General features: G+C 66.6%; 59 protein-coding genes, 2 tRNA genes and 1 pseudogene (1 of these 62 cut by a window edge). 37 read left to right on the top strand and 25 right to left on the bottom strand.

Annotated elements, in window-relative coordinates:
* A protein-coding gene (gene mdoH / locus ACP7AG_RS12555) for a glucans biosynthesis glucosyltransferase MdoH (protein ID WP_426031158.1) crosses the window boundary here: on the bottom strand, positions 1–1046 show its 5' portion. It extends 961 nt beyond the left edge of the window; the window shows 1046 of its 2007 coding nt (coding positions 1–1046); the start codon lies at positions 1044–1046; its stop codon lies off the left edge, out of view.
* 288 nt (positions 1047–1334) lie between these two features.
* Between mdoH and ACP7AG_RS12550 the strand changes: the two genes are divergently transcribed.
* Entirely contained in the window at positions 1335–1682 is a 348-nt protein-coding gene (locus ACP7AG_RS12550) for a copper-binding protein (protein WP_426031156.1), read from the top strand.
* Between the two features lie 49 nt (positions 1683–1731).
* On the opposite strand, the gene ACP7AG_RS12545 is transcribed toward ACP7AG_RS12550, so the two are convergent.
* Complete coding sequence (locus tag ACP7AG_RS12545; RefSeq protein ID WP_426031154.1) at positions 1732–2757, bottom strand: NADP-dependent oxidoreductase; 1026 nt, start codon at positions 2755–2757, stop codon at positions 1732–1734.
* Between the two features lie 116 nt (positions 2758–2873).
* On the opposite strand from ACP7AG_RS12545, the gene ACP7AG_RS12540 reads away from it, so the two are divergent.
* The gene (locus tag ACP7AG_RS12540; protein ID WP_426031152.1) at positions 2874–3794 is read left to right on the top strand and encodes a Gfo/Idh/MocA family protein; all 921 of its coding nucleotides are present in this window, start codon (positions 2874–2876) and stop codon (positions 3792–3794) included.
* Between the two features lie 8 nt (positions 3795–3802).
* Here the strand turns inward: ACP7AG_RS12540 and ACP7AG_RS12535 are convergent, their stop codons facing one another.
* Complete coding sequence (locus tag ACP7AG_RS12535; protein ID WP_426031192.1) at positions 3803–5305, bottom strand: GH39 family glycosyl hydrolase; 1503 nt, start codon at positions 5303–5305, stop codon at positions 3803–3805.
* A 347-nt stretch (positions 5306–5652) separates the two neighbouring features.
* Here ACP7AG_RS12535 and ilvD point away from each other — a divergent pair, with 347 nt between their 5' ends.
* The 3 genes from ilvD (at position 5653) to ACP7AG_RS12520 (ending at position 8714) form a co-directional block, all read left to right on the top strand.
* Complete coding sequence (gene ilvD, locus ACP7AG_RS12530; protein WP_426031150.1) at positions 5653–7383, top strand: dihydroxy-acid dehydratase; 1731 nt, start codon at positions 5653–5655, stop codon at positions 7381–7383.
* 84 nt (positions 7384–7467) lie between these two features.
* A complete protein-coding gene (locus tag ACP7AG_RS12525; RefSeq protein ID WP_426031148.1) occupies positions 7468–7962 on the top strand; it encodes an HlyD family efflux transporter periplasmic adaptor subunit in 495 nt (164 codons plus the stop codon).
* Complete coding sequence (locus tag ACP7AG_RS12520; RefSeq protein WP_426031146.1) at positions 7959–8714, top strand: imm11 family protein; 756 nt, start codon at positions 7959–7961, stop codon at positions 8712–8714. Before ACP7AG_RS12525 ends, ACP7AG_RS12520 begins: the two co-directional genes overlap by 4 nt.
* Before the next feature lie 103 nt (positions 8715–8817).
* On the opposite strand, the gene ACP7AG_RS12515 is transcribed toward ACP7AG_RS12520, so the two are convergent.
* Complete coding sequence (locus ACP7AG_RS12515) at positions 8818–9648, bottom strand: hypothetical protein (protein ID WP_426031144.1); 831 nt, start codon at positions 9646–9648, stop codon at positions 8818–8820.
* Between the two features lie 44 nt (positions 9649–9692).
* On the bottom strand, positions 9693–10487 hold the full coding sequence (gene xth / locus ACP7AG_RS12510; protein ID WP_426031142.1) for an exodeoxyribonuclease III: 795 nt from the start codon (positions 10485–10487) through the stop codon (positions 9693–9695).
* Positions 10488–10523: 36 nt separating this feature from the next.
* Here xth and ACP7AG_RS12505 point away from each other — a divergent pair, with 36 nt between their 5' ends.
* Entirely contained in the window at positions 10524–10862 is a 339-nt protein-coding gene (locus ACP7AG_RS12505) for a hypothetical protein (RefSeq protein WP_426031140.1), read from the top strand.
* A gap of 7 nt (positions 10863–10869) precedes the next feature.
* Here the strand turns inward: ACP7AG_RS12505 and ACP7AG_RS12500 are convergent, their stop codons facing one another.
* Together ACP7AG_RS12500 and ACP7AG_RS12495 are read right to left on the bottom strand one after the other, a co-directional pair.
* Positions 10870–11181: a hypothetical protein gene (locus ACP7AG_RS12500; protein ID WP_426031138.1), complete on the bottom strand. Its 312-nt coding sequence runs from the start codon at positions 11179–11181 to the stop codon at positions 10870–10872.
* 151 nt (positions 11182–11332) lie between these two features.
* Positions 11333–11665, bottom strand: a complete 333-nt coding sequence (locus ACP7AG_RS12495) for a HesB/IscA family protein (RefSeq protein ID WP_426013350.1) — start codon at positions 11663–11665, stop codon at positions 11333–11335.
* Between the two features lie 78 nt (positions 11666–11743).
* Here ACP7AG_RS12495 and ACP7AG_RS12490 point away from each other — a divergent pair, with 78 nt between their 5' ends.
* The 12 genes from ACP7AG_RS12490 to ACP7AG_RS12435 all read left to right on the top strand — a co-directional run bounded on the left by ACP7AG_RS12490 (position 11744) and on the right by ACP7AG_RS12435 (position 23631).
* Positions 11744–12928, top strand: coding sequence for a deoxyguanosinetriphosphate triphosphohydrolase (locus tag ACP7AG_RS12490; protein WP_426031136.1), 1185 nt, complete (start codon positions 11744–11746; stop codon positions 12926–12928).
* A 113-nt stretch (positions 12929–13041) separates the two neighbouring features.
* A complete protein-coding gene (locus tag ACP7AG_RS12485; RefSeq protein WP_426031134.1) occupies positions 13042–13872 on the top strand; it encodes an SPOR domain-containing protein in 831 nt (276 codons plus the stop codon).
* Positions 13873–13885: 13 nt separating this feature from the next.
* Positions 13886–14911 carry a beta-N-acetylhexosaminidase gene (nagZ, locus tag ACP7AG_RS12480; RefSeq protein WP_426031132.1) on the top strand — a complete coding sequence of 342 codons (1026 nt, stop codon included), beginning with the start codon at positions 13886–13888 and terminating at the stop codon, positions 14909–14911.
* Positions 14908–15732 (top strand): segregation and condensation protein A, encoded by an 825-nt coding sequence (locus ACP7AG_RS12475; RefSeq protein WP_426013344.1) that lies wholly within the window; start codon positions 14908–14910, stop codon positions 15730–15732. Before nagZ ends, ACP7AG_RS12475 begins: the two co-directional genes overlap by 4 nt.
* 141 nt (positions 15733–15873) lie before the next feature.
* Positions 15874–16521: an SMC-Scp complex subunit ScpB gene (gene scpB, locus ACP7AG_RS12470; protein WP_426031130.1), complete on the top strand. Its 648-nt coding sequence runs from the start codon at positions 15874–15876 to the stop codon at positions 16519–16521.
* A gap of 112 nt (positions 16522–16633) precedes the next feature.
* The gene (locus tag ACP7AG_RS12465; protein ID WP_426013340.1) at positions 16634–16858 is read left to right on the top strand and encodes a twin-arginine translocase TatA/TatE family subunit; all 225 of its coding nucleotides are present in this window, start codon (positions 16634–16636) and stop codon (positions 16856–16858) included.
* Between the two features lie 135 nt (positions 16859–16993).
* Positions 16994–17605 carry a Sec-independent protein translocase protein TatB gene (tatB, locus tag ACP7AG_RS12460; RefSeq protein WP_426013338.1) on the top strand — a complete coding sequence of 204 codons (612 nt, stop codon included), beginning with the start codon at positions 16994–16996 and terminating at the stop codon, positions 17603–17605.
* Complete coding sequence (tatC, locus tag ACP7AG_RS12455) at positions 17602–18504, top strand: twin-arginine translocase subunit TatC (protein WP_426013337.1); 903 nt, start codon at positions 17602–17604, stop codon at positions 18502–18504. The genes tatB and tatC overlap by 4 nt, the downstream gene beginning before the upstream one ends.
* 97 nt (positions 18505–18601) lie before the next feature.
* On the top strand, positions 18602–20056 hold the full coding sequence (gene serS / locus ACP7AG_RS12450; RefSeq protein WP_426031128.1) for a serine--tRNA ligase: 1455 nt from the start codon (positions 18602–18604) through the stop codon (positions 20054–20056).
* Positions 20057–20156: 100 nt separating this feature from the next.
* Positions 20157–20966 (top strand): 5'/3'-nucleotidase SurE, encoded by an 810-nt coding sequence (surE, locus tag ACP7AG_RS12445; protein ID WP_426013333.1) that lies wholly within the window; start codon positions 20157–20159, stop codon positions 20964–20966.
* The gene (locus tag ACP7AG_RS12440) at positions 20966–21622 is read left to right on the top strand and encodes a protein-L-isoaspartate(D-aspartate) O-methyltransferase (protein ID WP_426013783.1); all 657 of its coding nucleotides are present in this window, start codon (positions 20966–20968) and stop codon (positions 21620–21622) included. The genes surE and ACP7AG_RS12440 overlap by 1 nt, the downstream gene beginning before the upstream one ends.
* Before the next feature lie 101 nt (positions 21623–21723).
* Positions 21724–23631, top strand: coding sequence for a LysM peptidoglycan-binding domain-containing protein (locus tag ACP7AG_RS12435; RefSeq protein WP_426031126.1), 1908 nt, complete (start codon positions 21724–21726; stop codon positions 23629–23631).
* A gap of 146 nt (positions 23632–23777) precedes the next feature.
* Here the strand turns inward: ACP7AG_RS12435 and ACP7AG_RS12430 are convergent, their stop codons facing one another.
* Positions 23778–24026: a hypothetical protein gene (locus ACP7AG_RS12430; protein ID WP_426031124.1), complete on the bottom strand. Its 249-nt coding sequence runs from the start codon at positions 24024–24026 to the stop codon at positions 23778–23780.
* Between the two features lie 17 nt (positions 24027–24043).
* Positions 24044–24966, bottom strand: a pseudogene (locus tag ACP7AG_RS12425) (ATP-binding protein).
* Positions 24967–25119: 153 nt separating this feature from the next.
* Here ACP7AG_RS12425 and yajC point away from each other — a divergent pair.
* From yajC to ACP7AG_RS12395, 6 genes are all read left to right on the top strand, one after another.
* Positions 25120–25425, top strand: coding sequence for a preprotein translocase subunit YajC (gene yajC / locus ACP7AG_RS12420; RefSeq protein WP_426013326.1), 306 nt, complete (start codon positions 25120–25122; stop codon positions 25423–25425).
* A 73-nt stretch (positions 25426–25498) separates the two neighbouring features.
* Positions 25499–27100, top strand: coding sequence for a protein translocase subunit SecD (gene secD, locus ACP7AG_RS12415; RefSeq protein ID WP_426031122.1), 1602 nt, complete (start codon positions 25499–25501; stop codon positions 27098–27100).
* Between the two features lie 9 nt (positions 27101–27109).
* The gene (gene secF / locus ACP7AG_RS12410; RefSeq protein ID WP_426013323.1) at positions 27110–28060 is read left to right on the top strand and encodes a protein translocase subunit SecF; all 951 of its coding nucleotides are present in this window, start codon (positions 27110–27112) and stop codon (positions 28058–28060) included.
* 2 nt (positions 28061–28062) lie between these two features.
* A complete protein-coding gene (locus tag ACP7AG_RS12405; protein WP_426031190.1) occupies positions 28063–28416 on the top strand; it encodes an Mth938-like domain-containing protein in 354 nt (117 codons plus the stop codon).
* A gap of 72 nt (positions 28417–28488) precedes the next feature.
* Positions 28489–29103, top strand: a complete 615-nt coding sequence (locus ACP7AG_RS12400) for a urate hydroxylase PuuD (protein ID WP_426031120.1) — start codon at positions 28489–28491, stop codon at positions 29101–29103.
* Positions 29104–29186: 83 nt separating this feature from the next.
* Complete coding sequence (locus ACP7AG_RS12395; RefSeq protein WP_426031118.1) at positions 29187–29915, top strand: squalene/phytoene synthase family protein; 729 nt, start codon at positions 29187–29189, stop codon at positions 29913–29915.
* A 117-nt stretch (positions 29916–30032) separates the two neighbouring features.
* Here the strand turns inward: ACP7AG_RS12395 and ACP7AG_RS12390 are convergent, their stop codons facing one another.
* The gene (locus ACP7AG_RS12390; protein ID WP_426031116.1) at positions 30033–32117 is read right to left on the bottom strand and encodes a prolyl oligopeptidase family serine peptidase; all 2085 of its coding nucleotides are present in this window, start codon (positions 32115–32117) and stop codon (positions 30033–30035) included.
* Between the two features lie 291 nt (positions 32118–32408).
* Here ACP7AG_RS12390 and lpxC point away from each other — a divergent pair, with 291 nt between their 5' ends.
* The 3 genes from lpxC to recN all read left to right on the top strand — a co-directional run bounded on the left by lpxC (position 32409) and on the right by recN (position 36202).
* Complete coding sequence (gene lpxC / locus ACP7AG_RS12385; protein WP_426031114.1) at positions 32409–33305, top strand: UDP-3-O-acyl-N-acetylglucosamine deacetylase; 897 nt, start codon at positions 32409–32411, stop codon at positions 33303–33305.
* A gap of 153 nt (positions 33306–33458) precedes the next feature.
* Positions 33459–34424 (top strand): outer membrane protein assembly factor BamD, encoded by a 966-nt coding sequence (locus ACP7AG_RS12380; RefSeq protein ID WP_426013316.1) that lies wholly within the window; start codon positions 33459–33461, stop codon positions 34422–34424.
* A gap of 83 nt (positions 34425–34507) precedes the next feature.
* Positions 34508–36202, top strand: coding sequence for a DNA repair protein RecN (recN, locus tag ACP7AG_RS12375; protein ID WP_426031112.1), 1695 nt, complete (start codon positions 34508–34510; stop codon positions 36200–36202).
* Between the two features lie 145 nt (positions 36203–36347).
* Here recN and ACP7AG_RS12370 read toward each other — a convergent pair whose 3' ends face one another.
* Genes ACP7AG_RS12370 through ACP7AG_RS12360 form a run of 3 tightly spaced genes read right to left on the bottom strand, consistent with a single transcriptional unit; the run spans position 36348 to position 37005 of the window.
* Positions 36348–36473 (bottom strand): hypothetical protein, encoded by a 126-nt coding sequence (locus tag ACP7AG_RS12370; protein WP_426013312.1) that lies wholly within the window; start codon positions 36471–36473, stop codon positions 36348–36350.
* A gap of 17 nt (positions 36474–36490) precedes the next feature.
* Entirely contained in the window at positions 36491–36766 is a 276-nt protein-coding gene (locus tag ACP7AG_RS12365) for a hypothetical protein (RefSeq protein ID WP_426031110.1), read from the bottom strand.
* A gap of 56 nt (positions 36767–36822) precedes the next feature.
* Positions 36823–37005, bottom strand: a complete 183-nt coding sequence (locus ACP7AG_RS12360; RefSeq protein WP_426031108.1) for a hypothetical protein — start codon at positions 37003–37005, stop codon at positions 36823–36825.
* 114 nt (positions 37006–37119) lie between these two features.
* On the opposite strand from ACP7AG_RS12360, the gene ligA reads away from it, so the two are divergent.
* Together ligA and ACP7AG_RS12350 are read left to right on the top strand one after the other, a co-directional pair.
* The gene (gene ligA / locus ACP7AG_RS12355) at positions 37120–39465 is read left to right on the top strand and encodes an NAD-dependent DNA ligase LigA (protein ID WP_426031106.1); all 2346 of its coding nucleotides are present in this window, start codon (positions 37120–37122) and stop codon (positions 39463–39465) included.
* Between the two features lie 86 nt (positions 39466–39551).
* Positions 39552–39968: a DUF2147 domain-containing protein gene (locus ACP7AG_RS12350; protein WP_426031104.1), complete on the top strand. Its 417-nt coding sequence runs from the start codon at positions 39552–39554 to the stop codon at positions 39966–39968.
* Positions 39969–40115: 147 nt separating this feature from the next.
* Here ACP7AG_RS12350 and ACP7AG_RS12345 read toward each other — a convergent pair whose 3' ends face one another.
* The 6 genes from ACP7AG_RS12345 to ACP7AG_RS12320 all read right to left on the bottom strand — a co-directional run bounded on the left by ACP7AG_RS12345 (position 40116) and on the right by ACP7AG_RS12320 (position 44710).
* Positions 40116–41927, bottom strand: a complete 1812-nt coding sequence (locus ACP7AG_RS12345; protein WP_426031102.1) for a M24 family metallopeptidase — start codon at positions 41925–41927, stop codon at positions 40116–40118.
* Between the two features lie 45 nt (positions 41928–41972).
* Positions 41973–42395, bottom strand: coding sequence for a hypothetical protein (locus ACP7AG_RS12340; protein ID WP_426031100.1), 423 nt, complete (start codon positions 42393–42395; stop codon positions 41973–41975).
* A 67-nt stretch (positions 42396–42462) separates the two neighbouring features.
* Positions 42463–43329, bottom strand: coding sequence for a 50S ribosomal protein L11 methyltransferase (locus ACP7AG_RS12335; RefSeq protein WP_426031098.1), 867 nt, complete (start codon positions 43327–43329; stop codon positions 42463–42465).
* A gap of 119 nt (positions 43330–43448) precedes the next feature.
* Positions 43449–43874 carry a hypothetical protein gene (locus ACP7AG_RS12330; RefSeq protein WP_426031096.1) on the bottom strand — a complete coding sequence of 142 codons (426 nt, stop codon included), beginning with the start codon at positions 43872–43874 and terminating at the stop codon, positions 43449–43451.
* A gap of 69 nt (positions 43875–43943) precedes the next feature.
* The gene (locus ACP7AG_RS12325; protein ID WP_426031094.1) at positions 43944–44183 is read right to left on the bottom strand and encodes a hypothetical protein; all 240 of its coding nucleotides are present in this window, start codon (positions 44181–44183) and stop codon (positions 43944–43946) included.
* Positions 44184–44221: 38 nt separating this feature from the next.
* Positions 44222–44710: a hypothetical protein gene (locus tag ACP7AG_RS12320; protein WP_426031092.1), complete on the bottom strand. Its 489-nt coding sequence runs from the start codon at positions 44708–44710 to the stop codon at positions 44222–44224.
* An 86-nt stretch (positions 44711–44796) separates the two neighbouring features.
* On the opposite strand from ACP7AG_RS12320, the gene ACP7AG_RS12315 reads away from it, so the two are divergent.
* Together ACP7AG_RS12315 and ACP7AG_RS12310 are read left to right on the top strand one after the other, a co-directional pair.
* On the top strand, positions 44797–45021 hold the full coding sequence (locus ACP7AG_RS12315; protein ID WP_426013292.1) for a hypothetical protein: 225 nt from the start codon (positions 44797–44799) through the stop codon (positions 45019–45021).
* Positions 45022–45075: 54 nt separating this feature from the next.
* Positions 45076–45375 carry a low temperature requirement protein A gene (locus ACP7AG_RS12310; protein WP_426031090.1) on the top strand — a complete coding sequence of 100 codons (300 nt, stop codon included), beginning with the start codon at positions 45076–45078 and terminating at the stop codon, positions 45373–45375.
* Here ACP7AG_RS12310 and pip read toward each other — a convergent pair.
* On the bottom strand, positions 45372–46361 hold the full coding sequence (gene pip / locus ACP7AG_RS12305) for a prolyl aminopeptidase (protein ID WP_426013288.1): 990 nt from the start codon (positions 46359–46361) through the stop codon (positions 45372–45374). The two genes, ACP7AG_RS12310 and pip, sit on opposite strands and share 4 nt — an antisense overlap.
* A gap of 86 nt (positions 46362–46447) precedes the next feature.
* On the opposite strand from pip, the gene ACP7AG_RS12300 reads away from it, so the two are divergent.
* Positions 46448–47545 (top strand): HPP family protein, encoded by a 1098-nt coding sequence (locus ACP7AG_RS12300; protein ID WP_426031088.1) that lies wholly within the window; start codon positions 46448–46450, stop codon positions 47543–47545.
* 37 nt (positions 47546–47582) lie between these two features.
* Complete coding sequence (locus ACP7AG_RS12295) at positions 47583–47828, top strand: low temperature requirement protein A (RefSeq protein WP_426013285.1); 246 nt, start codon at positions 47583–47585, stop codon at positions 47826–47828.
* Positions 47829–47943: 115 nt separating this feature from the next.
* Here the strand turns inward: ACP7AG_RS12295 and ACP7AG_RS12290 are convergent, their stop codons facing one another.
* Positions 47944–48927: an alpha/beta fold hydrolase gene (locus tag ACP7AG_RS12290; RefSeq protein ID WP_426031086.1), complete on the bottom strand. Its 984-nt coding sequence runs from the start codon at positions 48925–48927 to the stop codon at positions 47944–47946.
* 118 nt (positions 48928–49045) lie between these two features.
* On the opposite strand from ACP7AG_RS12290, the gene ACP7AG_RS12285 reads away from it, so the two are divergent.
* Entirely contained in the window at positions 49046–50272 is a 1227-nt protein-coding gene (locus ACP7AG_RS12285) for a multidrug effflux MFS transporter (RefSeq protein ID WP_426031084.1), read from the top strand.
* Positions 50273–50372: 100 nt separating this feature from the next.
* Here the strand turns inward: ACP7AG_RS12285 and ACP7AG_RS12280 are convergent, their stop codons facing one another.
* The 4 genes from ACP7AG_RS12280 to rlmB all read right to left on the bottom strand — a co-directional run bounded on the left by ACP7AG_RS12280 (position 50373) and on the right by rlmB (position 54124).
* Positions 50373–50753 (bottom strand): DUF423 domain-containing protein, encoded by a 381-nt coding sequence (locus ACP7AG_RS12280; RefSeq protein WP_426013280.1) that lies wholly within the window; start codon positions 50751–50753, stop codon positions 50373–50375.
* Positions 50750–51493 (bottom strand): TerC family protein, encoded by a 744-nt coding sequence (locus tag ACP7AG_RS12275; protein ID WP_426031082.1) that lies wholly within the window; start codon positions 51491–51493, stop codon positions 50750–50752. Before ACP7AG_RS12275 ends, ACP7AG_RS12280 begins: the two co-directional genes overlap by 4 nt.
* A gap of 42 nt (positions 51494–51535) precedes the next feature.
* Entirely contained in the window at positions 51536–53182 is a 1647-nt protein-coding gene (locus ACP7AG_RS12270) for a hypothetical protein (RefSeq protein ID WP_426031080.1), read from the bottom strand.
* 123 nt (positions 53183–53305) lie between these two features.
* Positions 53306–54124, bottom strand: coding sequence for a 23S rRNA (guanosine(2251)-2'-O)-methyltransferase RlmB (gene rlmB / locus ACP7AG_RS12265; protein ID WP_426031078.1), 819 nt, complete (start codon positions 54122–54124; stop codon positions 53306–53308).
* A 170-nt stretch (positions 54125–54294) separates the two neighbouring features.
* On the opposite strand from rlmB, the gene ACP7AG_RS12260 reads away from it, so the two are divergent.
* From ACP7AG_RS12260 to ACP7AG_RS12250, 3 genes are all read left to right on the top strand, one after another.
* Positions 54295–54380, top strand: a tRNA-Tyr gene (locus ACP7AG_RS12260).
* 87 nt (positions 54381–54467) lie between these two features.
* Positions 54468–54541, top strand: a tRNA-Gly gene (locus tag ACP7AG_RS12255).
* A gap of 55 nt (positions 54542–54596) precedes the next feature.
* Positions 54597–54715: GTP-binding protein (locus tag ACP7AG_RS12250; protein ID WP_426013779.1), on the top strand; the 119-nt coding region annotated here is incomplete at its 3' end.

Below are 54715 nucleotides of genomic sequence, written 5' to 3'. Positions count from 1 at the left end.
CTCATCACCTCGCCGCCGAACGGCTTGGGGCCGTCCAGGCTGGGCAGGCCGCAGGTCTCGGCGAAGGCGCGGGTGCGGACGATGGCGTTGTGGCCCCAGAAGGAGCTTTCCGAACCCGACCACCAGGCCAGGCCCGTCCAGGCGACGCGGCCGTAGAGGCGCGTGGCGAACTGCAGGGTACGGGCGAAGATCGTCTGGCCGTTGATGATCATTGGCATGGTTTGGATCAGGCCAATGCGCGGGTGACGCTCCATGGCGTCGGCCAGGCGGACCATGGCCTCGCCGGTCATCAGGCTGTCGGCGTCGAGGATCAGCATGTGCTCGTAGTCGCCGCCCCAGCGGGCGACCCAGTCGGCGACATTGCCAGCCTTGCGGCCCGTGTTCTGGGTGCGCTTGCGATAGAACACGTGGCTATTGGCCTCGCGGCGGAAGCGGGCGAAGCAGGCTTGTTCGGCCAAGGCCACGGCCGCGTCGCGGGTGTCGCTGAGGATGAAGATGTCGAAGGCGCGGCTATTGCCGGTTTCGGCCAGCGAGGCGTCCATGGCGCGCAGGCGGGCGAACACCTCGGCGGCGTCCTCGTTGTGCACAGGCATCAGGATGGCGGTGCGAGCCTTGGGCCTGGGCATGGGCGAGGATGCGCTGTCGTCGATGCCCAGCGGATCCTTGGGCTCGCCCAGCAGCACCACAAAGCCAACAACGGCCGTGCAGAACCACAGGGCCAGAGCCAGGAACAGCGGGGCCAACAGGGTGATGCAGACGGCTTCCAGGTGCGTCACGCCGCCTAGGGCGATGGTGTCGAACGTGGCCTTCCAGCCGGCGAAGCCCATCACGGCGGTGCCGATGAACACGCCCCAGCGGCGTAGGTGAAGGTCGCCCTTGGCCGTGTTGGAAGGCTTGGCGCCGCCCTGCCAGAAGGCAAGCGGTTGCACCGGCATGGCCAGGGGTGCGTCGGTGGGAATCTCGACCCGCTCGCTGGCGGACATCACCGTTTCGTAGGCGACGCTGCGCGACGAAGTCAGATCGAAGAAGGCGCCGCGTTCGCTCATGGTCTGTCGTCTCGGGCTGTCCGGAGATAAGCCGGGCCTCTCCGAAGAAGCGTGGCGATGGGCGCGAGGTCGGCTTCACCGGACGCACCGCCTCCGCTAGGAATTGGGCGCGTTCTGCTGCTACTTTGCGTTCATCGACAACCGGCGTGGAGAGCCACCAGTCTCCCTAGAGTAAAACTTCGATCACGAATTCGCTACCACAATCGCCGCGCTTTTCGCACTTGCGGCAAAAAACATCAAAGCGCGATCGTCCAACAGGCTGTCGCCAGTAACTTGTCACGAGACTATATGATAAAAATCAATGCCTTGAAGATCGTTTTTCTCAGCGGTTTGCTCACCGCCTGCTGCCCGGGGGCACCGCCAAAGGCGCCCGAAAAGGTCGCAGCGGCGCCGAAAGCGACTGTTCCAAACGGCCCGGAGTACGACTCAACGGGTGTGATCGCGGCGATCGAAGGCCAGACTCTCACGCTCGATCACGACGGCGCGAGCGCGGTTAAGCTCTCCGCCGGGCGCGCGTCGTTCACAGGGTATGCGGACATTTTGGCCGAGGCGCCAATGACGCCTGGCGCGCGGGTGGGCTTCAAGTTCCGCAAGGTGGGCGACGGTTACGCCCTGACGGAGCTCAGGGGACGGTAGGTGTAGTGGGGACAGGCGCATGCGCCTGTCCCCAAAACGGAGCAGGCCGCTAGCCCAGCTTGACCAGCATCTTCCCCAGATTCTCGCCCTTGAAGAGCTTGATGAACGCGTCGGGCGCGCGCTCTACGCCCTCTTCGATCGTCTCGTTCCACTTCAACTGACCCGAGCCGATCCAGCCGGCGATGTCGGCGATGAATTGCGGCGCGAGGTCGTAGTGGTTGGAGACGATGAAACCTTCCAGCCTAAGGCTCTTGCCGACCGCCTGGATGATGTTGCTTGGGCCGGTCAGGGCGCCGGTCTCGTTATATTGCGAGATCATCCCGCAGAGGGCGAAGCGGGCGAACGGCCGCGCCGAGTTGATGGCCGCCTCAAGGTGAACGCCGCCGACATTCTCGAAATAGACGTCAATGCCCTTGGGCGCGACCCGCGCCAGTTCGGCCACTACGTCGGGCGTGGCCTTGTAATCGATGACCTCGTCGACGCCGATGCTCTTGAGGAACGCCACCTTCTCGGGCCCGCCAGCTGACCCGATCACCGTGTGGCCCTTCAACTTGGCGATCTGGCAGACGACCTGCCCCACCGCCCCGGCGGCGGCCGAGACGAAGACGATGTCACCATCCTTGAGGGCCGCGATGCGCAAGAGCCCGGCATAGGCGGTCAGGCCCGGCATTCCGGCCACGCCCAGGAAGGTCTGGGGCGGCAGGCCATGGGTGTCGATCTTGGTCACCGCGCCCATGCCGCCGGCCGCTAGCGCCTTGGGCGAGACGTTGAACACCTCGCGCCAGCCAAACATGGTGCTGACGATGTCGCCCACCTTGAAGTCCGAATCATTGGAGGCCGTGACCTCGCCGATCGCCCCGCCCTGCAGGGCCTCGCCCAGCTCGAATGGCGGCACATAGCTTTTGCGGTCGGTCATCCGGCCGCGCATGTAGGGATCAACCGACATCCACAGGTTCTTCACCTGGATTTCGCCATCGCCCGGCGCGCCGACCTCGACCGTGGCCAGTTCGAAGTCGGTGGTGACTGGGACACCCACCGGGCGGCTCTTCAGACGGATTTCGCGCGACGTGACCATGGTCGTTCCTCCAGACCTCGTGATCGAGGTGCGTTGCTTAAACGAACGTTTAACCCGGTCTGGTCCGCGCCTCCAGTCCTTCCCGCGACAAAGCGAACGGTCTAGACAGCAAACCCATGACCCAAGATATCCTCAAGGCTGGCGTTGTCGGCGCGGGCGTGTTCGGCGGCTACCACGCCAAGAAGTACTTCGAGCTCGACGGAGTCGAACTCAAGGCGGTGTTCGACATCGACCTCGCGCGGGCTCAGGCCCTGGCCGAGCCCCTGGGCGCGGAAGCCTTCGATGACATGGCCGCCTTCCTGGCGACGGTTGATGTGGTCACCGTCGCGACCCCGGCCGTACACCATGCCCCGGCCGTGCTGGCGGCGCTGAAGGCGGGAAAGCCGGTCTATTCCGAAAAGCCCCTGGCCGTGACGCCGCAGGACGCCGACGCTCTGGTCGCCGAGGCCGCCAAGCGACAGCTGCCGCTGGCCTGCGGTCATCAGGAACGGGTTGTGTTCCAGGCCATGGGCCTGCTGGACATTCCCGAGCAGCCGCTGCGCCTGGAAGCCGTGCGTCGTGGCACGCCGTCGGACCGCAATCTCGACGTCTCGGTGGTGCTCGACCTGATGATCCACGACATCGACCTGGCCCTGGCGATCTGCGAAGGCGAGCCGATTGCCGTGGAAGGCGAGGGGGCCACCACCCGCTCGACCTCGCTCGACTGGGTCAAGGCCGAGGCCACCTTCGACAACGGCTTCACCGCCGTGTTCGACAGCTCGCGCGTCGCGGAGGCCCGCGAGCGGACCATGAAGGTCGTCTACCCCTCCGGCGAGGTCGAGATCGACTTTCTGGCCCGCACCTTCCGCAACACCACGCCGTTCCCGCTGATCGAGGACTTCACCGAGACCCCGGCCGGCAAGGACCCCCTGGGCCAGAGCGTGGCGGGGTTCCTGAAGGCGGTGCGCGGGGAGGCGCCGCGTCCGGTGGTCACCGGCGAGGAAGCGGCCCGGGCGCTGGACCTGGGCCTGGCGGTGGAGCAGGCGGCGGGGGGCTAACGGCGCGGTTAGCGTGGCGCCACCTTCACCAGCACCACGTCATTGGCCCGCATGGTCACCGCCACCCTCGCCGCGCCCGACTTGCCGACGGTCAGCGCTCGGGTCTCGGGCTTGTCCACCGTCAGCGCCTGCAGGTCGCTAACCTGCGACCCGCTCAGCGTCTTGGGCGAGCCCAGCTCCAGATAGGCCGTGTAGGCGTCGTTGGCCTTGAAGCCGGTGCGGAAGATCTGGACGTCATAGCGGCCCGGCTTCAGGCCCTCGAGGTCAAGGCTGACCGGCTCAATGTCATGAGTGGGCTGCACCTTGGTGTAGTAGGGCCGGTTGCTCTTTTCCTGCACCGGCTGACGGAAGGCCCAGACCAGGGCCTGGACGCCGCCCTTGTCGCCCGTGACATAACTCTCGGCGTCTGCGACCTTGATCGCCTTGTCGCCCAACTGGTTCAGATACTTGTAAGCGAACCAGGCCGGCTTGCGGATGCCCTGCGGGTTCATCAGGCCAAAGCCGCCCTGGAACGGCGCGGTCGGTGGGCCCGGCTCTTCGAACAGGTCGCTATAGGTCCAGTAGCTCATGCCCTGCAGCAAGCCCTCGCTGGCCTTCAGCTTGCTGAGGATATAGGGCGCGCTGACATAGGAATCGTGGACCGGATCGCGCGGCGTGTAGCTGGTGCTCCATTCGGTGAAATAGAGCGGCATGCCGGGCCTGGACGAGGCCTCGATCTCCTGGCGCACTCGCCGCACATCGCCGACGATGGCGTCGGGCGACGGCGATAGCTTGGTGTCGCTCTCGCCCTTCTCGTCCAGGAACCCGCCGTCGACGCCGTAGGTGTGGGTGGTGATGAAGTCGACCGGCGCGCCCGAGGCCTTGGTGTGGGCGATGAATTCCGGCGTCCAGGCCGCGCCCGCCGTCGAGGGCCCCCCGACCTTCAACTGCGGATCGACGGCTTTCAGGGTGCGCGCCGTCAGGTCATAGAGCTCGAAATAGGCCTTCTGGTCGGCGCCTTCCCAGAAGCCGGCCAGGTTGGGCTCGTTCCAGACCTCAAAGTACCACGACCGCACCTCGGCCTGGCCGTAGCGCGCCTCGACGTGGCGGGCGAAGGCGTCCACCAGCCCGGCCCAGGCCTTGGGTTCGGGGTGGGACGAGTTGCCCTTCCAGTAGAAGATCGTCTGTTCCGAGGTCTTCATGGCGTCGGGCGTAAAGCCCAGCTCGACGAACGGCTTGATCCCGATCTTCAGCAGGGCGTCGTAGAGCGCGTCGACCTTGGTCCAGTCATAGACCGGCTTGCCGTCAACGACGCGGTAGGTCCCCAGCACGTCATGGAAGATGGCGTGGAAGCGGATGTAGCGGAAGCCAAGCTCGTCCTTGGCGGTCTTGAGCTGGGCCAGGCTGTCGTCGCGCAGCAAGGTGCCCGGATAGTCCGAGCCGACCGACAAGTCGTAGAAGCGGTCGCGCGGGGTGGTCGGGGCCTGGGCGTCGATGGCGATGTGGCGGACGGCGCTCGGCTCGGCGGCCATCGCGGCCGTCGCTGCCAGCAGTGAGGCCAGGGCCGAGGCGGCGGCGGTCGCGAACCGTGTGTTCCGGACGATCTTCATCACTGGTCAAACTCCGTCTGTTTCCGCCCGGGCCGTCTAAGCGATCTCTGTCGCTCTCTGGCTGATGAGAGCGGTACCATCATTTGTCACACAATGCCTAGAGGGCGCGGCTGCGAAGGGTTTGATCGTGCGTCGAGGGCTGCGACGCCGCTGACCCGTCGCAACGAAATATGCGTGCGGCGCCGGTTTCACGGTAAAAACCAAGCGCGAACCCTTCCGTCGCGCTTGCGCCTGAGCTAACCACACCGCTCTGTTCGAAGGGCATAAGCATGACCAAGAAACCCGACGGGACCTGGGACAAGTCGCAACTCCCCAGCCGGCACGTGACCGAGGGACCGGCCCGCGCGCCGCACCGTTCCTATTACTACGCCATGGGTCTTGGCACCCGCGAGATCGCCCAACCGTTCGTCGGCGTGGCCTCGTGCTGGAACGAGGCCGCGCCGTGCAACACCGCCCTGATGCGCCAGGCCAACGCCGTCGCCAAGGGCGTCAAGGCGGCCGGCGGTACGCCGCGCGAGTTCTGCACCATCACCGTCACCGATGGCATCGCCATGGGCCATGAGGGCATGCGCTCATCTCTGGTCAGCCGCGACGTGATCGCCGACTCGGTCGAGCTGACCATGCGCGGCCACGGCTATGACGCCCTGGTCGGCGTCGCCGGCTGCGACAAGAGCCTGCCAGGCATGATGATGGCCATGCTACGCCTCAACGTGCCGTCGGTGTTCCTGTACGGCGGCTCGATCCTGCCCGGCCGCTTCCAGGGCCGCGACATCACCGTGATGGACGTGTTCGAGGGCGTCGGAGCCTTCGCCGCCGGCAAGATGTCCGCCGAGACCCTGTGCGAGCTGGAGCAGCACGCCTGTCCGTCGGACGGCGCCTGCGGCGGCCAGTTCACCGCCAACACCATGGCCTGTGTGTCGGAAGCCATCGGCCTGGCCCTGCCGCTGTCGTCGGCCCTGCCGGCCCCCTATCTCGACCGCGACCAATATGCCGTGGCCTCGGGCGAGGCGGTCATGCGGCTGATCGAGCAAAACATCCGCCCCCGCGACATCTGCACCCGCAAGGCCTTCGAGAACGCCGCCGTCGTCGTCGCCGCCACCGGCGGCTCCACCAACGGCGCCCTGCACCTGCCGGCCATGGCCCACGAGTGCGGCATCGAGTTCACCCTGAAGGACGTGGCCGAGATCGCCGCCCGCACGCCCTACATCGCCGACCTCAAGCCCGGCGGCCGCTATGTGGCCAAGGACATGGGCGAGGCGGGCGGCGTGCCGATGCTGCTGCGCACCCTGCTCGACGCCGGCCTGCTGCATGGCGACTGCATGACCGTCACCGGCAAGACCCTGGCCGAAAACCTGGCCGACGTGGTTTGGCGCGAAGACCAGGACGTCATCCGCCCGGTCTCCAACCCGCTGTCGCCGACCGGCGGCGTCGTGGGCCTGTGGGGGTCGCTGGCTCCGGATGGCGGCATCGTCAAGGTGGCGGGTCTCAAGCACCAGGTGCATCGCGGCCCGGCCCGGGTATTCGACGGCGAGGCGGCCTGTTTCGAGGCGGTGTCGAACCGCGACTACAAGGAAGGCGACGTCCTGGTCATCCGCTACGAAGGACCGCGCGGCGGGCCGGGCATGCGCGAGATGCTGTCGACCACCGCCGCCATCTATGGCCAGGGCGTGGAGAATATCGCCCTGATCACCGACGGCCGCTTCTCAGGCGCCACGCGCGGCCTTTGCATCGGCCATGTGGGTCCTGAAGCCGCGCTTGGCGGTCCGATCGCCCTGGTCAAGGACGGCGACATCATCAGCATCGACGCCACCAAGGGCACGATCGAGCTGGAGGTGGATCCGATCGAGCTGGAGAACCGCCGCCGTCACTGGGAACCGCGCAAGCACAACTACAACAGCGGCGCGATCTGGAAGTTCGCCCAGCTGGTGGGGCCGGCCTATCTCGGCGCGGTCACCCACCCAGGCGCGGCGGAAGAGACGCATATCTACGCGGATCTGTAGGAAACGCGGCGGTGGGGTGAGGGACACACACTCATTTTCCGCCACCGCCTTATCAGCCGCGAAGCCGTTGCGGAAAATGAGTGTGTGTCCCCAAAGGCTAGCGCCAGCGACAAGGCGGGTCTCACCGTGCTGACCGCGCCGCAGGACGGGGTGATCCAGCAGATGCAGGTCCACACCCTGAGCGGGGTGGTCAAGCCGGCCGACCCGCTGATGGTGTTGGTGCCCAAGGGCGGCGAGCTGATCATCGAGGCCCGCGTCCAGAACCGCGACGCCGGCTTCGTCCATGAAGGCCAGAGCGTCGAGATCAAGCTCGAAGCCTATCCGTTCACCCGCTACGGCATTGTGCACGGGGTGATCGAGCACATCGGCCGTGACGCCGTGCAGGATGAAAAGGAAGGCCTGGTCTTTCCCGCCCTCGTCAAGCTTACTCAACCTTGGATCATGATTGAGGGCCGCCGCCTGCCGCTGGCTCCGGGGTTGGCGGCCACGGTCGAGATCAAGACCGGTGAGCGGCGGATTATCGGGTTCCTGCTATCGCCCTTGGCGCGGCGGGTTAGGGAAGGAGGGCGAGAACGATGAAATCGCTGTTGCCGCTAAAACGATACAGCCAGATGGACCATGCCAATATGTCGAAGCTGACAGTGCCAGAAATGCTGGCCCAGGCGGTGCCCGGCGGAGAGAGCATCTTTCCCGCTACGAGCAAGGCCATGCCAAAACCTCCGCGCTTTCTTGAGATTTCTCGTAACTTTGATCGAGATTCTTCGCGGAAGGCGACGAGTCTTGAGCGAATTTCTACTCCTGACGACCAGGCTCCGTCATTTGGCGGCATAAATGGATCACGCGTTTCCCTATCTGAGGCGTCCGAAATGAGAGTGGAGTTCGTTGGAAACTCAAGTAACGCCCTCGATTACTATGACTGCTCAGGCTCAATATTTTTTGCGTCAGAAAAGTTAAAGCGATCCATTGAAAATGTGGACACTGGCGCTATGGAATTCCGCGAATTGAATATTATGAATAATGATCATCTTCACAATAAATACTATTTAGCAATGCCATTTAGAGAAATTTTTGGAGTCGATACTGAATTTACCGATGTCGTGGTGAGAAGCCATGAACTCATTCCCGGACGGTATTTAAATGTCCAATTTTACGGTGAGCGCCTAGTTTTGCGCTCAGATATTCCCAGTAGCGTGCATGTTTTTAAAGATTTGGCTTCACCATGGCAGTTTTGGTCGGTCGACCTAGTGCGTCATATACGTAACAACGAAGTAAAGGGTCTAAGTGCTCGCGATCCATCGCGACTTACATCTGAGTATGATGTGAAATTGTAGCCTTAGGAAATAGGGACACACACCCTTTAGAAGCGAGCCCCCAAAGCACCCTTGAGTGGGGCGCTCCACACCGATCGTCTCCAGGTCGCCGTTGCCTGCGCCCTCAGTCCTCCAGATCAAACGGCAACTCGTCCTGGTCGCCCCTGGGCGGGCGGGGCGTGGCCTTGGAGACCGGTTTATAGGGCTTGTCCATCACCAGAGGCGGCTCGTCGAGGTCGTCGTCCCAGGGCGCTTCAATCGGATCGGCGGTGGTGTCGATCTCGTCGAACAGCGGGGCGGTGGTCGTGGCGGCCACGGCCTCGTGCGCGGGCTGGTAGGGCTTGGGCGACGGGGCGGGTACGGGCCGAGCGATCTCCGGCTCGGCCGGCGGGCGCGACGGCCTGGCCGGCTGCAGTTGGGCCTTCGGGGCCAACGGCCGGCGGACGATGGCGTCGGCGCGCAGCAGCCAGCGGTTGGCTTCCTGGATGGCGTCGGCCGGTGAGCGGGTCTCGCGGCGCGCCTGGTCGCCGTCCAGCCACAGGTCGAGCTCGAAGTCGGGATGGCGCGGATCGTCGAAGATCAGTTTCAGCGTCACCTGTGCAGCCTGTTGGACGATCTGGTCGATGGCGCGGCGCTGCTCGCCCCGGAAAACGCGGCCGATAACCTGGCCATCCACCGCCAGTTCCGCGCCCATCAGCTCGTCGATGCGGTAGATCAGGCACCAGGCGCCGCTGTCCCAGGCCACGGCGGCCTGGTTGGTGGAGAAGTTGAAACCCGCCCCGCGACCGCGCCCCCGCGCGATGATCACCGTCTCCGGCGCGCCCTTCAGCACGTGGCGCAGGGACCGGCGGATGCGGCGGTCCTCGTCAATGAACCAGATCGCGGCGCTGCCCATGAACGTCACGGCCGAGGCCGAGATCGTCACCAACAGCATAAGACGCCAGAGTTCGCTCATGAGATCAGGCTAGCGAGAGTCCGGGTTTGGGAACAGGGCGAAGACTAGAGCGAAAGCTCGACCACGACCGGAACGTGGTCCGAAGGCTTCTCCTTGTCGCGCTCGTCGCGGTGGATCACCACGCCCTGAAGCTTGTCGGCGGCCTGGGGCGACAGCAGTAGGTGGTCGATGCGGATGCCCAGGTTTCGCGGCCAGGCGCCGGCCTGATAGTCCCAGAAGGTGTAGCCGTGCGGCGCGCCGTCGGCCTGCATATAGGCGTCGGTGAAGCCGAGGTTTTTCAGCGCGCGAAAGGCGCCCCGGCTTTCGGGACGAAATAGGGCGTCGTTCACCCAGGCCTCGGGGTTGGCGACGTCCTCGGGCTCGGGGATCACGTTGTAGTCGCCGGCGATAACCAGCGGCTCTTCCAAGGCCAGCAGGCGCTGGGCGTGGGCCTGAAGCCGGCGCATCCAGGCCAGCTTGTAGGTGAACTTCTCGGTATCGACCGGATTGCCGTTGGGCAGGTAGATGCCCGCTACGCGGAACGGCGTGGGCGCGCCGATCAGCGCTTCGATATAACGCGACTGCTCATCGACCTCGTCGTCGTCCTCGTTGCGGAAGGGCAGGCCGCGCCGCACATCCTCCATCGGATATTTCGAGAGCATGGCCACGCCGTTATAGGTCTTCTGGCCGTGGACCGCCACGTTGTAGCCCAGGCGTTCGAAGCCCTCGACGGGGAACTTCTCGTCGACGCACTTGATCTCCTGCAGCACGGCCACGTCGGGCGAGGCCGATTCGAACCACTCCAGCACTCTTTCCAGGCGGGCGTTGACGGAATTGACGTTCCAGGTGGCGATACGCATTGACGGCTCCAGTCGGCGGCGGGAAGGCTAGAGCCCATGGCGAGCACGCTCAAGTCGGGGTTCCAGATTTCACGACGCGGCCGACTCTTGCTGCTGGTTCTGGCGACCGTGACCTGCTGTGCCTTGGCCGTGGCCGGCGCCGTGGCCGCCGTCTTCACGCCGCTGGTTTTCGACGCCCCGGGCGCGCTGCTCAATCCCATGGCCTGGATCGGTTTCGTGCTGGGGGCGAGCTTCTGGATCGTTTGCCTGCTGGCGCCGCTGCGGGCCTGGATCGAATGGAAGCGCGGCCGCGAGCCGATCGCCTGGGCGGCCATGGCCGCGCCGCTGGCCTGGGGCGCGGCGGCGCTGGCGGTGTTGCAGTTCGTGCCGGCCTAGTGGGTCCTCAGCGCGGCGCCGCGCGAGAGGATCCCACGGCTTGTCCAGCCTGGAAGGCCGATAGCAGATTGGCTTGAACGCTCATAACGAGGGCGGCGGACGCCAGGATGGAGGTGATCATTGTGATGACCACGGTCCATCGCGTGGCCTTGTTGTCGGCCTTGCTTTCAGATCTCAAGGAATTCACCTGCGCGATAAGACCATGGTCGCCGGTGATGATCTCGCCCAGCCGGTCGATCTTACCGATGAGTTCGACGAAACGCGTCTCGCTGCGCGCCTCTGCGGCTTCCAGTCTGGCTTCCGTCTCTTCGCGCGTCATGGCGTTCATCTTGCGACCGGGGCGCCTTGGTTTCAATTGGCTTTTCGATGTGGCCATGCCCTTGCCCGAGATGGGACCGACCTAGCGTTTATGATTTGTTCCAAACTCATAGCGTCACCCGAAGCGGTTCGCAATCGCTTGAGTTGAAGTATTAGATCGAGAAGCTGACGCCGCAGCCGCAGCTGGACTTGGCGTTGGGATTGCGGACCCGGAACTCGGCCCCGGCCAGCTCATCGACGAAATCGATTTCCGAGCCCTTCAACAGGGCCAAGGAGATCACGTCGACCAGGGCCGCCGCCCCGTCGCGCTCGACCCGCAGGTCGTCGGCGTCGGCGGCGTTGACCAGGTCGAACCGATACTGGAAGCCCGAGCACCCGCCGCCGTCGACGGCGACGCGCAGCATCACCGGATGGCCTTCGGCCTCCGAGATCGTATGCAGCCGGCGGGCGGCGTTGGGAGAAAGCGTAACGGAGGTGTCGGTCATGGCTGTGGAAAACCCGTGCTTGACCTATATGAGGGTGTCCGCGCCCCAGGGAAAGGGGGCGATCAGCAAAGGCCGCTCATGTCGTCGTCTCCGTTCATCGTTCCGCGCGCCCCCTATGCCGAGGATCCGTCCAAGTCGCGGGGCCGTCGCTTCCCCGAGGACGAGAGCCGCACGCGCACGCCGTTCGCCCGCGACCGCGACCGCATCATCCACACCTCGGCCTTTCGCCGGCTGAAGGAAAAAACCCAGGTGTTCGTGGCCCACGAGGGCGACAATTTCCGCACCCGTCTAACCCACTCGCTGGAAGTAGCCCAGGTCGCGCGCTCGCTGGCCACGGCCCTCGGGCTCGACAGCGACCTGGCCGAGACCATCGCCCTGGGCCACGACATCGGCCACCCGCCTTTCGGCCACGCTGGCGAGGACGAGCTTCAGGCCAGGATGCAGCCCTATGGCGGCTTCGACCACAACGTCCAGACCTTCCGCGTCGTCACCGAGCTGGAGCGCCGCTATCCGGACTTCGACGGCCTGAACCTGACCTGGGAAACCCTGGAAGGGATCATCAAGCACAACGGCCCCGTCATTGATAAACTCGGCAAGCCGTCGTGGAAGGCGATCGCCGACTATGACGGCGCGTATAATTTGGGCCTCAACACCTGGGCTTCGGCCGAGGCCCAGGTCGCGGCCCTGGCCGACGACATCGCCTATAACAATCACGACGTCGATGACGGGGTCGAGGCGGGGCTGTTCACCTTGGACGAACTGATGGACGTGCCGTTGATCGGTCCGATCCTGGCGGCTGTGCGCAGCGAGCGTCCGGACCTGGACCTGCGCTTGACCCGCCTGGAGGCCGTGCGGCGGATGATCGGCGCCATGGTTGATGACGTGATGGGCGAGACGCTGCAGCGCGCCGGCGCGAGCGGCGTCCAGACCGCCGACGAGGTGCGGGGCTTGGACCATGCCCTGGTGGCCTTCTCGGCCGACATGGCCGAGGATTTGGCGCGGCTTCGTCAGTTCCTGCATGCCCGGATGTACCGTCATTGGCGCGTCAATCGGACTCGTAGCCAGGCGCGCCGTATTCTGGCCGAGATGTTCAGCCTGTTCTTGGCCGAGCCCGACGTTCTGCCGTCGGAATGGTTCGCCCGGTCGCAGAACTGCGACGAGGCCGGCCGCGCCCGCGTGGTCTGCGACTACATCGCGGGCATGACCGACCGTTTCGCCATCGAAGAGCACCGAAAACTGTTCCAGCTGGAAGTCTGGAACTAGCCCGGCGCCTGCTGACGGTTCTGCGTAAGCTCGGGCTTGGTTAGACTATCGAGCGCGCGCGTCTGATTCGCTGTCGGCGATCCGCGCGCTGGAATACTGGAGCTTCGACGCGAATGTCCGATCCCCACCGCGGCGCCTATACGCCGCCTACCGATGCGCCGCTCTCGTTCGACGCGCGCCAGCCGGTTCGCGGTTCGCGGCCCCTGCCCATGACCCTGATCCTCAGCGCCGTGGTCCTGGCCACCCTGGTGGTCGCGGTGCTGCTGATCTATCGCGGCGGAGTCCGGGGCGCCAATGAGCCGCCGCGCACGGTGGGCGAACCGGTGGCGTCGATCAAGACGACCCCGCCAGCCGGGGCCGCCCAGCCCACTGATCCGGCCTCCGGTCTGCAGATCTACAAGAACGAACAGGCCGAGCCTTCGCCGACCTTCGCCGCCGCCCCGGAAGCGCCGATGGCTCGTCCGGCCGCGCCGCCCCCGACCACGCCCGTGCAGGCCGCGACCCTGGCTCCGGCCAAGACCCCTCCGGTCGGCCCCAACGCGCCGGTCTCGGCGACGCCGGCCGCCAAGCCGAGCCGCGCGCCCAGCATCGAGAGCCTGGCCACGGCCGCCGTCGCGCCCAAGGCAGGGTCCGTCGCCGCAAGGCCGGTCCAAGCCGCGACAGCCAAGCCCGTCACCGCGCCGGCCACGATCACCGCAGCCGGCGGCCCGGCCAGCGTGCAGATCGGCGCCCTGTCCTCGACCGCCTTGGCAGACAAGGCCTGGTCCGACGCCGCACGCATTGCGCCCGGCATGGCGGCCGGCAAGGGCAAGCGGGTGGAAGCGATCGACAAGAACGGCGCGACCCTCTACCGCACCGCCGTCACCGGTTTCGCGAGCCGAGCCGAGGCCAAGGCCTTTTGCGACGCCCTGACCGCCGCCGGCAAATCCTGCTTCGTGAAGTAGGGGAGGCGCGCGCTTGGCCAGCTTTTCCGCCGCCATCCTCGGCTGTGCCGGGACCACCCTGACGGCGGAAGAAGCCGCCTTCTTCCGTGACGTGAAGCCCTGGGGCTTCATCCTGTTCAAGCGCAATATCGCCGATCCCGATCAGGTGCGAGCCCTGACCGCCGCCCTCCGCGAGACGGTGGGCCGCCCCGACGCCCCGATCCTGATCGACCAGGAGGGCGGCCGCGTCGCTCGTCTGGGCGCGCCGCACTGGAAGACGTATCCGCCGGGCCGGTCATACGGAGCGCTGGTGGCCAATGATCCGCTGGTGGCGCGTGAGATCACTCGCCTGGGCGCGCGACTGATCGCCCACGACCTGTTGTCGCTGGGCGTCAATGTCGATTGCGTGCCGGTGCTGGACGTGCCCGATCCGCTGGGCCATGAGATCATCGGCGACCGCGCCTATGGCGATACGCCCGAGCAGGTGGCCACCCTGGGCCGCGCCGCAGCCGAGGGCCTGCTGGCCGGCGGCGTGCTGCCGATCATCAAGCACATCCCCGGCCACGGCCGCGCCATGAGCGACAGTCACCTAGAGCTGCCGGTGGTCAAGGCCAAGCTGGCCGAGCTGGACTCCCGCGACTTCGCGCCGTTCCGCGTGTTGTCGGACATGCCGATGGCGATGACCGCCCACGTCGTCTACACGGCCATCGACCGCCGCCGTCCGGCCACCACGTCACGTAAGGCCATCAAGAAGATCATTCGGGAATCCATTGGCTTCGACGGACTTCTGATGAGCGACGACCTGTCGATGAAGGCCCTATCGGGCGACTTCAAGCAGCGGGCCAAGGACAGCCTGTCGGCCGGCTGCGACGTGGTTCTGCACTGCAATGGCGACATGGCCGAGATGCGGGCCGTGATGTCCGGCGTCGGTCGCCCGTCCACCAACGCCAAGCGCCGGATCCAGGCGGTGATGGGCCGGCTGGTCAAGGTTCCCGAGCCGCTGGACGTCGCCCAGGCCCGAGCCCGCTTCGACGCGGCCTTCAACGGCGAATTTGCGTGAACACGGGCTTCCAGCCCACGTTAGACTTCGAGGCCGCCGATCACGCGGCGGAGGACGGCGCGGCCCTGGTCATCGACATCGACGGCTACGAAGGCCCGCTGCACGTGCTGCTGGCCCTGGCGCGCAGCCAGAAGGTCGATCTGCTGCAGCTGTCGATCACCAAGCTGGCCGAGCAATATCTGGCCTTCGTGCAGCAGGCCCGCCGCGTGCGCTTCTCGCTGGCCGCCGACTATCTGGTGATGGCCGCCTGGCTGGCCTATCTCAAGTCCCGCCTGCTGCTGCCCAAGCCCGAACGCCCCAAGGCCGAGGAGCCGCCGGCCGAGGAGATGGCCGCCCAGCTGGCCTTCCGCCTGGCCAAGCTGGATGTCATGCGCCAGGCCGTCGAGGCGCTGAAGGACCGACCGCTGCTGAAGCGCGATGTCTTCATGCGCGGGGATCCGGAGGCTGTGAAGATCGTCTCCTCCACCCGCTTCGAGGGCGACCTCTACGCCCTGATGACCGCCTACATCACCCAGCGCAAACGCGAGCACGGCCGCCATTACGCTCCGCGCCCGCCCCAGGCCTATCCGCTGGAAGACGCCCGCGACCGCCTGCGCCGCCTGCTGCCCGAGATGCAGGACTGGACGACGCTGTCGGGCGTCGCGCCGGTCGATCGGTTCGAGCATGATCCCGAGGGGCCGAGCCCCGCCAGCTACCTGGCCTCGACCCTGGCGGCCAGCCTGGAGCTGGTGAAGGAGGGGATCCTGGAGGCCCGTCAGATGGAAGCATTCTCGGAGGTTTACCTGCGGACGCGGGCCGAGCCGTTGAAGGCCTTGGCGTGAGTGCGATCCGAAAAGTCCTCCCCCCGTGGGCCCCCGTGGGGGAGGCGGCGCGAAGGCGCCGGTGGGGGGAGTGATCCCACGCCGGCCGGCTCCCCCCTCCGTCGGCTTCGCCGACACCTCCTCCACAGGGGGAGGACTTAGATGCTCGACTCTCTCCTAACCCAACGCTGCATCGAGGCTCTGCTGTTCGCGGCTGCCGAGCCCCTGAGTTTCGACGACCTGGCCAAGCGCTTGCCCGAAGACGCGGACATCGGCGCGGCCTTGGCCGACCTGCACGCGCGCTATGCTGCCCGAGGTATCGAGCTGGTCCAGGTGGCCGGCCGCTGGCGGTTCCAGACCGCCACGGACCTGGCCTTCCTGATGACCGAGGAGCGCGAGGAGCCGCGCCGCCTGTCCAAGGCCGCCCAGGAGACCTTGGCGATCATCGCCTATCACCAGCCCGTCACCCGGGCCGAGATCGAGGCCGTGCGCGGCGTCCAGGCCAGCCGCGGCACCCTGGACGTCTTGCTGGAGTTGGGCCTCGTGAAGATGCGGGGCCGTCGGCGTTCGCCGGGCCGGCCCGTGACCTTCGGCACCACGGACGCCTTCCTTGAGCATTATGGATTGGCGAATCTGGCTGACCTGCCGGGCATCGCCGAGATGCGGGCCGCAGGCCTGCTGTCACTGGACCTGCCGCCCGGCTTCTCGGTGCCCGACCCCATGGGCGTGCGTCCCGGCGAGGACGAAGACCCACTCGACCACGGCGACGAAGCGCCGGAATTCGCGCAGGATTTCCTAGGGGAAAGCTGACGGTCCGATTGGATTAGCTCCCCGCCTCGCGACCGCCTATATTGTCTGAAATATTGTGGTATGGCGTGCGGACGGCCCGTAGGGCCGCGTACGCGAAGGAGCACCAGCGATCATGGGTAGTTTGAGCATCTGGCATTGGCTGATCCTGGCCGCCATCGTCGCGATCTTCTTTGCGCGTCCCGGCAAGCTGTCGGGCATCATGGGCGACGCCGCCAAGGGCATCCGCGCCTTCAAGGACGGCCTGAAGGACGAGACCTCCGACGAGGTTGCGGCCAACAAGGCCACCGGCGCGCTGCCGCGCACCGAGGCCGAGAAGGAAGACCTGCGCAAGTCGTAGTCGATTTCCGGCGTGGCGCGACCCGCGTCGCCGCCATGTCGTCGCTCTCGCCTCGCGTTCGCGCGCGCTTTTCTTTGACACAGTCGCGGAGGCCGGGCTTTCCCCAGGCCGAAAACCGCTCTAAGGCCGGCGGCTATGCTTCCTGATATCGGTGGATCCGAACTGCTTGTCATCGCCGCGGTCGCCCTGATCGTGGTCGGGCCGAAGGACTTGCCCATCCTGATGCGCAAGATCGGGCAATTTCTCGCCAAGATGCGCGGCATGGCCTCCGAGTTTCGCGCCAGTTTCGACGAGATGGCTCGCCAGTCGGAACTCGACGAACTGCGCAAGGAGGTCCAGGCCATGCGCTCGGGCCAATATACCCAGCCCTTCAAGGACGCCGCCGAAGCCGCCCGCGACGTGGGCCTGACCGAGACCTTCGCCGAGATCGACGCCAGCCTGGCTAGCGGGACGATGCAACCCTATCCAGGCGCCGCAGCGCCGCTGTCGCCACCGCCCGAACCGGAGCTGATCGAAGCGCCCAAGCCGAGAGCGGTGAAGCCTAGGGCCTTGGCCAAGAGCGCGCCCAAGCCGACCGTCGAGATCAAGGCCAAGGCGGTCAAGGCCGCCGCCAGCGCCGCGCCAAAGCGCGCATCGGCCAAGGCCGTGGCCAAGGCGGCTCCGGCCAGGTCGGCGAAAGCCTCCACCGAGATCACCGCGCCCAAGCGGCCCCGCGCGCCCGTCAAGACATCGGATAACGCCTCGTGAGCCAAGCCATCGGACACGACCCTGACGACTCCGAGATCGAGGCCTCGCGCGCCCCCCTGCTGGAGCATCTGGTCGAGCTGCGTACCCGCCTGATCATCTGCGTCGGCGCGCTGATCGTCGGCTTCGTCGCCTGTTTTGCCTTTGCCGGTAAGATCTTCCTGTTCCTGATCCATCCATTCGTGGTGGCCGAGACCCTGCGCACCGTGCAGCGGGCGGGCTCGCATCACGGGCCGTTCGACCTGCTGCTGGCCCTGACCGGCATCAAGCCGGTGCCCAAGGGCGCGATCATTCCCGACATCGCCCTGCAGGCCACCGCGCCGCTGGAGCAACTGTTCGCCAACATGAAGCTGGCGGCGTTCGGGGCGATCATTCTGACCTTCCCGATCATCGCCTGGCAGCTGTATCGCTTCGTCGCGCCGGGGCTGTATCGCAAGGAGCGCCACGCGTTCCTGCCGTTTCTGATCGCCTCGCCGGTGCTGTTCATGATGGGCGCGGCGCTGGTCTACTACATCATGCTGCCGTTCGTGTTGTGGTTCTCGCTGAACCAGCAGATCACGGGCGAGGGCGTCAAGGTGCTGCTGCAGCCCAAGGTGTCGGAATATCTGAGCCTGGTGACGACCCTGCTGCTGGCCTTTGGCTTGTCTTTCCAGCTGCCGGTGGTGTTGACCCTGGCCGGGCTGGCCGGGTTGGTCAGTTCCAAGCTGCTGCGCACCGGCCGGCGCTACGCCATCGTTGGCGTGTTCCTGATCGCCGCCATCGTCACCCCGCCCGATCCCATCAGCCAGATCACCTTGGCGATCCCGCTGTGCCTGCTCTACGAGGTGTCGATCTGGTGTGTATGGCTGATCGAACGGCGGCGGGCGAAGGACGAGGCGGGTACGGACGTGGTGGCGGTCTAACCGCTCTTCCTGCCTTGCGGGCGGGAAGAGTGTTGGCGCCCCCGCCGACGCGCCTTAGAGAGGTCGTTTCTTAACGACCTGCTTCCGAGCGTTTCCGATGCACGACATCAAGGCCATCCGCGACAATCCCGAACCCTTCGAAGCCGCCTGGTCTGCCAAGGGCCGCTCGGGCGCGGCCGCCGAGGCGGTGGCGCTGGACGCTCAACTGCGGGCCGCGCAGAGGACGCTGCAAGAGGCCCAGGCCAAGCGCAACGACAGCTCCAAGCTGATCGGCATGGCCAAGGCCAGGAAGGACGAGGCCGAGGCCGGGCGCCTGATGGCCGAGGTCGAGACGCTGAAGGGCGTGATGGCTGAAGCCGGCGGACGGGAAGGGATTGCTCTTCAACAACTGACGGATTTGCTGGCGGCCCTGCCCAACATCCCTGCCGAGGGTGTGCCGGCGGGCGAGGACGAGGCGGGCAATGTCGAGATCCGCCGCTGGGGCGACGCCGCCAAGCTGCCAGCCGGCCGCCTGAACAATCCTAAGGACCACGTCGATCTCGGCGCGGCCCTCGGCGGCATGGACTTCGAAGCCGCCGCCCGCATGAGCGGCGCGCGCTTCGTGGTGCTGAAGGGGCAGATCGCTCGACTGGAACGGGCGCTGGGTCAGTTCATGCTGGATATGCAGACTGTGCAGCACGGCTACATCGAAGTGTCACCGCCGCTTCTTGTGAAATCGAATGCGCTTTTTGGCACGGGCCAACTGCCGAAGTTTGAAGAGGATTTATTTTCCACTCACGGGAATTTCGCCACTGAAGTGAAAGTTCTCAAAAAATCGTTCGAATTGGAAGCGTTGGGCGACATCGAGGTCGATGATGATGATGTCGCGCTAGCCGCAGAAATTCAGAAATACCTGGATAAGGTCTCTGCGCGGCAGCTCGCAACGAGCTATGCCGATACACGTCACTTCCTCATCCCCACCGCCGAAGTCTCCCTGACCAACATCGTCCGCGAGCAGATCACCGACGAGGCCGAGCTGCCGCTGCGGATGACCGCCCTGACCCCGTCGTTCCGCTCGGAAGCCGGGGCCAGCGGTCGCGACACGCGTGGCATGATACGCCAGCATCAGTTCTACAAGGTCGAGCTGGTGTCGATCACCACGCCCGACCAGTCCGACGATGAGCACGAGCGCATGGTCGGTTGCGCCGAGGCGGTGCTGAAGGCGCTGGAGCTGCCGTTCCGCACCATGCTGCTGTGCGCCGGCGACATGGGCTTCGGCGCGCGCAAGACCTATGACCTCGAGGTCTGGTTGCCATCGCAAAACATCTATCGCGAGATCAGCTCGTGCTCCAACTGCGGTGACTTCCAGGCCCGCCGCATGGACGCCCGCTTCAAGAAGGCCGGCGAGAAGGGCACGCAATACGTCCACACCCTGAACGGCTCGGGCCTGGCGGTTGGCCGCACCCTGGTGGCCGTGCTGGAGAACTATCAGGACGAGACGGGGCGGATCACCGTGCCGGAGGTGCTGGTGCCGTACATGGGTGGGGTGACACATATTGGGGGCGCTCAATGATTCCGCTCATCCCGGCGAATACCGGGACCCAGATCCATCCTGAGCGGTTCGCGGGCTTCACCGGGGTCCCGGCATTCGCCGGGATGAGCGGTTTGTAGGAATGCGCATCCTGCTCACCAACGACGACGGCATTCACGCCCCGGGTCTCGAAAGCCTGGAGCGCATCGCGCGCGTGCTGTCGGACGACATCTGGATCTGCGCTCCGGAATACGAGCAGTCCGGCGCCGGCCGGGCCCTGACCCTGTCGGACCCCATCCGCGTGCGCCGCATCGACCCGCGCCGCTTCGCCGTCGAGGGTACGCCGACCGACTGCGTGTCGATGGCCGTGCAGCAGTTGATCGAGGGCGCCAAGCCGGATCTGGTGCTGTCGGGCGTCAACCGCGGCCAGAACCTGGCCGAGGATGTCACCCTGTCGGGCACCGTGGCCGCCGCCATCGAGGGCATGAGCCACGGCATCCGCTCGATCGCCCTGTCCCAGGCCATGACCTATTTTCACGACGAGGTCCTGGCCCACTGGGAGACCGCCGAGCATTTCGGGCCAGGCATCATCCAGCGCCTGCTGGAGATCGGCTGGCCCACCGACGTCATCATGAATGTCAACTTCCCCGCTGTTGCTCCCGAAAGCGTCACCGAGGTGGAGGTCACTCGTCAGGGCTTCCGCGACTCGCACATGCGGAGCATGGAAAAGCGGACCGACCTGCGCGGTCGCGACTATTACTGGACCGGCTTCGTCTCAACGCCGTCCGTCCCGGTGGAGGGCACCGACCTGAAAGCCGTCTATGAGGGCCGCATCTCGGTGACGCCGCTGCATATCGACCTGACCCACAACGTCACCGTCGCGGCGATGAAGGGCCTGCTTGGCGGTTCGCCGCCGAAACGAGAGTTGACCCCGGCGGAAATGGGCGCGTGATGGTTCAGGCCAAGACCGACACGCCCGAGGCGCGACTGAAGACCCTGATGGCCGCCTTGCGCGCCCAGGGCGTCACCGATCCCGCCGTGCTGACGGCCATCGAAAAGACGCCGCGCGACCTGTTCACGCCCGACCTGTTCAAGGAACGGTCGTGGGAAGACTCGGCCCTGCCGATCGCCTGCGGCCAGACCATCAGCCAGCCCTTCATCGTCGGCCTGATGACCCAGGCCCTGACGCTTGAGCCCCGCTGCCGGGTACTGGAGATCGGCACCGGCTCCGGCTATCAGACCGCCGTGCTCAGCCGCGTTTCGCGCCTGGTTTATACGATCGAGCGCTACCGAACCCTGATGAAGGAGGCCGAGGCGCGCTTCGCGGTGCTCGGCCTGACCAATGTCATCACGAAATTTGGGGATGGATGGGACGGTTGGCCCAAGCAGGCTCCGTTTGACCGTATTCTGGTCACGGCCGCCGCTCAAGATGAGCCCGAGACTCTGCTGGCTCAACTGAAGCCCCAGGGCGTCCTGGTGGCGCCGGTGGGCAAGGGGCCGGTGCAGAGCCTTCGCCGCTATGCCGGCGACGGTAAGGGGGGCTTCACCGTTGAAGTCCTGTGCGATGTGCGTTTCGTCCCGATCCTGGACGGCGTCGCCCGCGAATAGCGCGGGGCGATGGTGTCGGGTTCTCGGCGCGGCGCGTGATGTTTAATGGTTGGTTTACCCTTGCGGCGGCGACTGAAGCCTCGCGAGGCAAAGGAGAGGCTATGCGGCAGTTGTGGACGCGCGCGGCGGTGATCGCCCTGACGGCTGGAACCCTCGCGGCCTGCGAAAGCACGGGCGGGGCGCAGTATCCGGTTCGTGACAGCGACGGTCGCGCCACGCCCAATTTCCCGATTGTCCAGGCCCCGATCGCCAACCAGCAGCCCGAGGGCCCGACGCTGGCTCCCGGCCAGGACCAACCCTTGTCCGGCATGTCCGCCCCCTCGCCGAGCGTCGGGGTGTCCAGCCAGTCGCTGCCGCCCGTGCCGTCTTACCAAGCCCCCCAGCCGCCGCCCGTCGAATACCGGCCGGCCCCGACGGCTGCCCGTCCCGTGGTGATCACCACCGTAGGTGGCCCCGTCGTCGCGATTCATGGCCCGCCCAAGACCTACAAGGTCAAGGCCGGCGACAATATCGACGCCATCGCCCGCGGCCTCGACACCACCCGCGCGGATCTCGCCAAGGACAACGACCTCAAGTCGCCCTACCGCATCAGGCCCGGCCAAGTGCTGAAGGGGCCAGAGGGCAGGGACGTTAAGGCCTATCTGGTCCAGACCGGCGACACGATGTTCGCAATCGCCAAGCGTTTCTCGGTCACGGCCGCCGCCTTGGCCGACGAAAACGACCTGTCCTCCGGCGCCGCGATCAAGAAGGGCCAAAGGCTGCGCCTGCCGTCCGGCTACAAGGACAAGGGCCCGACCCGAACCACGGTGCTGCAGCCGGTCCCGCAAGGCGCGACCTCCACGCCCGGCCCGACCCGCGCGCCGGTCCAGACCAGTGCTCCGACCTATTCGCCTTCGGCCGCGACACCTTCGCGCATGACCGAAACCGTATCGGAGTCCGAGTCCGGGAGCGCGCCCGCTCGTTCGACCACGACCACCACGGTCAGCGTCACCGGGCCTGTCGTCGAGGTCGCCGGCCCGCGCCGCAGCTACACTGTCAAGTCGGGCGATGCGATCGACGCCATCGCCCGCGGCCTGGACACCACACGCGCCGACCTGGTCGAGGACAACAACCTCAAGCCGCCCTACCGCATCCAGCCCGGCCAGAAGCTCAAGGGCCCGGCGACCACGGCCAAGGCCTATGTCGCCAACAGCGGCGACACCCTGAGCAACATCGCCAAGCGCTTCAACGTCAAGCCGGCGGCCCTGGCCGACGAGAACGACATCAAGGTCGGCTCCACGATCAAGAAGGGTCAGAAGCTGCGCCTGCCGTCAGGCTACAAGGACAAGGGCCCGCTGAAGACCGTCGTGAAGACGGCCGCGCCCGCCGCGCCGCGTCCTGTTACGCCGCGCCCGGCCGCGCCTCCTCCGATCTATGTGCCTCCGGCCGCCGCCACGACCACCCCGCAGCCCTACATGCCTTCGGCCCCGCGCCCCTATACGCCATCGCCCTCGCAGAGCTATCCGCGCCCGAGCGCACCCGTCGCGGCTCAGCCGGTCACCCCGCCGCCGTCGTCGGGCCAGATCATCGGCAGCAGCCCGCCGCCGACCGAGGCCGAGATCACCGCCGCCGGTCGTGGACGCTTCGTCTGGCCGCTGCAGGGCGTGACGATCTCCGACTTCGGCCCCAAGGGGACTGGCCAGCGCAATGACGGCGTCAATATCCGCGCCGCCGCCGGCACGCCGGTTCGCGCCGCCGCCGCCGGCGAGGTGGTCTATGCCGGCAACCAGGTGCCGGGTTTCGGCAATCTCGTCCTGGTCAAGCACAGCGACGGCTGGGTCACGGCCTATGCCCACCTGTCGACCACCGAGGTCAAGATGCGCCAGCAGGTCTCGCAAGGCGCCACCCTGGGCGCGGTCGGCCAGACAGGCGGCGTTACAGAACCGCAGTTGCACTTCGAGGTCCGCTACGCCCCGACGCCCAAGGACAAGGCGCGGCCGGTGGATCCGGGCCTGGTTCTGCCGCGCTAAACCCTTCCTCCGCCTGTGGGGGAGGTGTCGGCGAAGCCGACGGAGGGGGGAGGGACTGGCCGTCGGCTACACGCGCCGAAGATCCTGAAACTCCCCCCACCGATCGCTGCGCGATCGCCTCCCCCACAGGGGGAGGAACGAGAGCCTCAATCCCCGCCGTTGCGCCACTTCCAGGGTTTGTCGCTCTTGCGCCACGCGATCCAGAGCAGAGGGATCGAAGGCGCGATGATCGCCGCAGCATAGGCCACAGGGTGGCTGACGCTGTAGGCCACGCCGAGCATCGAAATGGCCAGGATCAGGATAAGGAACACGGCCAGAACGGCCCAACCTTCCCAACTGACCGGCAGGCCAGCGCCGTAGCCGAACCGTTTGACGCGAAACCAGGACTTGCCCATGACGGTCTCCGAAGGGGTTACGCGGGCAAGTTTACACCCAGCTCCCCGGCCAGGTCACGAATGAACTGCCACGCGACGCGGCCCGAGCGCGCGCCGCGGAGTTGCGACCACTGCAGGGCGCGGCGGTCCAAATTCTCCACCTTCAGCCCGAAGCGCTCGGCGTAGCCCCGAATGGCCAGCAGATAGGTCGGCTGGTCCATAGGCGGAAAGCCGATCCACAGGCCGAAGCGGTCGGAGACGCTCATCTCCTCCTCGGCATTCTCGGCGGAGGCGATCGCGCCCTGGGCCTCGACATGGTCGCGCGGCATCAGGTGGCGGCGGTTGGAGGTGGCGACGAACAGCACGTTTTCCGGCGGACCGGCCACGCCGCCTTCCAGCGCCGACTTCAAGGCCTTGGCCGCCGCAGCCCCATCCTCGAACGACAGGTCGTCGCACAGAACGACGAAACGCTCCGACCGCGTGCGCAAGGCGTCGAACAGGGGGGGCAGGGCTGTGACCTCGTCGCGATCGACCTCGACCAGCTTCAAGGCCGGATATTCGGCGGCCAGCACCATAAAGGCGGCCTTGGTCAGCGAACTCTTGCCCGTGCCGCGCACGCCCCACAGCAAGACGTGGTTGCACGGCAGGCCCACGGCGAAGCGGCGCAGGTTCTCTACGAAGCGATCCTTCTGCCGTTCCACACCGATCAGCAGGTCCAGCGCCATCGGATAGTCGGGGGCCGGTACGAAGGCGTGCGTAGACCCCCCGGGGCCGCACACCCCCGCCGCGGGGGAGGGCCCCCGGCAGGGGGGGGGGGGGGGCCGTGCCCGCCGCGCCCCCGGCCCGCCGCGCCCCCCCCCCGCGGGGGGGCGCCCCCCCACGCCGGCATCGGTGCGGGCGGCGCCAGGCGCTCCAAGGCGTCGGCGATGCGGGCGAGAAGGGCTGTGGCGGCGTCATTCATGGCCTGCCTCCTAGACCCCCGAAGGCCCCTATAAAAGGGCCGTCGCCGAAACGTGAGCCGTCATTGCAAAAGAGGAGGTGAACGCATAGCTTCCGCCGACTTGGTCGACCCCCTATCTGAGCGGGACGCCAGCTAGACTTTCGTGGAGCCGATATGAACGACCCGAGCCAACTGATCCAAATGATTGGCATGCCCGTCATGCTGTTTGGGCTGTTCTACATCCTGATCCTCCGCCCGCAGCAGCAGCGCGCCAAGCAACACGCCGCCGCCATCGCCGCCGTGAAGCGTGGCGACAATGTCGTGCTGTCGAGCGGCATGCTGGGCAAGATTGTCCGGGTCGAAGACACCGAGGTCGGCGTCGAGATCGCGCAGGGCGTCACCGTCAAGGTCGTCAAGAGCATGATCACCGATATCCGCGCCAAGGGCGAACCGGCCCCGGCCAACGACCCCAAGAGCTGATACCCCTCCGCGCTGAATACGGGGCGCCGCCCACCACGAGACGCCTTTGGGCGTCGTCTAGAGCCTGTAATCCATGCTGACCCTCTCCCGCTGGAAAGTCACCGCCGTCATCCTGTCGGTGATTTTCGGCATCGTCTTTTCCTTGCCCAACATGCTGCCGCAGAGGACGCTCGACGCGCTACCGGGCTGGGTTCCGCATCAGAAGCTGAACCTCGGCCTCGACCTGCAGGGGGGGTCCTACCTGCTCTATGAGGTCGACACCGACGCTTTGCGCGCCGAACGCCTGACCAACATGGTCGAGGATGTGCGGACCGCCTTGCGCAACGAGCAGATCGCTTTCAGCGAGTTGGGCGAGTCGGGCGGGATCGTTCGAGTTCGCATCGCCGACCCGGCCAAGGCGGACGAGGCCGTCAGCCTGCTGCGCAAGCATGTTGGCGGACCCCTTCAAGGCGCGATCGGCGGCCGCGACACGACGATCAGCGACAAGGGCGACGGGCGACTGGAGCTCAGCTTCGTGGCCGAGGCCGCCAAGGCCGACGCCGCCAAGGCGGTGGAGCAGTCGATCGAGACGATTCGTCGCCGGATCGACTCCCTGGGCACCAAGGAACCGACCATCACCCGCCAGGGGACGGATCGGATCTCGATCCAGGCGGCGGGCGAAAGCGACCCTGATCGTCTGCGGGCGGTGATCGGTCAGACGGCCAAGCTGACCTTCCAGATGGTGGACGATTCGGTGACGCCGGAGGAGATCGCCTCGGGCCGCGTTCCGCCGGGCGTGGTGGTCCTGCCAGGCGCCGAGCCAGGCATGCCGCCGTTGGCCCTGGCCAAGCGGGCCCTGGTGACGGGCGAGGACCTTGTCGACGCCAGCCAGCAATTCGACGGTCAGAGCGGCGAGGCCGTGGTCGCCTTCCGCTTCGGCGGTCCGGGCGCCCGGAAGTTTGGCGACGCCACGGCGCGCAACATCGGTAAGCGCTTCGCCATCGTGCTGGACAACAAGTATATCTCGGCGCCGACCATCCAGAGCGCCATCACCGGCGGATCGGGCCAGATCACCGGCAGCTTCACGGCGGAAAGCGCCAATAACCTGGCTCTGCTGCTGCGGTCCGGCGCCCTGCCGGCCAAGCTGAACCTTGAGGAACAGCGCACCGTGGGGGCCGAGCTTGGCGCCGACGCCGTGCGGGCCGGCGCCATCTCGCTGGCCGTCGGCGCGGCGGCGATGTTCGTGTTCATCATTCTGGCCTATGGGCTGTTCGGGGTGTTCGCCGCCATCGCCCTGGTGGTCAACGTTCTGCTGATCATCGGCATCATGTCGATGACCCAGGCCACCCTGACCTTCCCCGGCATCGCCGGCCTGATCCTGACCCTGGCCGTCGCGGTCGACGCCAACGTGCTGATCTATGAGCGGATGCGCGATGAGGCGGCGGCGGGACGATCTCCCATGTCGGCGGCCGATACCGGATTCCGCCGGGCCATGGTCTCGATCATGGACGCCAACATCACCAGCCTGATCTCGGCCGGGATCATGTTCGGCTTCGGGTCCGGGCCCATCAAGGGCTTTGCCTGGACGCTGTCGATCGGCGTGTTCACCTCGGTGTTCACCGCCATCATCATTACTCAAGTGCTCATCGGTTGGTGGTTCAAGGTCACCAAGCCGAAGAAGCTGCCGATCGCGTAGGTCCACATCATGGCTTGGCCCCTCATCCGTCTGATTCCCCGCCAGACCCACTTCCGGTTCGTGAAGTGGGCTCCGGTCGCTGCGGCGATCTCCCTCCTGCTGATCGCCGGTTCCGGCGTGTCGTTCTTCACCCAGGGCCTGAACCTGGGCATCGACTTCAAGGGCGGCGTCGCCATGGAAGCGCGCATGCCCACGCCCATCTCGGGCGACGCACTGCGCAAGGTCGCCCGGGCGACCGGCGCGCACGACGTGCAGGTCCAGGACAACTTCGGCTCGCCCAACGCGGCGATGATTCGCTTCCTGCCCACCGAGGGCGGCAACGCCATGGCCGAGGCTAGCCGGGTCCAGAAGGCGATCATCGCGAAGTTTCCGGGCATGACCATGCCCGCCCCCAGCGTCATCGGCGCCAAGGTCTCGGGCGAGCTGCTTTTGGGTGGCTTCAAGGCCTTGGGCATCGCCCTGTTGCTGATGCTCGGCTACATCTGGTTCCGCTTCCAGCTGCAGTTCGGCCTTGGGGCCGTGGTCGCCGTGTTCCACGACATCCTTCTGACCCTGGGCCTGCTGTCGGTGCTCCAGATAGAGTTCTCGATGACCTCGATCGCCGCCCTGCTGACGGTCATCGGCTATTCCATGAACGAGAAGGTCATCACCTTCGACCGGCTCAAAGAAAACCTGCGCAAGTACAAGACCACGCCGTTGCGCGACATCATCGACCTGTCGGAGAACGAACGTCTGTCGCGGACGATCATCACCGGCTCCACGGCGCTTCTTGCGCTGGGCGGCACGATGGTGTTCGGCGGCCCGGTGCTGTTCCCCCTGGTCTTCACCATGACCTTCGGCATCATTATCGGCACCTATTCGTCGGTCTATATCGCCCTGCCGCTGATCCTGGTCTGGGGGGTGAAGCGCGGCGACGAGGAAGCCACGCCGATCAAGCTCGGCGCCGGCACGCGTCCCTGATGTTGCGGCAGCCGCCATCGGTCGACGCCTGGGGCGGCGGCGGCTTCCGCGTCTCCGGCGATTGGCGTCCAGGCTCGTTGCTGATCATCGACGATCAGCCCAAGCCCTGGACCGCCACCAGCCTGGAGGCCTTGACGCCCGACGACTTCGCCGAGGTGTTCGCGGCGGGCGGGGCGGTCGAGTTCGTGCTGCTGGGCTGCGGGCTGGTCAACGCCTTGCCGCCGCGCTCGGTGCGCGACGCCTTGAAGGCTGCAGGCCTGGGTCTGGAATTCATGAGCACCGAGGGCGCGGCCCGCACCTACAACGTCCTGGCCAGCGAAGGCCGTCGGCTGGCGGCGGCGCTGATCGCGGTCTAGGCGGCGCCTATTGCCGACACGGCGAACAGGCCTATACCTGAGGTTCAGGGCTGGAACTTCAGGGGGCTGAAAATGGCCGGACTTCTTTCGAACTTTCGCAACACCATCATCCTCAGCGTCATCCTCGCGCTGGTCATGGCGTTTGGCTTTGGGCACAGCCCGCACGGCTTCGACGACGCCTATTTCAGCGCCGTCTTCCGGGTGGTGCACGTGTTCTTCGGCATCCTGTGGATCGGGCTGCTCTACTATTTCAACTTCGTGCAGATCCGCGTGATGCCGCAGATCCCGGCCGAGCTGAAACCGGCAATCAGCAAGTATATCGCGCCCGAGGCGCTGTTCTGGTTCCGCTGGGCCGCCCTGGCCACCTGGGTGATGGGCGTGATCCTGGCTTATAGCCGCGGCTATCTAGGCGAGGCCGCGACGCTTGGCCTGTGGGGCGGCTATACGCCGGGCTCGGACATGGGCTTCGTCTTCATCGGCGTGGGCATGTGGCTAGCGACGATCATGTTCCTCAACGTCTGGGGCGTGATCTGGCCCAACCAGAAGCGCGCCCTCGGCATTGTCGTGGTCGATGACGCCGCCAAGGCCAAGGCCGCCAGGATGGCCATGCTGTTCTCGCGAATTAACACCCTGCTCAGCATCCCGATGCTGGTCTGCATGACCATGTACCAGACGCTGTTCGGTTGATCGGTTCGCCGCATCGCTTGGAGAGGGCCCGCCAGATCGGCGGGCCTTTTGCTTTTGGGCAATGCGGCGCATAAGCCGCGCCCATGACGATTTCCGAAACCGGTCCCGACACCGATCTCGACGACTTGGTGCGCCGCGTCGATCCCGACCGCTGGCTGGCCAGCCGATTCGTCGCGGACTCAAAGGCCCGCGCCGACGTTGTGGCGCTGTACGCCTTCAATTACGAACTGGCCCGTGTCGCCGGCGGGGTCACCAACGCCTTAATGGGCGAGATTCGGCTGACCTGGTGGCGCGAGGCCATGGACGAGGTCGCAGCCGGCCAGGCCCCTCGCAAACATCCCACGGTCGAAGCCGTGGTCGCTGCTGGCTATCCGTTGACGGCCCTGGCGGAGATGGCGCAAGCCCGGTTGACCGATCTGGACGCCGCGCCCTTCGAGGACGAGGGCCAAACCCTGGCCTATGTGGACGCCACGGCCGGGGCGGTCATGATGCTCAGCGCCTGGCGGCTGGATCCCAAGAGCGACCTTCACGCGGTCAAGAGCGCGGCCCGGGCCTACGGCTTGGCGGGGCTATGGCGGCTGAAGCAGGTGGGCGCTGGCAGACTGCCTTCGGACTGGACCCAGTCCGAGGTCCGCGGCCGGATCGCCGAAGCGCTGGCCAAGGCGCGCGGCGAGTTGAAGGCCCTGCCAGTGGCGGCGTTCCCGGCCGCCGCGCTGGCCGCGCTGGCGCAGGCCCAGACCGGCGGCCGGACGTTGGGCGTCCTGGAAACCCAGGCCCGTCTCACCTGGGCGGTGGCGACGGGCCGGGTCTGATCGCGGGCGCGGGCCGGAGCATTTCCCGACCTGACTGCGTCAGGCCGTGAGCTCTAATCTTTTGTTTTGACGCATTTTTCTTCACGCGAACCGGAACCACTTCGCTCGAAAAATGCTCTAGCGCGTCGTCTTGGTCCATTTGTCCAACCACTGCAGGACCTCGGCGTGCCATTGCACCGAGTTCTGGGCTTTCAGCACCCAGTGGTTTTCGTTGGGGAAGTAGAGCAGCTTGCTCGGAACGCCCTTGCGCTGCAGGGCGGTGAACGTCCCGATGCCTTCTTCCAAGGGCACGCGGAAGTCTTGGCCGCCCTGGACCACCATCGTGGGGACGCTCCATTGATCGACATGGTCGGCGGGATTGAACTTCGAATAGGTGGTGTTGGCCGCATAGGGCGGGCCGCCGTTTTCCCACTCGCTGAACCAAAGCTCCTCGGTCGAATAACCCATGAAGCGGCTGTCGAAGATGCCGTCGTGATTGACCAGGCATTTCCACGGCTCCTTCCACTGGCTCGCGATCCAGTTGACCATGAAGCCGCCGTACGAGCCGCCCAAGGCGCAGGCGCGGTCCTTGTCGAGAAAGCTGTACTTGCCGGTGACGAAGGCCCAGCCCTTCTGAAGGTCCTCCAGCGGCCGGTCGCCCCAATGCTGGCTGATGGCGTCGGTGAAGGCCTGGCCGTAGCCGGTCGAGCCGTGGAAATCGATCATCACGACGGCGTAGCCGGCCCCGGCATAAGTTTGGGCGTTCCAGCGATAGTGGAAGAGGTTGCCGAAGCTGCCCTGCGGCCCGCCGTGGATCAGGAAGGCGACGGGGTATGTCTTGGCCGGATCGAAATTGGCCGGCTTGACGACGTAGCCGTGCACGGTCTCGCCGTTCCAGCCGGGGAAGCTGAACTGCTCGGTCTCGCCCATGGCCACGCCGGCCAGGGCCTCGGCGTTGTTGTTGGTCAGCTTGATCGGCGCCTCGTCCTTCTTGGTGGTCGAGATCGCGTAGAGCTGGGCTGGACCCTTCAGATCGTCCTGGGCGTAAACCAGCGTGCCGCCACCAAGGCCGAAGGCGCTGACATGGCCCTCGCCGGTCAGGGCCATGACCCTGCCGGACTTCACGTCGACGGCGAACAGCTTGGTCTGACCCACGTCCTCGGCGGTCGTGTAGATCGTCTTGCCGTCCGCGCTCCAGGCGATCGACTGTGCCGAGCGATCCCAGGTCGGGCTCATCTCGCGAACCTTGTCGCCTTCACGAACCATGATCGCCATGCGATCGGCCTCGAACCCTGGACGCTTCATGGCCAGCCAAGCCGTCGTCTTGCCGTCCGGTGAGGCGGTGGGCTGGGAATCCATCGCCTCATTGGCTTCGGTTTCATTGATCGGAGCCGAGGCGCCAGTCAGCGGCGCCCGCCACAGGTCATAATTGGTGCTCCACGCCTCCTCGCGATCGGCGAGCTTGGCCGAGAACACCACCGACTTGCCGTCGGGCGTGATGGTGAAGTCCTCGTCGCCGCCGAACGGCTTGGTGGGCGTATCGCCGTTGAAGCCGTTCATCAGGGCGACGGGCGCGCCGGTCACTAGGTCCTGGTCGTCGAGCTTCAGGGCATAGAGATGGTTTTGAAGACCGTCCGCCCAGGTGTCCCAGTGACGGATGAACAGCTTGTCGTAGACCACGCCGGTGGTCTTGGCCGCGCCCTTGGCCGCAAGCTTGTCCTTGGTGCAGTCCAATGTGTCGCAGTCGGGGAACACGGCCTGCGAAATGACCAAGCTCTTGCCGTCGGGCGCGATCTTGAACACGCCAACGTCGAACGGGGCCTTGGTCACCTGGGTCGCGGCTTCGGCCGCCAGATCGGTGCGATAAACTTGGTCGAGGCCGTCTGTCCGTCCCGAGACGAAATAGATCGCCTTGCCGTCCGGCGACCAACGCCCGCTGGAGACGCCGCCGTCGGAGATAGCCAGCCGACGCGGGGCCATGCGCGCCTTCAGGTCGGCGATCCACAGCGACACCGACGCCTTGTTGGCCGCGTAGTCCATTGTCCGCACGCTGTAGAGGACATAGTGGCCGTCCGGCGACACCCGCGGGTCGCTGATCCGTTCAAGGTTGACCATGTCCTTGGCGGTGAAGCCCCGGGCCTGGGCCAAGGCGGCCGGCGCGACCGCGAAGGCCGCGAGCGAAAGGGCGAGGGCCGAGACGGCTGTACGCAAGGTCTTTGTCATCGAAGCAGTATCCACGAGGCTATGGCGCCGGAAGGTCGCGGAAGCCTAGCGAGAGCGTGCTCCCTAGGCCACACCTAACGCAGAACTTTACCGGGCCCCGCGCCAAGCGTTGCAATGCGGCGCGAAAGTGGCGGTGAAATGGCCAGAAAAGCCATGAAAAACAACTCGGTAAACAGGTAACAAACCGAAACAGGACTTGCTTTGCCGCGACGCAGCATTGTCCCTAAATGGTACGCGGGGCGAGAGGTGGTCGAAGAGCTGCTCCGTCGGTCAAGTTTTAAGGGTCTCGTTTTGTCGGCTTCGGCATATTTTCAGCATACGGTCGCTGGACCGGTGATCTTCGCGGGGGTGGGCCTGCATACGGGGTCGCATGTCCGCGTCGCCGTGCGCCCCGCGCCGGTCGATGCCGGGATCGTCTTCGTCCGCACCGATGTGCAGGACCGCGACAACCGCGTGCCGGTTAAGCCTGAAGCCGTTTGCCAGACTCAACTGGGCACTGTCATCAACAACGCCGCCGACGTGCGCGTCTCCACCATCGAGCACCTGATGGCCGCCTTGGCCGCCCTGGCCATCGACAACTGCATCGTCGAGTTGGATGGTCCGGAAGTGCCGATCATGGACGGGTCGTCCGAGCCCTTCATGCGGATCCTTGATCGCGCCGGTCGTCGCAAGCAGGAAGCCGCGCGTCGCTACATCGAGATCCTCCACGCCGTGGTGGTTCAGGACGGCGAAAAGCAGGCCAGCCTCTCGCCGTCTGATCGTTTCGAGGTCGCCTTCGAGATCGCCTTCGCCAGCAAGGCCATCGGCCGCCAGCGCGTCGACCTGACCATCGACGAGGAGTCGTTCCGCGCCGAGCTGTCCGACTGCCGCACCTTTGGCTTCGTCCGCGATGTTGAAGCGCTGCGCGCCATCGGCCTGGCCCGAGGCGGCTCGATGGAAAACGCCGTGGTCATCGACGGCGACCGGGTGCTCAATCCGGAAGGTCTGCGTCGTCCCGACGAGTTCGTGCGCCACAAGGCGCTGGACGCGGTGGGTGACCTCTATGTCTTGGGCGCGCCGATAATCGGCCGGTTCGAGGGCGTTCTCGCCGGTCATGGACTGAACAACGCGGTCGTACGCGCCTTGATGGCCAATCCGCGCGCCTGGCGTCTGCGGACCCATTCGGTGGAATTGGCAGAAGCCGTCTGACATTCCGAGCGCGGTCATCGCGCTTCGACCTGATTTGGTCAAAAAGTCGATGTCATTAGGGTTTGGGCGGATTCCTCGGGGGATGCGTCTTGGGGCGTATCCTTCTCACGGCTCGGCTTCCATTTGCGCCCGCATCGGCGTGGTGTAGAAGCCTTGCACGGCGCAGGAGCGCACGTTTGCTTCGAGGGTGAAAAGTCCGTGCTTCGTAATTTCTCGGGACGCCAGGCCGCTACCGTCGCGACCGCCCTGCTGGTCGCCCTGTCGGTCACCGCCTGCGCCGGCAAACACAAGAAGCCGACCCTGGCCTATGAAGAGCGCCCGGTGGAGCTGCTCTATTCGACGGGCGCCAATCGCCTGGACCGCGGCGCCTGGAACGAGGCCGTCGACTATTTCCGCGAGGTCGAGCGCCAGCACCCCTATTCGGAATGGTCGCGCCGCTCGATCCTGATGACCGGCTACGCCCACTACCAGGGCAACCAGTACAACGAAGCGATCTCGGACGCCGATCGCTTCATCGGCCTTTATCCGGGCAACCCGTCCGCCTCCTACGCCTATTATCTGAAGTCGATCTGCTATTTCGAGCAGGTCGTCGACGTCAATCGCGACCAAGCCGCCACAGAACAGGCCCTGGCCGCCCTGCGCGACGTGGTTCAGCGCTATCCCAACTCGGAATACGCCCAGGACGCCCGCCTGAAGATCGACATGGTCAACGACCAGTTGGCCGGTAAGGAAATGACCATCGGTCGCTACTACCTGCGCAACGGGCAGACCCTGGCCGCGATCGGGCGGTTCCGCACTGTCATCGATCGCCACCAGACCACCTCTCACACGCCCGAAGCCCTTTACCGGCTGGTCGAAAGCTACATGACCCTGGGCCTGCTGGACGAAGCCAAGCGCAATGGGGCGGTGCTGGGCTACAACTTCCCGGGCGATCCCTGGTACGCCGACGCCTACAAGCTGCTGAACAACGCTGGCCTCAAGCCCGCCGTCGAGCCGCTGAAGGCCGGTAACAAGAAGAACATGCTGGACCGCCTGACCCAGGACAAGGACGCCACCCTGGCCCCGCCCGGTGAGACCAAGTCCAAGAGGAGCGGCATCAAGGGCGTTCTCGGAATGTGATTTCAAGGGGCCGGTCCAGAGGATCGGCCCTTGTTTTCGAAACGTTCTTTCAAAAACCTTGATTCCCGGCGATCCTGCGCGACATGCTGATTGGCCTTTCCATCCGCGACGTCGTGCTCATCGAGAGCCTGGACCTGGCCATCGGGCCGGGCCTGACCGCCCTGACCGGTGAAACCGGCGCGGGCAAGTCGATTATTCTCGACGCCCTGGGCCTGGCGACCGGCGCCCGGGCCGACGCCGGGCTGTTGCGGCGCGGGGCCACGGGCCATGCCAGCGCCACCGCCATTTTCGCCCTGCCGGCCGACCACGCCGCTTTCGCCTATCTCGACGACAAGGGCCTGGACTATGCCCGCGACGAGGACTTGGTCCTGCGCCGCCAGCTATCGCCCGATGGTCGCAGTCGCGCCTTCGTCAACGATCAGGCCACCAGCGTTGGTGTGCTCAAGGACCTCGGCGCGCTGTTGCTTGAGGTTCATGGCCAGCACGAGACCGTCGGCCTGCTCGACCAGCGCACCCACCGAACCCTGCTCGACGCCTATGGCGTCGTGAGCCTCGGGACCGTCGCTGGAGCGTGGAGCGCCTGGCGGGCCGCTCGAGAGAAAGCCGCCGCCCTGCGCGACCTCGCCAACCGCGCCACGGTCGAGACCGAGGAACTGACCCTTCGCCTGTCGGAACTGGACCGTCTGGATCCGCGCGAAGGCGAGGAAGCTCAGTTGGCCGAGGAGCGGGCCCTGCTGGGCTCCGCCGAAAAGGCCCTGGCCGATATCGATGCGGCTCGCGACGCCCTGGGCGGCGACGCCCTGTCGGGCAGGCTGGCCGGCGCCTATCGTGCGTTGGAAAGGGCGCGTGAACGCGCGGTCCAGGCCGGCGCGCCCGCCGATGGTCCAGCCATGCTCCGGCTCACCGCCGCCTGCGAGGCGGTGGACCGCGCCTTGGTCGAGGCCCAGGAGGCCGCCGCCACCATCGACGCGGCCGCCGACAGCTTCGAGTTCCAGCCCGACCAGTTAGACAAGACCGAGGAGCGCCTGTTCGCCCTGCGCGGCATGGCCCGCAAGCTGAACCTGGCCGTTGAGCTGCTGCCCGCAGCCCGCGCCGACTTCGCCGCCCGCCTGCAAGCCATCGAGACCTCAAGCGAAGCGCTGAAGGCGGCCGAGGAAGAGGCCGCTGGCGCCCGCGACGCCTATCTCTATGCCGCCGAAGCGCTGTCGGCCGAGCGCCGCGCCGCCGGTGATCGCCTGGCCGCGTCTGTCGAGTCCGAGCTGGCGCCGCTGAAGTTGGAAAAGGCTCGGTTTCGGGTCGCGATCGAGACTCTAGACGAGCACCGCGCCGGTCCCGCCGGCATGGACCGCATCGCCTTCGAGATCTCCACCAATCCCGGCGCGCCGTTCGGACCGATGGAGGCCATCGCCTCCGGCGGCGAACTGGCGCGCTTCGCCCTGGCCCTGAAGGCCGCCCTCGCGGGTCGCGAGGGCTCTCAGCCGCTGATGATCTTCGACGAGGTCGATCAGGGCGTTGGCGGGGCCGTGGCCGACGCGGTGGGCCTGCGGCTCAAGCGCCTGGCGACCAATGCCCAGGTGCTGGTCGTCACCCATTCGGCCCAGGTCGCGGCCCGCGCCGACGCCCACTGGCGGATCGCCAAGTCGGGTGACGACACTGCGATCCGCACGCGGGTCGAACCGCTGTCGCCCGTCCAGCGTCAGGAAGAGATCGCCCGGATGCTGTCGGGCGCCGAGGTCACCGAGGCGGCGCGGGCGGCGGCGCGGGCGTTGATCGGCTAGTCAGGCCGGAGCAGCCTTTGCCTTTGGCGCGAGATCCTTGCGCGACCCGCCCTTGATCCACACCTGCAGCGGCGCGTCGACATAGGGCAATTTTCGAGCGAAGTGGTTCCGGTTCGCGTGAAGAAAAACGCGTCAAAACATAAGATTAGCGCTCGAACAGCCACGCGGCGGCGATGCAGGCGGGCAGGGCCATCGCCCAGACGAGCCAGAGCATCGCGTCGTCCAGGTCGAGTTTCGCGGCCACTGCGCGGGCGGCGCCGAACCAGATCACGGCGGCCAGCTGATTGGTCAGGAACGCCAGGCGGCCGGGAAGCCCGCATAGCAGACGATCAGCGCCGATAGCGTCGAGGTCGGCATGTTCCAGCCTGAGGTTCCTGGCATGAACCAAGCCTGGACCAGGAAGATCTGCGGTGGCAGCTTGCTCCATTGGAACCACCGCGGGTTCTGCGGCGCCAGGCCGATGGGCCCCGTTCCAAACACGAAGGCGGCGAGCAGGGCCAGCATGATCAGGTGCGCCGGCCAGATACGCAGGATGCGGCGCTCGAGAAACTCGCCGGTTCCCACCCCATGGTCCAGAACACGCTGACCGTAGGTCTTGGCCAGAACCTAGCCCGAAAGCATCAGAAAGAAGTCCGTCGCGAGATAGCCGCGTCCAAGGGCCGGATCGCAAACAGCGAAACCGGGGCTCGCTTGGCCACGTGATAGAGCACGATGAACAGCGCCGCGACGAACCGCAGGACGTCAAAGACGCCGCCACGAGACAAGCCCGCGTCGTTCTGGGACATCGTTGCGGGCTGGGTCATGCGGCGAGCTTCTGAGCGTCAGCGGCTAGGCTAAGCCGCCGGGGTTAAAGCTCCTCCCCCACAGGGGGAGGAGCGGCTAGTCTGCCGCCGTCTCAGCTTCCGCCGGATTCGCCCGTGTCCCAGATCGCCGTTGCCGACCTCACCGAAGCCCAGGCCGCCCTTGAGCTGGAGCGCCTGGCCGACGACCTGACCGGTCACGACCTGCGTTATCACCAGCAAGACGCCCCGACGATCACCGACGGAGAGTACGACGCCCTCAAACGCCGCAACCTCGACATCGAGGAACGCTTCCCGCATCTGATGCGCGACAATTCCCCGTCTCTCCGGGTCGGGGCGGCGCGGGCCGAGCAGTTTTCGCCGGTCGAGCACGGCGTGCCGATGCTCAGCCTCGACAACGCCTTCTCCAACGACGAGGCGGCGGAGTTCGACGCTCGCGTCCGGCGGTTCCTGCGGCTGACGAACGAGCCGGTGTTCTACACGGCCGAGCCGAAGATCGACGGACTGTCGGCCTCGCTGCGCTATGAAAAGGGCGTGCTGGTCCAAGGCGCGACGCGAGGCGACGGCCGGGTCGGCGAGGATGTCACGGCCAATCTGCGCACCATCGGCGACATCCCCCACAGGCTGAAGGGCGCCGGCTGGCCCGACATCATCGAGATCCGCGGTGAGGTCTATGTCGAGCTAGAGGCCTTCGCCGCCTTCAACGCCGCCGCGCTTGAGGCCGGCCAGCGCACCTACGCCAACCCCCGCAACTTCGCCGCCGGCTCGCTGCGCCAGATCGACCCGAAGATCAGCGCCCAGCGGCCGCTGCGGTTCTTCGCCTACGCCTGCGGTCTGGTCAGCGGCCCCTTCGCGGCCGGCCAGTGGGAGGCGCTGGGGACGCTGGAAGCCTGGGGATTCGTCACCACGGCCCCGCCGGCCAAGAAGGTCCAGGACGCCCAGGGGCTGCTCGACGCCTATGCCGCGTTCGAAGTGCTGCGCCCCAAGCTCGATTTCGATATCGACGGGGTGGTCTACAAGGTCGACGACCTGGAGCAGCAGCGGCGCCTGGGTTTTGTGTCACGCTCGCCCCGCTGGGCCGTCGCCCGCAAGTTTCCGGCCCAGCAGGCTCGCACGATCCTCGAGGCCATCGACCTGCAGGTCGGCCGCACCGGCGCGATCACGCCGGTGGCGCGGCTCAAGCCCGTGACCGTCGGCGGGGTCTCGGTCACTAACGCCACCCTGCATAACGCCGACGAGATCGCCCGCAAGGACGTGCGGATCGGCGACACGGTGATCCTGCAGCGGGCCGGCGACGTGATCCCGCAGATCGTCGGGCCGGTGCTGGAGGAACGTCCGGAGGGCGCCACGCCGTTCGAATTTCCGAGCCATTGCCCCTGTCCGCTGAGGACAGCGCTGGTCAAGGAGACCACCGCCTCGGGCGCCGAATCCGTGGTGCGCCGTTGCAGCGGTGAGTTCGCCTGCCCGTTCCAGCGCATCGAGCTCCTGCGCCACTTCGTGTCTCGCCGAGCCTTCGACATCGAGGGCCTGGGCGAGAAGCAGCTGGCCGCCTTCTTCGAGGACGGCTGGATCAAGGAGCCGGCCGACATCTTCCGGCTGGCCAAGGACGAGGAAAAGCTGGCCGTGCTGCGCGAGCGCGACGGCTATGGCGAAACCTCGGTCGCCAACCTGGTCAAGGGAATCGAGGCGCGACGCACCATTGGCCTCGATCGGGTCATCTACGGCCTGGGCATGCGCGACATCGGCGAGACCACCTCGACCGTGTTGGCCCGCAACTTCGACCGGTTCGAGCAGTTGCAAGCCGCAGCCGAGCGGGCAGCCGGGCAACTGCCGGGCGCGGTCTATCTGGAACTGGCCGGCGCGGCGGGGGTCGGTCCCAAGGCCCGCGACGAGCTGGTCGAGGCGGGCCGGGGCGGGCTGCGGGTCGATCCCTGGCCGCAAGCCGACAGTTTGGAGGTCAAGATCGGCCATGCCGTGCCAAAGCTCTCCAAGCCCGCCAAGGTCGCCTTGGCCGAGCGCTTTGGCAACTGGGAGGCCTTCGCCCAGGCCCTGGTTGAGGCCGCCGACGGCGCGCCGGGCGACGACTATCTCCAACTGGCGGCGATCGACGGGATCGGGCCGGTTGCGGCCCAGTCGATGGCCCGGTTCTTCGCCGAGGATCACAATCGCGAGAAGGTGGCCAATCTAATCGCCCAGCTCGACATCCAGGCCGTGGCCAAGCCGAAAACCGATACCGCCGTGGCCGGCAAGACGATCGTCTTCACCGGCGCCCTGGAGAAGATGACCCGCGACGAGGCCAAGGCCCAAGCCGAGGCGCTGGGCGCCAAGGTGGCCTCGTCGGTGTCGAAGAAGACCGACCTCGTGGTGGCCGGGCCAGGTGCGGGGTCGAAGCTGAAGACCGCCGGCGAATTGGGAATTCAGGTGATGACCGAGGACGAGTGGCTGGCGATGGTGACGGGGTAGGCGTCGCGCCTTCGCCTTTCAATTCATGGCCGGTTCAGGCGAACGCGCGTTAGAACAGGCTAACAATACTTGGGAGAGACGATCCTATGAAACTGCCCATCCTCGCTGCGGCCTTCGCCGTGGCCATCGCCGCCCCGGCTTTCGCGCAGGACGCCATCGGCCTGTGGCAAACCGAAACCAATGGCGGCCAGGTCGAGATCAGCCGCTGCGGCAACAGCCTGTGCGGCAAGCTGGTGACGTCAAACCACATCAAGGCCGATCCGACGATCAAGGACGTCAAGAACAAGGACGCCAGCCTGAAAGCCCGTCCGTTGAAGAACATGCAGATGCTGTACGACTTCACCGGCGGCCCGACCAGGTGGACCGGCGGCAAGGTCTACAACGCCGACGACGGCGGCACCTATTCGGGCACCATCACCCTGACCTCGCCTAATTCGCTGAAGCTGAAGGGCTGCATCGTGGCCCCGCTGTGCAAGACGCAGAAGTGGACGCGGATTAGGTAGTCAGCGGCTAGCCTATTCCTCCCCCTGTAAGGGAGGTGTCGCGCAGCCGACGGAGGGGGGAGTGTAAGGTGAGGTGGGTCTGCTCCCCCCACCGGCGCCTTCGCGCCGCCGCCCCCACAGGGCCCCACAGGGGGAGGACCCAAGCGCCTAAAGCGGCGCGCAGACCTCTTCCAGCCAGGCCCCGACCTCCGGCTCCACCAGCGGCCCGATCTCCCGAACCACCCGCGCGTGATAGGCGTCGAACTGGGCGATCTCCTCGGGGCTCAACAGTCTCCTGTCCACCAGCCGCCGGTCGATGGGGGCCAGAGTCAGAGCCTGGAAGCGGTGCATCGGGCGGTCGCCGTCGCCGACGGCTTCGGCGGGCATCACAACCTCGAGGTTCTCGATGCGGATGCCGTACTCACCGTCCTTGTAGTAGCCCGGCTCGTTGGAGACGATCATCCCGGGCTGCAACGCGATGGTGTTGGGAGCTTTGGAAATCCGGTGCGGACCTTCGTGGACGCCCAGATAGACCCCGACGCCGTGGCCAGTGCCGTGGTCGTAATCCAGGCCATGGCTCCAGAGCGCGGCGCGAGCGAAGGCGTCGATGGCCGAGCCGGTGGTGCCTGCCGGAAAGCGCAGGCGGGCGATGGCCAGGTGGCCTTTCAAAACGAGGGTGTTGCGGGTGATCATCTCCGCCGTCGGTTCGCCAATGGCGACCGTGCGGGTGACGTCGGTGGTGCCGTCCAGATACTGGCCGCCGCTGTCGACCAGCAGCAGCGAGCCCAGGGCGGCGCGCTCGTTTGAGCGCTCAGTCGGACGATAGTGCGGCAGGGCGCCATGGCCGTTGGCCGCGCCGATGGTGTCGAAGCTGAGGTCCTTCAGCAGACCCGTCGCCTCGCGGAAAGCTTCCAGCTTGGCGACGGCCTCCTTCTCGTCCGGCGGGTTGATCTGCCCTTCGGTGGCCAGCCAGTGCAGGAAGCGCGTCAACGCCGCGCCGTCGCGGCGGTGGGCCTTCTGCGTGCCGGCGATCTCGACGGCGTTCTTGCAGGCGCGGGGCAGGGTGCAGGGATCCATGGCGCGGACGACCGAGGCGCCGGCGGCGGCCAGGGTGTCGAAATACCAGGCCGAGGACTGGGCCGGGTCGACGACCACGGCCTTGCTGGACAGGTCGGCCAGGGCCCCGTCCAGGGCCTCGGATGGTTCTAGCGACACTTGGTTGCCCAGCCACGCCGACAGGCCTTCGGCGACCTTGGCCGGGTCTAGGAACAACCGCGCCGTGCCGTCGGCGCGGACCACCGCCTGGGCCAGGGGCAGGGGCGAGCGGATCACATCTCCGCCGCGAATGTTGAACAGCCAGGCGATCGAGGCCGGAGCGGTGATCACTGCGGCGTCGGCACCCAAGGCGGCGATGGCCCCGCCGATCCGGGCGCGCTTTGAGGCCGACTCCTCGCCGGCATAGTACACGGGCTGGGGGACGACGGGCGCGGCGGGTTGGGCCGGACGCTCAGCGCCCCAGGCCTGGTCGATGGGGTTGACCGACACGGGCTTGAGCGCCGCGCCGGCCTTGCTGGCGGCGGCCTTCAGCGCGTCGAGCGCCTGAGGGCTGTGCAGGCGGGCGTCGTATCCAATCACCGCGCCCTTGTGGACAGTTTCGAGATAGGCCGGGACGCCGCCCTCGACGAGGTCGCGAATCTCGAACACACCCTGGTCAACCTGGTCACGGACCTGAAGGGTGTAGCGTCCATCGACAAAGACGGCGGCGCGGTCGGCCATGATGACGCCAGCCCCAGCCGAACCGGTGAAACCGCTGGCCCAGGCCAGGCGGTCATTGGCGGTGGGCAGATATTCGTTCTGGTGCTCGTCCTCGTGGGGCACGAGGAAGCCGTCCAGGCCTTGCAGCGCCATGGCGGCGCGGATCAGTGGGACATGGCGGGGGCCGAAGCCCGGCTCGGTGGATTCATCGAAGGTCTGGCGCATGCCTTCGATTTAGTCCGACCCGGCCGGGCAGGGAAGAGCCAGCCGCTATTGGGCCGGTTGCGGGGCGGGCTGCTCGGCCATGGGGGCGACTGTCTCGTCGCGCGAAGCCGCAGCGCGGGCGGCGGCGTCCTGAGCCACCCGTGCGGCGTTGGCCGCCGTCACCTCGGTCGAGCGACGGGCGCTGTCGGCGGCGGCCGCGGCGTCGCGGGCCGCCTGTTGGGCGACCATCGTCGATTGGGCGGCGCCCACCTGGGCGCCTTCGATCTGGCCGACTGCGCGGCCCTGATCCTGAGCCTGGGCGATCTGATCCTGGGTGGGGGTGCGCGCTCCGATCGTCAACATGAAGGCCACAGCGATCACCGCCACGACGGCCACCACGCCGGCCACGAACCAGCCGGTCGCGCCACCCTCCCGGCGCACCACGACTTCGCGCGGCGGTAGCGGGGCGTTGGGGTCGATGTAGGTCATAAGGTTGCTCCTGGAACGTACGAGTGCCGCAGGAGAAACGTCAGGACCGTGAAGGACGTTCCGCGCTCTACGGCCGTTGCAGAACCAGCGCCGCCCAAGCGTCGCGATGGATGCGGCTCACCACCTTGAAGCCGCGCGAGACGTAGGCGGCCTTCACCATCCGCTCCTGGGTGCGCAGCAAGCCCGACAGGATCACCGTGCCGCCGGGGACCAGGGCGGTCTTGATGTCCTGGGCCAGGCTGATCAGCGGGCGGGCCAGGATGTTGGCGAACACCAGGTCATAGGGGGCGTTGTCGGACACCAAGCGGTTGGACAGGCCCGCGGCGTGGACGAACCTGGCGTTGGCGCGATTTACCTTGGCGTTCTCCTTGGAGATCCGCACGCTGGGCCTGTCGATGTCAGTGCCCACGGCGATTTTCGAGCCCGTGCGTGCGGCCGCAATGGCCAGCAGGCCCGTACCGGCCCCGACGTCGAGCACCTTGTTGAACTTGCGAGCCTTGATCAGGCGGTCATAGGCCTGCAGGCAGCCGACCGTGGTGCCGTGGTGGCCGGTGCCGAAGGCCGCGCCGGCCTCGATGCGGAGGTTGACCGTGCTGGCCGGCAAGCGGCCGCGATCATGCATGCCGTAGACGAAAAACCGACCCGCCCGCACGGGCGGCAGGCCCGACAGCGCCATGGCCAGCCAGTCGGCGTCGGCCAACTGCTCCCGGATCACCTTCAGCTTGTAGCCGGCCAGGACTTCGAGCAGGCCGGCGTCTTCCTCGTCATTGGTCGGGAAGGCGTCGATGCGCCACAGACCCTTGTCCTCGTCCTCTTCCAGGATCGAGTAGGTCGCGCCTTCGAGGTCGGGATGGTTGTCGATGGCGTCTGCGGCGGCTTCGGCGTCGGCGCGCGCGCCGCGGGCGACGATCTGCTGGGGCGTGTAGTCGGTCATGGCGCTTCCGTAGCGGTCCAGAGCAAGCCGCGCGATACAGAAATCGCACGGCTTGCTCTAGATTTTTGTTTTCGCACCGTTTTCGCGGAAAACTGGGTCCCACTTTTCCGCACGGTGCTTCACGCGCCGAAAGGCGAGACCGGGCGCTTGCCAAATGTCGAGGCGCGGCCCTCGTCGGTCGCCCAGATCTCGACCGTCGGCTCGCCCGACGCCAGAGACCAGGCCAGCGGTGGCGGCTGGAGAGCGATCGAGGGCAGGGCCCATCTGGCGGCGCCGAGATCGGCGAGCACCGGTCCGAGCAGGCGGGTCACCGCCGCGCAGGCCAGACCCCAGGCGATGCCGTTACGCTCCAGGATGAAGCTCTCGGAGAGGGTGGTCATCAGGAAGATCACCAAGAAGAGCGGTGTCCAGTAGCCGTCGCGCAGGCGCTGGAAGCGGAACACGCCGACCAGCAGGGCGCTGCCCAGCACCAGGGCGCAGAGGCCCACGCCGATCCAACCCAGCTGCGCCAGGATATCGAGCCAGCCGTTGTGGGCGGTGGGCACCAGCCAACCGGTCTCCTTGCGGATCCAGTTCGCGGGCGCGGATTCAAGGGTCCAGAAGACCGCATAGCCCTAGCCGGTCATCGGTTGCTTGGCCGATTGGCGAAGCACTGCGGCCCAGATGTCGGTGCGGCCGGTCAGGGTCGGGTCCTTGCCCAGGGCCTTGAAGATCAGCGCCGGGTCCAGCCACATGACCATCACGCCCAAACCAATGACGGTGACGCCCAGCCATAGCACGATAATCGCCGTGGCCGGCCCGCGCCGGGTGATGGCCAGCATCGCCGAGCCCCCCAGGGCCAGCATCAGCGCCAAGAGCGAGGTCTTGGACTTGGTCGCCGGGAGGAGCGGGCTTAGGAGCTTGACGCCGCCATCGCGACCGGGGCGGGGGTCGCCACCGGCGGTTCGGGCGCTTGCGACGCCTCAGGCGCGGGCGGCGCATCCTCTGGCAGGCGCGTGTTCAATATATCGCCGCCGGTCGACGCCCAGCTGCGTTCCGCGGGCTCGGCCATGCGCGCCGGCTGAACATGTGGCTCGGGTTCGCGCCAAGCCGGCGCGGTATATTCCGGGACCTCGTACGAGGCCACCAGCACCGGCGGCGGATCCATGCGCTGGGCGTCCAGGAAGTCGGTGCCGATCACGTAGTCGGGGACCTTGCCGCTGGGCCAGGCGATAGGCTCGGCCTCGGCATATTGGCTGTCGTAGGTGGGGACGGATTCAATAAACGGTTCATCCTGCGGGCCAGTCTTCAGCGCGATACCGCCGGTCAGGCCGATGGCCAACGCGACGACGGCGCCGATCATTGGGGTGCGGTGCTGGAGGAGGAAATCTTGCGCGTCCATATCCATGAAGCGCACTAAGCCACAATTCGTTCGATCCCACAGTGACGATTGCTAGGCTGCCACTCGTCCAGACGGGAAATGCCACCATGCAACGCCGCCACATGCTTCGCCAACGCGCTTCTGGAGGTCACGCGCGCCTCGGGGATCGCCATGGCCAGCAGCATCCCCGCCGCCACGCCGCCTTCCTCGCCGCCTTCGCGGGGAGGAAGGCCATGTGGTGGATATATTTCTCGTTCACCGCTCAGGCCGCCAGCGAGGCGATCAGCCACGCCAAGGACCCCGGCGCGGTGGCGCGCGCCGCCTATACCTAAAGCCACCTGCTGCCGATCGCCAGCATCATCGTCACGGCTGTGGCGGAGGAGCGGGTGCTACACCACCTGCTGGGCCATGCTGACCTGAAGACCGCCGCCGCCCTGATCGGCGGGCCGTTCCTGTTCATGCTGGGCGGGCTACTGTTCAAGAAGGCGGTGTTCCGCCTGTGGTCGCCGTCGCGCGGGGCGAGGTTGGTGGGGTTGGCGGCGCTGGCTCCGCTGAGTCTGTCCATGAGCCCGCTGGTGCTGTCGGTCGCGACGACAGCCGTGCTCGCGGGCGTCGCGGCGTTCGAAAGCCTGGCGATGCGCCGGCGCGAAAGTCTCTCCCATGGGAAGAGGGTCTCAGACCCTTAGACCCTCAGCGCCGCGTCCGTCGCGCGCACCAGCCCGTCGATGATCCCCGGCTCGGTGGACGCATGGCCGGCGTCCCAGACGATCTCGAAATGGGCTTCCGGCCAAGCGCGGTGAAGCGACCAGGCGCTGTCGAGCGGGGTGACGACGTCAAAGCGGCCCTGGATGATCCACGCCGGGATGTGGCGGATTTTGTCGATGTTCTTCAGGATCCAACCGTCGTGCTCGAAGAAGCCCTCATTGGAGAAAAAGTGGTTTTCGATCCGCGCGAACGCGATGGCGAAGTCTTCTTCGTTGAACTTGGGCGGTCGGGCCTCGGGGCCTCGCAGCGAGATGGTGTCGCCCTCCCACTGGCTCCAGGCGTTGGCGACCTGCGCCTGCACCCGGCGGTCGGGATGGGTGAGGCGCTTGTGATAGGCCCCCATCAGGTCGCCGCGCTCCTCGATCGGGATGGGAGCCAGGAACCGTTCCCAGGCGTCGGGAAACAGCATCGAGGCGCCTTCCTGATAGAACCAGCGCAGCTCCTTCTGGGTCAGCAGAAAGATGCCGCGCAGCACCAGGCCTTCGACCCGGTCCGGATGGACCAGGGCGTAGGCCAGGGCCAGGGTCGAGCCCCAAGAGCCGCCAAACACCGTCCACTTCTCGACGCCCAGGTGCTCGCGCAGGCGCTCGATATCGGCGATCAGGCTCCAGGTGGTGTTATCCTCCAGGCTGGCGTTCGGACGCGAGCGGCCGCAGCCGCGTTGATCGAACAACGCCATGCGCCATTTAGCCGGATCGAAGAACCGCCGCATGGTCGGATTGACCGCCCCGCCAGGGCCGCCATGCAGGATCACCGCCGGCTTGCCGCGCGGCGCGCCGCATTCCTCGTAATAGATTTCGTGTGGGCCATCGGTGGTCAGCCACCCGAACGAAAAGGGCTCGATGTCGCGAAACAGGCTGCGGCGGCCGGCGGAGGACATCACGGAGGCGGAGGCGTTACGATCCATGCCAGCGATCCTAGCCCGGTTTCGGGGGCGGTGGGAACGGCAGGAATGGGGTTCATTTCCCGCTGCCGGTCGCGTATCCGGGTTCCATGATCGATCGACTCCCTTGGGCTCCGCGTCTGCGAACCGCCTCTGGCTGGCTGGAGATCGGTCGCGGCGGGCTCGGCGCGTTGCTGGGCTTAGCGGTGACGGGCGTACTGGCGCGGGCGATGATTGGGGGCGGACCCCTGACCTCGCCGCTGCTGGTCGCGCCGATCGGGGCTTCGGCCGTGCTGGTCTTCGCCGTGCCCGCCAGTCCCCTGGCTCAGCCGCGTTCGGTGATCTGCGGCAACGTGCTGTCGGCGGTGGTCGGGATCGCCTGCGCGCATTTGTTCCCGGACCCGATGATCGCCGCGCCGCTGGCGGTGAGCCTGGCGATCATGGCGATGGCCTTGACCGGTTGCCTCCACCCGCCAGGCGGCGCCGTGGCGCTGATCTGTGGCCTGGGCGGGTCCGAGGTGACGCGCCTCGGTTACCACTTCGCCCTCAGCCCGGTGGGCCTCGACAGCCTGTTGTTGGTCGGGGCGGGCGTGGTCTTCCACCGCGTCACCAGGCGATCATATCCGCACCGTGCGCCGGTCCTGGCCGCCAGCCCGCATGGGACAGCCGATGCGCCACCGTCCACACGGGCCGGCTTTACCAGTGGTGACCTGGATGCCGCTCTGGCGCGCTATGGCGAGCTGCTCGACGTCAGCCGCGATGACCTCGACGCCCTGTTCCGCCAGGTCGAGCTGCAGGCCCACCAGCGCTTGCACGCACAAATCCTCTGCGGCGACATCATGTCGGCTGACGTCATCACGGTCGATCCGCAGCAGAGCTGCGACAGCGCCTTACGCTATATGCGCGACCACGACCTGCGCACCGCCCCCGTGATCGACGGCGATCGCAAGGTGCTGGGCCTGGTGCGCCGCGCCGAACTCCAGGCCAATCGCGATCACAAGGTCGAGGCGGTGATTGACCCCTTCGTGCACCGGGTGCGCGAGAGCACGCCGATCCAGGCCCTGCTGCCCCTGCTGTCCAGCGGCCAGGTGCACGAGGCGGTGGTCGTCGACGCCGACCGGGTGCTGAAGGGCATCGTCACCCAGACCGACCTGCTGGCCGTGCTCTATCGCGCCCACGTTGTCGAGGCGATGGCGGCCAACAGATGATCGCAACCCGCGCCGACTTTCCGTATTCTCCCGAGTCATGAACAACCCCGAAGACCTCAGCGACGACGAGCTACTGGCGATGCTGACCCCGCGTCAGCTGGCCGAGCTGGACCGCGCCATCGCCGAGATGATGGGCCCCGAGGGGCTGGACAAGGTGATCTCGCTGCAGGTGATGGCGCAGGTGTACAGCGTGCGGGCCACCGAGCGAGACGAGGTCTCCGCCCTGGCCATGCTACAGATGGCGGCCGCCATGCGGCGGCGGGCGGTGATTCTGGCGGGCTGATAAGGGCGCCGCGCGTCCTTTGAAGCCCGCTGCGCGAGCGCCTTGGGAAGGAGCTTTGCAGAATTCCTCATCCTGAGGTGCAGCCGCTGGCGAAGCCTCGCAGGATGCAAAGCGCTTAGTTTGGAAACCGCCGCCCGAGCCAGTCGATCAGGATTTCGTTCACCCGCTCGGGTTTTTCCTGTTGCGTCCAGTGACCGCTGCCCTCGACCAGCACCTTTTCCAGGTCCGAGATCTGGTCACCCATCCGGTCGGCCATCGCGGGCGGCAGCACCACATCGTGCTCGGCCATGATCATCAGGCAGGGTACGCCATCGATGCGGGTGGGCAGGCGCTCGGCCATCTCCCAGTTGCGGGTGAAGTTGCGATACCAGTTGATGCCGCCGGTGAAGCCGGTCCGCTGGAAAGTCTCGACGAACACCGCCAACTCCTCGGGCGCCAGAAGCTGGTTCGAGTCCCCGCTCGGATCGTAGTGGGCCAAGCCGTCCAGCAGGGCCAGCGACCGCTTCTCCGCTGGCCGCGCCGCGAAGTCGCCTTGTGTGCCGTTTGGCTTGCGCATGAAATAGCGCATGGTCTTTTCCACATCGGCGATCAGCTGAGCGTCGGCGACGGCGGGTGTCTGGAACTGGACGATGTACATGTCCTCGCCGAAGGCGTGGCGGAACATGGCGATGGGATCCATCGGGAGGCGGGGGGTGAACGGCGTGTTCAGCCCGATCACCCCGGCGGTGCGGGCTGGATGCATCAGTGGCATCTGCCAGACGATGATGCCGCCCCAGTCATGGCCGCAAAATACCGCCTCCTTGACGCCCAGGTGATCGAGCAGGCCAACCAGGTCGCCAGTCAGGTGCTCCATGTCATAGGCCTCGACCGCCTCGGGACCTTGCGTCAGGCCATAGCCGCGCTGGTCGGGGACAATCACCCAGCGACCCGCCGCCGCCAGGGCCGCAATCTGCCAGCGCCAGGAATAGGAAAATTCCGGAAAGCCATGACACAGCACGATCGGGACGCCTTGGCGCGGCCCGGCCTCGTAATAGGCCATGCGGACGCCGTTGACCTGCGCATACGACGGGGCGGGCAGGGCCGGAGCAAGGTGGGACATGGCATTTCCTGCTTTTGTTATTGTTGATCACCTTGCCGGTGCTGGACCGACGCGGCAAGCGGCCGATTCGTACGGTCAAGGCCTTACCCTTATGGAAAGCAGGCGTAAAAGCGCTGCCATGACTGATCCTGCCGCGCCGCTTCCCGCCGTTACCCCCTGGCGGCTCGTTCTGATGTTGGGGGCGCTGACCGCCTTCGCGCCGATGTCGATCGACATGTACCTGTCGAGCATGCCCGATATCGCGCGGACCCTGCACGCCGGGGCCGACGACACTCAAGCGACCTTGGCGGCCTTCTTCGCCGGCATGGCGATCGGCCAGTTCCTGTACGGCCCGGCGTCGGACCGGTTCGGCCGCCGACCGCCGTTGTTGCTGGGCATCGGCATCTATGTGGTGGCCTCGGTGGTCTGCGCCATGGCGCCGTCGATCCAGGCGCTGATCGGCGCTCGCTTTGTTCAGGCCCTGGGCGGGTGCGCGGGGGCGGTGATCGCGCGCGCGGTGGTGCGCGATCGCTTTAACCACGCCGACACGGCCCGGGTGCTGTCGCTGATGACCCTGATCATGGGGCTGGCGCCGGTGCTGGCCCCGCAGTTCGGTGGGGTGGTGCAGGTCTTCGCCGGCTGGCGCGGGGTGTTCTGGACCCTGACGGCGTTCGGCCTGCTGATCGGCCTGTGGATCGCGCTGAGCCTGACGGAATCGCGCTCCGAGGCCACCGCCGTCCAAGCCCGTTCGGAGAACCCGTTCCGGGCCTATGGCGCGTTATTGAGCCAGAAGCGGCTGGTCGGTTACGGCGTCGCCGGGGCCCTGAACGGCGCGACCCTGTTCACCTACATCTCAAGCGCGCCAGACCTGATCATGGGGACCTACGGCCACCGGCCGCTGACCTTCAACATCATCTTCGCCTTCAACGCGGTGGGCATCATCGGGGCCAGTCAGGTCAACCGGCTGCTGCTGCGCCGCGCGACGCCGGACCGGGTGCTGGTGCGGGCCAGCATCGCCTCGATCGTCGCCGCCTTTCTGCTGGCGGCGGCGGCGTGGAGCGGGGTGGGCGGCCAGTTCACTGTGCTGCCGCTGCTGTTCGCCGCCTTGTCGACCTATGGTCTGATGGCCGGCAACACCATGGCCGGGGCGCTGAGCGTCGATCCGATCCGGGCGGGCTCGACCTCGGCCCTGATGGGCGGGGCGTCTTTCGCGGCCGGAGCCCTTGCCTCCTGGATCGGCGGCCTGCTGCATGACGGCACCGCTCGGCCCGTGGCGGCGGTAATGTTCGCCTGCCTGATAGGCTCCAGTCTGGCGATCTTCCTTTTGGCGGTTCCGAAGGACCAGCGGACCAAGGTCCCGGCCTAGAGCATTTCCCGACCTGACTGCGTCAGGCCGTGAGCTCTAATCTTTTGTTTTGACGCATTTTTCTTCACGCCAACCGGAACCACTTCGCTCGAAAAATGCTCTAGTCGGCGGTGTCCGCAACCGCGCCAGCCCGCCAGGCCAGGATCAGCCAGCCAGCCAAGAAGCACAGGCCGCCCAGTGGTGTGATCGCTCCCAGGATACGCGGCGCGCCGAAGGCCATGGCGTAGAGCGAGCCCGAGAACAGCACCGAGCCAGTCAGGAAGAGGCTCGGCGTCCACAAGTCCGCCTTGCCGCCGGCTCTCCGCGCCGCCAGCCAGCAGAACACCGCCAGGGCGTGGATCATCTGATAGAGCGCGCCAGTGTGCAGCAGCTCGGCGGCGCGGGCATCCTTGGCCCCATGGGCGGCGAAGGCGCCGAAGGCCACGCCCAGGAAGCCGCTGAGCGCCGCCAGCCGAACCATCAGACCGACTGGCCTGGTCATTTCTTATGCTTGAGGTGCGCGGCGAGCTCGGCCGGCGTGATGTCGATGATCGACGGCGCGGCGGCGTTGTAGGCGGCGGTCTTGTCCAGATCCATGACCACGCTGCGGTGGCCTTCCCAGATCATGTGGCCGGCCACGTAGAGCACGATGGCCAGGCCGATGAAGCCGATCCAGCGGAACCGGTGCAGCAAGTTGGCGATCGCACTGGCGGCCAGGCCCATCAGGGCGATCGACAGCAGCAGGCCAAACACCAGGATGGCGGGGTGCTCGCGGGCGGCGCCGGCCACGGCCAGCACATTGTCCAGCGACATCGAGACGTCGGCGATCAACACCTGCAGGAAGGCTTGCTTGAAGCTCTTGGCCGGTTTGACGTGGGGCTCGGTGGCCGGATCATTGTCCAGCATCGCCCGCGCGTCCGCCTGGTCGTGGGTGAACTGCTCGCGCAGCTCGCGCCACATCTTCCAGCAGACCCACAGCAACAGCACGCCGCCGGCCAGCAGCAGGCCAATGACGCCGAGCAGCCAGGTGGTGATCAGGGCGAAGCCGATGCGGAGCACGACCGCTGCGCCCAGGCCGTACAGGATGACCTTGCGGCGATCCTTGACCGGCAGGCCGCCGGCCGCCAGGCCAACGGCCACAGCGTTGTCGCCCGCGAGGACAAGGTCGATCATCAGGACGGACAGGAAGGCCGCGAACGGACCATCCAGCCCGCCCACCTGGGCTATGAGCGCATCAAACATGCGGCTTCAATGCGTCAGGCTGGGCGGTCTGGCAAGCATCGCCTAGTGCGCGGGCTCGAGTTCCTTGTGGGTCTCGTGGCCTTCGACATGTTGACCATGGTCGGCATGGGCGTCGTGATCGCCAGCGTGCTCGACGGGATGGACCTCGGCCTGGTCGTGACCGCTGACAGGCACGGCCTCTCCGGCCGGCGCGACGACATGATGACCGTCATGGGGGTGGTCGTGGTGGTCCGGTTCGGCGTGGGTCCCATGGCCGTGATCGTCGCGAGCGGGGTCGCCAGCATGGGCGTCGTGCTCAGGACTGTCATGACCATGGTCGTCACGAGCGTGATCGTCATGGCCGTGGTGGTTGACCGCAGTGGCCACCGCCGCGCCGGCCAAGGCGCCACCAGCGGCGGCCACCATCGGGTTCACATAGTTGACGCTGGCCGATTGCGGCGGCGCTCCGAATTCCATCTCGTTGCGGCCGTAGTCGGTCAGGGTGCGGAACTTGCGCTGGCGCTCGGCTCGGGTCCTCGAGGCCGAGGCGTTGCGGGCGATCGCGACCAGGATCAGCAGGGCCAGCAGCACCAGGGCGCCGCCCAGCACCGACTTGCCTTGGACCTTGCCCAGGCCAGGCACGTCGATGGTCTCGAAGCCGCCCAGGCTGGGCAGGGCGAACTTGAAGCCCTTGGTGGCTTCCTGAACCTTCTCGCGCATCGGTGCGACCTGCTTGGCGATCGAGCCGAGCGAGAAGCCTTGGGCGGGCTTTGTCCCGTTCAGCTCGACGCCGAATTCGGTTTTCAATGCGCCGGTCGCCTTGTCGGTGGGCTTGACCTGCCAAGCGAAGGTCGGGGCTTCACCCGGCTTGACCACGGCGGTCTGGCGGCCGTTCGGGGTGATCTGGTAGCCTTCTCCCTGCAGGTCGGCATAGGCGCTGGTCTTCTTGGCCGCCTTGGTTAGGCCCAGCTTGGCGGCTTCCTTCTTGATCATGTCGCCGAGGGTGGCGGGCAGGGACAAGGTGACCTGGCCCTCCTTGCCCTGGGCCAGGCTTTCTCCCGAGGCCAGGACGGCGCCCTTAGTGGCCTCCGGCGCCACGGCCGCTTGCAGCTTCTGTAGCTTGGTGAGGACCTTCGGCGGCGCGGCCTTGACGGGCGCGACGATGGCCGGGGTCGGGGTCGGGGTCGGGGCCTTAGCCACAGCGGCGACGGGTTTGACGGCGGCGACGGGCCTAACCGGGGCCGGAGCTGGCGCTACGGCCACGGGCCTGGCGGCGGGCTTGATCACCGGATGAGCGACCGGCGCGGGCGCCGACTTGCCCACGGGCCGTGGCGCGGCGATGGCGGCGTGATGCGCGACGGCGCGCGGCTTATAATGCACGACCCTATGCTTGGGATTGGCGATCGGGGCCATGGCGGTCACCAGGGTGCCGTCGGCGCGCCGCCAGGTTTTCAGACCGGGGTGGCTGGACACGGGGACCGGCGCGGCGACCGGCAGGGTCGAAGCCGCGGGGCCGCCAAGCAGGCCGTCGGCCGGCGTGGTCTCGCCCGGCGCGGCGCCCATCAGCTCGGGGGTCTGGGTCGCGGCATAGCCCGGCGCGGCCGAGGCGGGCGGCGCCTCGACAGGTTCGCGCGCGCCGCAACCGGCCACCACCAAAACCCCAACCGCGCATCCGGCCAGAGCCGTCAAACGGACTTTGTTATGCAACATCGGGTCCCCCGATCCCATGTTCGAACTCCCGGCAAGCGTCGCCTGTAGGAACAAGCGTTGAGAGAACCACGTCATCGCGACGAAATCAAAACGGTTAAGAGAGATTCACGAACTGGTTTCTTCCTACGGGCGAACTTTTGACGCTTCGTAGAGCGCCACCGCCGCCGCTGCGGACACGTTCAAGCTCTCAAACCCGCCCGGCATGGCAATTTTTCCCATCGCATCACAATGTTCGGCAACCAAGCGTCGGACGCCTTCGCCTTCCGATCCCAGCACCAGAACCGTCGGGCGGCCGTCCAGAACCTGGTCCAGGGTGTGTTCGGCCTCGCCAGCCAGGCCCACGGCCCGCCAGCCCAGGTCGCTCAGTTCTTCCAGGGCGCGGGACAGATTGACCACGCGGGCATAGGGGATCTTGTCGATCGCCCCGACGGCGGTCTTGGCCAGCACGCCTGACAGGGCGGGGGCATGGCGGTCCTGGAGTATCACGCCGCGCGCGCCGAACGCGGCGGCCGAGCGGAAGATGGCGCCGATGTTCTGGGGGTCGGTGATCTGGTCGAACATCACCAACAGGCCCTGAGCCGGCATGCCCAGGTCATAGACCGACAGCGCCTCGGGCTCGTCGATCTTCAGCGCGATGCCCTGGTGCACCGCGCCGGGCGGCAGCTGGCGAGCAATCTCGGCGCCTTCCATGACCGTCAGGAAGGACGCCTTGGCCAGATCGGGGCTGAGTCGCTTGGCGCGGTCGGCGGTCGCCAACAGGCGTTTTGGCGCGGGCCTGGCGGGGTTGGAAAGCGCCGCCTCGACAGCGTGCGTGCCCCAGATCCAGTCCTTGGCGTCACCTTGGCCCTTGGAAAACTCGTTATTTTTCCTGGGGTTGGAGCGAAAATCGCGACCTTTCGCAGAAGGCGGTTTCCGGTCGTTGCGTTCGGAATGAGAGGACACTATAAGACGCGCTCCGATTTGGGGCCCTGAGGGTTTCCGCGAGCCAGGGCGGCGCTGCTTTAGCACCGTCTCACCGGTCTCGAGGAAGCTTTTGTTCCTTTTTCGTGACGCGCGGCTCGCCGCGGGTTCGAGACTGGAATGGCCGCTTTGAAAGAACTCTGCCGCGCGCTGGGGGAATGTCCCGAGTGGCAAAGGGGGGGGACTGTAAATCCCCTGGCGTACGCCTTCGTAGGTTCGAGTCCTACTTCCCCCACCACGCGCGGCGAGAGCTCCAACAAGGCTTGGCCCCAAAGCCAGAGACCGGGAGCCGACGCGACCCCGCTAGCCCGATGGGGTATATTGGGCGGGTATAGCACAGTGGTAGTGCAGCAGCCTTCCAAGCTGAGGATGCGGGTTCGATTCCCGCTACCCGCTCCAGCTCCCTATATATGACGACCCACATTCATAGCCGCCGGCGCGCAAGGTAGAGACCATGGCCAAGGAAAAGTTCGAACGTAACAAGCCGCACTGCAACATCGGCACCATCGGTCACGTTGACCATGGCAAGACGACGCTGACGGCCGCGATCACGATCACGCTGGCCAAGCAAGG

The organism is Caulobacter sp. DWP3-1-3b2, from assembly GCF_049896325.1.
Taxonomy (GTDB): Bacteria; Pseudomonadota; Alphaproteobacteria; order Caulobacterales; family Caulobacteraceae; genus Caulobacter.
Note: the sequence above shows the minus strand (reverse complement) of the source record. Positions and strands in the feature narration are given on the sequence as shown.

Coding starts and splice junctions, on each gene's coding strand:
- ACP7AG_RS12285 (WP_426031084.1), top strand. CDS start 49,046: ATGACTGATCCTGCCGCGCCGCTTCCCGCCGTTACCCCCTGGCGGCTC.
- pip (WP_426013288.1), bottom strand. CDS start 46,361: ATGGATCGTAACGCCTCCGCCTCCGTGATGTCCTCCGCCGGCCGCCGC.
- ACP7AG_RS12270 (WP_426031080.1), bottom strand. CDS start 53,182: ATGTTGCATAACAAAGTCCGTTTGACGGCTCTGGCCGGATGCGCGGTT.
- ACP7AG_RS12430 (WP_426031124.1), bottom strand. CDS start 24,026: ATGGGCAAGTCCTGGTTTCGCGTCAAACGGTTCGGCTACGGCGCTGGC.
- ACP7AG_RS12315 (WP_426013292.1), top strand. CDS start 44,797: ATGCAACGCCGCCACATGCTTCGCCAACGCGCTTCTGGAGGTCACGCG.
- ACP7AG_RS12280 (WP_426013280.1), bottom strand. CDS start 50,753: ATGACCAGGCCAGTCGGTCTGATGGTTCGGCTGGCGGCGCTCAGCGGC.
- ACP7AG_RS12515 (WP_426031144.1), bottom strand. CDS start 9,648: ATGAGCGAACTCTGGCGTCTTATGCTGTTGGTGACGATCTCGGCCTCG.
- ACP7AG_RS12485 (WP_426031134.1), top strand. CDS start 13,042: ATGTCCGATCCCCACCGCGGCGCCTATACGCCGCCTACCGATGCGCCG.
- ACP7AG_RS12495 (WP_426013350.1), bottom strand. CDS start 11,665: ATGACCGACACCTCCGTTACGCTTTCTCCCAACGCCGCCCGCCGGCTG.
- secD (WP_426031122.1), top strand. CDS start 25,499: ATGCTGACCCTCTCCCGCTGGAAAGTCACCGCCGTCATCCTGTCGGTG.
- ACP7AG_RS12295 (WP_426013285.1), top strand. CDS start 47,583: ATGAACAACCCCGAAGACCTCAGCGACGACGAGCTACTGGCGATGCTG.
- ACP7AG_RS12505 (WP_426031140.1), top strand. CDS start 10,524: ATGGCGAGCACGCTCAAGTCGGGGTTCCAGATTTCACGACGCGGCCGA.
- ACP7AG_RS12290 (WP_426031086.1), bottom strand. CDS start 48,927: ATGTCCCACCTTGCTCCGGCCCTGCCCGCCCCGTCGTATGCGCAGGTC.
- ACP7AG_RS12490 (WP_426031136.1), top strand. CDS start 11,744: ATGTCGTCGTCTCCGTTCATCGTTCCGCGCGCCCCCTATGCCGAGGAT.
- ACP7AG_RS12395 (WP_426031118.1), top strand. CDS start 29,187: ATGACGATTTCCGAAACCGGTCCCGACACCGATCTCGACGACTTGGTG.
- xth (WP_426031142.1), bottom strand. CDS start 10,487: ATGCGTATCGCCACCTGGAACGTCAATTCCGTCAACGCCCGCCTGGAA.
- ilvD (WP_426031150.1), top strand. CDS start 5,653: ATGACCAAGAAACCCGACGGGACCTGGGACAAGTCGCAACTCCCCAGC.
- ACP7AG_RS12550 (WP_426031156.1), top strand. CDS start 1,335: ATGATAAAAATCAATGCCTTGAAGATCGTTTTTCTCAGCGGTTTGCTC.
- ACP7AG_RS12350 (WP_426031104.1), top strand. CDS start 39,552: ATGAAACTGCCCATCCTCGCTGCGGCCTTCGCCGTGGCCATCGCCGCC.
- ACP7AG_RS12400 (WP_426031120.1), top strand. CDS start 28,489: ATGGCCGGACTTCTTTCGAACTTTCGCAACACCATCATCCTCAGCGTC.
- ACP7AG_RS12320 (WP_426031092.1), bottom strand. CDS start 44,710: ATGGACGCGCAAGATTTCCTCCTCCAGCACCGCACCCCAATGATCGGC.
- ACP7AG_RS12360 (WP_426031108.1), bottom strand. CDS start 37,005: ATGACCCAGCCCGCAACGATGTCCCAGAACGACGCGGGCTTGTCTCGT.
- ACP7AG_RS12520 (WP_426031146.1), top strand. CDS start 7,959: ATGAAATCGCTGTTGCCGCTAAAACGATACAGCCAGATGGACCATGCC.
- scpB (WP_426031130.1), top strand. CDS start 15,874: ATGCTCGACTCTCTCCTAACCCAACGCTGCATCGAGGCTCTGCTGTTC.
- ACP7AG_RS12335 (WP_426031098.1), bottom strand. CDS start 43,329: ATGACCGACTACACGCCCCAGCAGATCGTCGCCCGCGGCGCGCGCGCC.
- ACP7AG_RS12345 (WP_426031102.1), bottom strand. CDS start 41,927: ATGCGCCAGACCTTCGATGAATCCACCGAGCCGGGCTTCGGCCCCCGC.
- ACP7AG_RS12540 (WP_426031152.1), top strand. CDS start 2,874: ATGACCCAAGATATCCTCAAGGCTGGCGTTGTCGGCGCGGGCGTGTTC.
- ACP7AG_RS12440 (WP_426013783.1), top strand. CDS start 20,966: ATGGTTCAGGCCAAGACCGACACGCCCGAGGCGCGACTGAAGACCCTG.
- tatB (WP_426013338.1), top strand. CDS start 16,994: ATGCTTCCTGATATCGGTGGATCCGAACTGCTTGTCATCGCCGCGGTC.
- ACP7AG_RS12545 (WP_426031154.1), bottom strand. CDS start 2,757: ATGGTCACGTCGCGCGAAATCCGTCTGAAGAGCCGCCCGGTGGGTGTC.
- yajC (WP_426013326.1), top strand. CDS start 25,120: ATGAACGACCCGAGCCAACTGATCCAAATGATTGGCATGCCCGTCATG.
- ACP7AG_RS12300 (WP_426031088.1), top strand. CDS start 46,448: ATGATCGATCGACTCCCTTGGGCTCCGCGTCTGCGAACCGCCTCTGGC.
- ACP7AG_RS12465 (WP_426013340.1), top strand. CDS start 16,634: ATGGGTAGTTTGAGCATCTGGCATTGGCTGATCCTGGCCGCCATCGTC.
- ACP7AG_RS12275 (WP_426031082.1), bottom strand. CDS start 51,493: ATGTTTGATGCGCTCATAGCCCAGGTGGGCGGGCTGGATGGTCCGTTC.
- surE (WP_426013333.1), top strand. CDS start 20,157: ATGCGCATCCTGCTCACCAACGACGACGGCATTCACGCCCCGGGTCTC.
- ACP7AG_RS12435 (WP_426031126.1), top strand. CDS start 21,724: ATGCGGCAGTTGTGGACGCGCGCGGCGGTGATCGCCCTGACGGCTGGA.
- ACP7AG_RS12535 (WP_426031192.1), bottom strand. CDS start 5,305: ATGGCCGCCGAGCCGAGCGCCGTCCGCCACATCGCCATCGACGCCCAG.
- recN (WP_426031112.1), top strand. CDS start 34,508: ATGCTGATTGGCCTTTCCATCCGCGACGTCGTGCTCATCGAGAGCCTG.
- serS (WP_426031128.1), top strand. CDS start 18,602: ATGCACGACATCAAGGCCATCCGCGACAATCCCGAACCCTTCGAAGCC.
- ACP7AG_RS12390 (WP_426031116.1), bottom strand. CDS start 32,117: ATGACAAAGACCTTGCGTACAGCCGTCTCGGCCCTCGCCCTTTCGCTC.
- ACP7AG_RS12500 (WP_426031138.1), bottom strand. CDS start 11,181: ATGACGCGCGAAGAGACGGAAGCCAGACTGGAAGCCGCAGAGGCGCGC.
- ACP7AG_RS12340 (WP_426031100.1), bottom strand. CDS start 42,395: ATGACCTACATCGACCCCAACGCCCCGCTACCGCCGCGCGAAGTCGTG.
- secF (WP_426013323.1), top strand. CDS start 27,110: ATGGCTTGGCCCCTCATCCGTCTGATTCCCCGCCAGACCCACTTCCGG.